The following is a 57,671-nucleotide window of genomic DNA, read 5'->3' on the forward strand; positions in this document are numbered from 1 at the left end:
TTTATGAAGCCGCAGCCTTTTACGCTGGAACTCTCGAACTGCCAGCTGCGTCACGACGGCGGCGCGGCGGATAAAGACGAGATCCGCCTGGTTAACGTCCGCTGGGTTGACGGCTTTACGGTCAATGCGGTGGGCAATGAAAATGCCGGCTACCTGAGGAATACGCGGGCGGACGGCGCCAGCCATATTTTCCTCGCGCTGTCGACCAATGATAATAATACCCTCGATAAAAGTAATAAAATCGTCCCGGCCGACCCCTTGCAAAACCGGGTGCCGCTGGTCGAAAAAGCGGTCGATGGCGGCGTATTTACCTATTACATCGGCTACGTGACCCCCGCGCCGGAAAAAGCAACCAGCGGCCCGTTGACCAGTTGGGCAACATGGGAGCTCGTTTATAATTGAAGGGGAGAGGGTATTGCGCGAGTATGACTTTTGATGCCGGAGTTATCCGGCATTAATTTATGCGGTGATATCTTCCTGGACCAATTGTTCAATGCTCACTTCCTTCCAGTAGTGCCCCTGAATAGCAAACCATTCCATGCCCTGCAACCAGGCCTTATGCGCTTCGCTTTCTACACCTTCAATAATCACATTATGGTGGTTGCGGGAAAGGAAAGTGACGAGGGCATCCATTAACGGACGACCGGAATCTTTTTGCATTAAAAGCCAGAAGAAGTCTTTATCGATTTTGACATAATCGAAATGATAGTCGCGAATAGCGTGAATACCGGCGTTGCCAGAGCCAAAATCATCGAGCCAGAGCGTAGTGCTTTGCGGGTTATTCCAGGTGGCGAGAGCATTATTCAAAAGATTATGGGAATTCTCGGTCACTTCAAAATGGACGCAGCCGATTTGGCCGACGAGCGCTTTAATCTCCGGGCGTTGCAATACGTTAAGTATATGGTCATCAACATTAATCGTCGCCGAGATAGCATTTTGCTTAAACCACTGTTTATGTTTTTCAATAAGCGCCAGCTGTTCCATAAAAATGCTTTCGCGTAGTCCCGTATTGGCGTAGCGAAAGAAGTTTTCCGGCGATATAGACAGGCGGTCAAAGCGGCTCAGGCACTCAACGGCGACGAGCGTGCCTTTTGGGGAAAACATTTTTTGAAAGACATAACGAACGGATATATCGCTACGTGATAAATTATGCCTGGAAAAAAGAGTTGCGTTCATTATCTCTCGTCAAAAATCAGGTCAGAGGTAAAGAGAGGAGAATATTATAGGTGACCTTTCTACCGATGGGAATGATTATTAATGGCTTATCGCCAATAAATTATCGGGTTTTGATTGGTCACCCACATATTTTTGGTTTTAGCACTGATACATATTGACTATACTTTTGTTCATTATTCGCGAGTTATTCATCCCGAGTTTCTTCATAATATGTACCTTATGGCTGTGGACCGTTTTATGATCAATGTCGAGAAGCACCGCAATCCTTTTACTGTTATTGCAGGCAATAATTAACTCCAGCACCTGAAGTTCCCTGGCGGTCAGCTTGCGGCGGGTGCATAGCCCCTGGCAGCCCTCGGCGGTTAAGGGCCTGCTGATGATGGCTGAGTAATCTGCCAGCGAGGATTTTTCGGTCAGAATCAACAGGTTTTCTAGATCAAGCAGCTCCCGGAACAGGCTGGACAGCTCGCTTTTGACGATCAGCACCAGCAGCGCGCAATGCGCCAGGCGCTTGCGCAAAGTGTTCAGTAATGCGACCGTTGTGGCCGCAGAGATATCTTTATGGATGATATTGATAATAACGGTGGCTGCCGGGGAGGCGCTGACCCCTTTCACAATATCCTGAAATTTCAGGGTGGTGATATCCCTGGCGCGATCAATCATATAATCATGGATTGATTGCCCGATGATATTGTCATCAGTGTAAAGTAATATACTGGCCAATGGTTCAGACTCTCTTTTTTCTCTTGGCTTCCATAATCAAGTCGAGCAGCACTTTCTCTATTCGCTTCTTGTTATCAAGATGGCGAAATTTAAACTGACAAGAAATCTGGTAGTAGCTATCTGACTTCTCGTTATCATCTAAAGTCACCATAACAACATTTTTTATAACTAAATCTACGGTGATTTCGCCATATTCAGCGAGGGCGAGGATAGCGTTCTTGAGGATGGCGTTATGGCTGAGGAATTTCAGATTGGGGCTCCTGGTCATCAGCGCGCAACCGCCGTCCGAAATGTCTTTGATTTCGAATAGATAGTTTTCTCCGTTTTTGTGTCGGCCGTGACAGAAGAATTCGTGCTCGTGGCGCAGACGGAATCGGGGATCGCGCCGGCGTTGTACCACCTGGATACACTCCGGTAAGGTAAATGCGACCTTCCTGCATTTCCCTTCACCGCCGGCATAGCTTTTCTTTAGCGTAGAGCAAAACTCGATTTTCCCTGAATCGCTATGCAGAATAAATTTAACTTTATGCCCCGCGGGGATTTTGCTGGTGGTGGAGATATGAAACTCGGCAAAATCTACCCGCGTTAGCTGGGTAATAGTGCTTTTGTTATTAACAAAAACTTCTATCTCCGCCTGCTTTCGGAGCTCTTCCCTGAAAATAGCAATAATTTCATACTTACTCGTCTTTATCGTTCCCTCTGTCATGTGAAATCCTTGTAAATTGTTATTGTGTGTGGTCGATTTTTTATATAGCAATACAAACATTCTGATTGCGTTAACCAGATGTTTTTATGAGCATTTGATGTTGTTAGCTATCTTTGCAGCTAAATTGATTTGTATAAACTTTGAATGAGATATTGTTTTTCCTGTAATCAAGAGTTCGAAAATTTTGGCGAGACAAAAACGACAGAAGCCTCCAATTAGGAGGCCAGTCGAAAAAGTTTAAATCTATGCTTTGCATAGGGTTATCCGTAAGAGAATAAAGCGGATAACGCCTAATTTGTAGGATGTATAGTGCCAGTGGCGTTAAGGTAATTCCAGGCAAATATTGAGGAGAAGGCTTCTGCGAATATCGATCCGCAGAAGCCTGAAATCAGGAGTGGGGCTGGAGATTATCCAGAATGGCTAACGCTTCTGGTGGAAGCGTTAATTGCGCGGCGGCCAGATTCTCGTGCAGATGCTGTAGCGAGGAGGTGCCCGGAATGAGCAGGATATTCGGCGAGCGCTGGAGCAGCCAGGCCAGCGCCACCTGCATCGGCGTGGCGTCAAGCGAAGCGGCGACGTCGTTAAGCTCCCGGGCCTGAAGCGGGGTAAAACCGCCGAGGGGGAAAAAGGGCACCCAGGCGATATTTTGCGCCGCCAGCTCGTCGATCAGCGGATCGTCCTGACGGTTCGCCACGTTATATTGGTTCTGAACGCAGACGATTGGCGTCAGTTTTTGCGCATCGCTCACCTGTCTGGCGGTGACGTTACTCAGCCCGATATGGCGAATCAACCCGCGTTCTTTCAGCTCCAGAAGGGTGGTTAAGGGCCCCTCCAGCGAACCTTCAACCGGGCCATGCGTGCCGAGCATACTGCGCAGGTTCACCACCTCAAGCACGTCGAGGCCCAGATTGCGCAGATTGTCCTCCACCGCCGCAGTGAGCTCCGCGGGCGACATCGCGGGCAGCCAGTTGCCTTTATCGTCGCGGCGAGCGCTGACTTTGGTGACGATGCACAGATCGGCGGAATAGGGATGCAGCGCCTGGCGAATGAGCTGATTAGTCACGTGTGGACCGTAAAAATCGGAGGTATCAATATGATTGACGCCCGACTCGACCGCTTCCTGCAGTACGCGGATAGCGGTTTGCGGATCTTTTGGCGGGCCGAAGACGCCGGGCCCCGCAAGCTGCATCGCCCCGTATCCCAGACGATAAACCTGACGATCGCCTAACGTCGCAGTACCGGATAATTTTACGCTGGACATATAAACCCCTGCTTTCTTGGTGTGCAAGGGATAAGTGTATGTCCGTCAGGGAGATTGGTGGGGGGAGAATGTTGGCAGAACGTGCGGCGAGGAAAAGACTCGCCGCACGGAGAGGATTAGCTAAAAAACATCACCGACACGCAGAGCAAACCGACAACCAGGGTAATAAAGCTACCCACCGAGCGGTAGGGCTTCAGCGCCGGAATAAGATACGTGGAGAGGGTTGGCATGATGAACAGGATCATCGCAATAAGCGGGCCGCTGACGGCGTAAATCATTGAGATAGCGTTGGGATTGATAAAGCACACCACGAAGGTCAGCGTCGAAACCAGCAGGATCGACATCGCCCGGTTAAACGCGCGGCTTTTACGAATCCCCGCCTGGGCGAGGGACGTTTTGACGATTTCACTGGCCCCTTCAATCACGCCAAAATAGGTGCCAAGGAACGATTTCGACATCGCCACCACCGCCACAATAATCCCGGCGATCGCCAGCCACGCCGGCGACCCCGGCATCATCGACAGGGCGGAAAGAATCGTGACCCCTTGATGGCGGGCGGTTTCAATATAGCTCGCCGGTATCGACAGCAGGCAGCTGAAGACGAAAAACAGCACGCTGGCGCAGATGAGGGTGTAGGCCACCTTCATGATTTTTTTGCATTTACCCATGGCCTGCTCGCCGTATTTCTCCTGCTGATCGATAGCAAAAGTCGATATGATCGGCGTATGGCTAAAAGCGAAAACCATCACGGGGATCGAGATCCAGATTTGGTGGAACGTGTGCGGGGTCAGCTGCATCTGGCTGGTCAGATAAGCCGGCTGCCAGCTCCCCATTAAATAGATGGAGAGGAACAGGAAACAGGCGATCAGCGGGAAGACTAAAAAGCCCATGACTTTAATCGTGACGTGGCGGCCCATTAAAAAGATCAGATTCAGCACCAGCACCACGCCCAGGCTGAGCAGCGCCCTGACCTGAGAAGTGATGGGCACATGTCTGGAGAGCTGCTCCGCGAGCGAGTTAGTAATGGCGACGGCGTAGATCAGCACCACCACGAAAAAGGCGAGGAAATAGAGGCCGGTAATCAGGCTACCGATCTTTTTACCGTAATAGTGATTAACGGCGCCGGTGATCCCTGCGCCCGGGGCGATGTTGGCGGAGAGAATAAACTGGCTCAGCGCTTTATGCGGCCAGTAGGTTAACGGCCAGGCGACCAGCGCGGTGATGAACAGAACGATAGCGCCCGCGGATCCCAGTTGGATCGGCAAGAATAACGTGCCAGCGCCTACAGCAGTGCCATATAAGGCGAAACTCCAGAGAGTTTCTTCTTTAGACCAAATTTTAGACATTATGCGACTTTATCAACCAGAAAACGAACAAAAAGGAGTGCAATTTATCACATTTATGGATGAGCTGTGGCGATAGTTTCTGGCGCAGAAATGAAGCGGCGGAGCGCCCGTTGCCGGCCGGGCGCTTTGCTAAGATTACTGGCGGGCGGCGATCCGCTGCTGGCGAACCTTGATGACCCGCTCGCGCAGCATATCCCAGACCCAGTTAAAGGCCATGGTGTAAGGCAGGAAGAACAGCATAAAGCCGATTTCCAGCATAAACGCCTGCATCAGCGAAACGCCCAGCACCAGCGCGACCATCGTGACGCCGATAATAATAAAGCCTGACTCGAAGCCGATCGCGTGCAGCGCGCGGACCCGCAGGGTACGGACGACCCGGGTTACCGGCCACAGCCGGTCGAAGAGGGCGTTATAGATAATGTTCCAGACCATCGCCAGCGTCGCGAGCAGGATACTGAGCCCGCCCATTTCAACGACCGAACGCTGCATGAGCCAAGCGGCGGTTGGGGCGAGGATCAGCGTCGCCAGACCTTCAAAGCTTATCGCGTGGATTACCCGTTCCGTCAGCGTTTTGCGCTGGGCGTTGACTTGTTGCATGGCTTGTTGCCTCCGGTCTTTATATGAAATTACCCGGCATTTTATGGATAAATATGATAAAAAAAAGATAGTATCCATCGATAAAGTAGATAGTTCATGCGCTATTCTCCCGAAGCTTTAACCGCGTTTGTCGAATCCGTGGCCTGCGGTTCATTCTCTGCCGCGGCGCGGCGGCTGCGCAAAAGCCAGTCCACCATCAGCACCGCAATCGCCAACCTGGAAGCCGATCTTGGCGTGACGTTGTTCGATCGCACCTCCAGACAGCCGACGCTCACGCCGCAGGGCGAACAGGTGTTGAGCTACGTGAAGGCGATTCTGGCGGCCAGCGACAGGCTGGATGAGCTGGCCATTTCGCTGTCTGGCAACACCGAAGCGCGTCTGACCTTTGTGCTCTCCGATACGCTGCATCCCGATGTGCTGGAAGATCTGCTGGCGCAGTTCGATCGTCGTTTTCCGCACACCGAATTTGAGTGCCTGATTGGCGAAGACGACGACGTTATCGATCTGCTGCAAAAGGAGCGGGCGCAGGTGGGGCTGATTGAGGCCAGGGACAGCTACCCGACAGAGATAGGCAGTATCCGGCTGCCGATGCAAACCGAAATGGCTATCTTCGTGGCGCCCCGGCACCCGCTGGCGGCCCAGGGCAGCGTCACCCGCGACGAACTGTTCAGCTGGCGCGAGCTGCGCCTGAGCACCTATCTGGAAAATACGGCGGAACCGGCGCGCGGTCTGGTATGGTCGGCGCCTAACTATCTGCTGCTGTTCAGCATGGCGGCGCAGGGGTTGGGATGGTGTATTTTGCCCAGCGCGCTGGTGGAGGAGTTCGCCGGGAGCGGAAGCCTGGTGGCGCTGGATATTGCCGGCTGGCCGCGGATGATCTCCACCGATTTGCTGTGGAATAAAAAGGCGCCGCCGGGAGAAGCGGGAAGCTGGCTGCGTCAGCATCTGCAGGGTCACGGACGCGAATAGGGGCCATTTTTGCCATCGCCGACGATCTTTGTGATTTCCCTCACTTTTTTTAAACAATTGCGAAAATTTTTGATAACAATTCACTACTATGATGCTGTTTCTTTGCGCAGAGGCGGAGCAGAGGTAGAGGATGAAAGATGTCGTAATCGTCGGCGCGTTGCGAACGCCAATCGGCTGTTTTCAGGGCGCGCTGTCGCGTCATTCGGCGGTGGAGCTGGGCAGCGTGGTGGTGAAGGCGCTTGTTGAGCGCAGCGGCGTCGATCCGCAAAGTATTGATGAGGTGATCCTCGGCCAGGTGCTGACGGCAGGAACCGGACAGAATCCGGCGCGTCAGTCGGCGATCCGCGGCGGGCTGCCTAATACCGTTTCTGCTATTACCATCAACGACGTCTGCGGTTCCGGACTGAAGGCGCTGCACCTGGCGACCCAGGCGATTCAGTGCGGCGAAGCGGACGTGGTGATCGCCGGCGGGCAGGAGAATATGAGCCGCGCCCCGCACGTGCTGACCGACAGCCGTACCGGCGCCCAGTTGGGCAATAGCCAGCTTATCGACAGCCTTGTCCACGACGGCCTGTGGGATGCGTTTAACGACTACCATATGGGCGTGACGGCGGAGAACCTGGCGCGCGAGTATGGCATCAGCCGTGAACTGCAGGATGCGTGGGCGCTTAGCTCGCAGCACAAAGCGCGGCGGGCGATTGATTCCGGACGTTTTCGCGATGAAATCGTGCCGGTGACCAGCGAACTCAACGGTATTCCGCGCCTGGTGGATACCGATGAGCAGCCGCGCGTCGACCCCAGCGCAGAAGCGCTGGCCAGCCTGCTGCCGACCTTTGACCAGCAGGGTTCGGTCACCGCCGGCAATGCCTCAAGCATTAACGATGGCGCGGCGGCGGTGATGATGATGAGCGAAGCTAAAGCCGAGGAGCTGGGGCTGCCGATTCTGGCGCGGATCCGCGCTTTTGCCAGCGTGGGCGTCGATCCGGCGCTGATGGGGATCGCGCCGGTCCATGCCACCCGTCGCTGCCTTGAACGCGCGGGCTGGAAGCTGGATGAAGTCGATCTTATCGAAGCCAACGAAGCCTTTGCCGCTCAGGCCATTTCGGTGGGCAGGGTACTGGAATGGGACGAGCGGCGGGTGAACGTGAACGGCGGCGCCATTGCGCTGGGCCACCCGATTGGCGCTTCCGGCTGCCGCATTCTGGTTTCCCTGGTGCACGAGATGATTAAACGCGATGCCCGCAAAGGGCTGGCCACGCTATGCATCGGCGGCGGCCAGGGCGTGGCGCTGGCGGTTGAACGCGAATAAGCCCTTTCTGATATATGCGTTAACTGAGCCTCCCTGTGGAGGCTTTTTTTTGCTTCCCGCCAGGCGTTACCCTGCCAAAAATTCCTTTCTGACGCGCTATTTTGTTGAGCGTTGTCACGTCTTTCTGTGCCACCTTTTTTGAAACAAATATTTACGATCGCGATCACTAAAACATTATTGCCTAAAAAATAAAATACGGTTTTATAAAAACGAAACGATATTTTAATTATGAGGGGTAATTTATGTTCGCAAGATCTCTGGCCCTTGCTGCACTCTGTGGCATGTCTTTCGCGGCTTCAGCCGTCACGGTAGATTTACGTCACGAATTCATTGACGGCGGCAAATCGGATAAGAGCAACGCCGACCGCGTCTCCGTCTCCCATCGTTTCGCTAACGGCTTTGGCTTCTCCGTTGAGGCGAAGTGGAAGTCGGGCGGCGATAACACCAGCCAGCCTTATTCAGATTTCGTCGGTAATGGTCATGAAGAGAGCATTACCTGGCAGTGGAAGGCGAATAAAAACTTCTCGGTCACGCCGGGGTTCAATATTGAAAGTAACGATAGCCGCTCGATCTACAAGCCAAACCTGCGCGTGCAGTACAGCTTCGATAATGGCTTCTACGTCGCAGCCCGCTATCGTTACGACTATACCCGCTACCCGGCGAATGCAGGGAAAGATGATGACAAAGTTAACCGCGGCGATGCGTGGGCCGGTTACGTCTTCGGCGACTGGCGTACGGAGCTGAACTACGTTTATGCGCGCAGTACCGAAGGGGTTAAGCGCAACGACAACAAACCGTACTCGCAGGAGTACAATCTCAAGGTTGCCTACAAGCTGGATAAAAACTGGGCGCCGTACGGCGAGCTCGGCAACGTTGGCGTCAACGATCGCAGCGACCGCCAGACCCGTTTCCGCGTAGGTGTTGCCTACTCGTTCTAACTTAAAAAATGTCCTCATCGTTTACCCCGGAGCGGTCAGCCGGGGTTTTCCGTTGGTATGAATCCCTCTTCCCGGAGCGGCGCAATGCGCCCCATCGGCACGGAATGTAGCCCGGATAAGCGCAGCGCGATCCGGGGAAAACGCCGGGCATAAAAAAGCCCTCCGAAAGGAGGGCAAGGCCAGTTACAGAAACACTAACTCAAACAGTGGCTAACGCTATGCCTTCAGCATCTCAGGCTGGGGCGGCAGCTTCGCGATATACACGGCAGGTTTGCCGTCTTTATCGGAGCTGAACAAAATGGCGCTATCGTCCGGCGTAAAGGACGGGTGCGGGTGGGTAACCTGGCGACTATTGGCCACGGTTGCCCAGGAGGTATCGTGACGCGCAACGCGGAAATAGGCCTGCTTCGCGACATCGAAAGCGTACAGATACGGGTCGTTATCAATGGTGTAGCCGCTGGTGTCTTTGACGTCCACCGGGGTACCGGAACCATCGCCAACCAGCATCGTGCCGTCAAAGTTACTCATCAGATGCGAACAGGCCGGCATCTGCATCACCGCTTCATTAACGCCGGTATCCGGGTTGAAGCTGTAGATCGTCCGGCCCTGCTGGCCCTTCAGATAAGAGACGTACACCAGCGCGGAGCCGTTCGGTACCCAGAATTCGTGGGTGCAGCTTTCGCCTTCCGCATGCGCTTTGACTTTACGCACGTTGCTACCGTCTTCATTTACCATCCACATCCGCGCATCGACCAGGTCATGCGGCCCTTCATGGCAGAAGGCGACGGTATGGTCATCGAACGGACGATAAATCGGATGGCCCAGCCATTTCTTCTCTTCGTGGATCACGCTGCTTTCGCCGGTTTGCAGGTCGACGCGCAGCAGGCGGCAGTGGGGGCCTTTGTGGAAGAAATCATGGAAAATCTGCCAGTCGTTGAGCGGCGTCCAGTCGCTTTTGGCAATCTCGATGCCAACCAGTTTGGTGCAATCGCTGTTGGCCACCCAGGTACCGTAGCCCACCCAGTCATCGGCGACGCGATACACTTCACGCTCTTGCAGCGTGGTGAGGTTAACCTCCAGCAGCGTACGGTCGTTCTTCACGTAATAAAGGGATTTATCATCCGGAGAAAGGAAACCACCAAACGTGTTATCACCGGCGCCTTCCGTTAGCTGCACCGCCTCGGCCTTTGCGAGGTCCAGCAGATAGTAGTTCCAGTTGCCGTCGAATTCGCCGGCAAACAGCAGGTGGCTGCCATCGTTAAAAAAACACTTCTGATAGAAATAGTTACGATGACAGGTTACTTCCGGTGGGGTTAAGCGGGTGATCTCCGCGCCGGTGTCCAGATCGCGGCTGACGTCATAATTCAGTTTAACCCGCATGCCTTTAGCCATGATGTACTCCTTTTCCTTCCTGAGATGTCGCCCGCCTGCGTTGACCGGCCAGTGGAAGTAGATTTAAAAGATGGGTGTTAATTTATCAAAACATCGTTTCATTATTTGTGATGGCGGACGCAATTCACAACAACTTCTTGCTATAGATCGCCTTTTTTTGCTGACAGTACGGCCAGCATCCCCGCGCTCTTTGTTTTCCTGCCGTTTTTTTTCGATCCGCCGTCTTTTTTTAAAGTTTGAATAACTCATTGTATTTTATTGAATTAAATAGGAGTTTCACGGTTTATCAATCACCGCTTCGTGATCTGTTTTGCATTTTTAACATTTAACAGTCTTAAAATTGAAACGATGTTTTAATAATAATTGAAAATGACTTTAGCCGGGGCTAAGATGTGCTCACTGTAAAACGGAACTCTGTTTTATTTTTAGAAGGGGCAATCCCTGCGAGTTCTTCAAACCATAAGGGTCTGCACAAGCCGCAGGCTGGACTATCAGAACCTTGCCTGTACCTACACAGGCTCTGAAAGATTAAGGAACCAAGTATGATTCTCGACGCATTCTCCCTGCAGGGCAAAGTAGCCGTGGTGAGCGGTTGTGATACGGGTCTGGGCCAGGGCATGGCGGTGGGCCTGGCGGAAGCCGGTTGCGATATCGTGGGTATCAATATTGTTGAACCGACGGAAACCATTGAGCGCGTCACGGCGCTGGGCCGTCGTTTTCTCAGCCTGACCGCCGATCTGCGCCAGATTGATGGTATCCCGCAGCTGCTGGAGCGCGCGGTGGCGGAGTTCGGCCATATCGACATCCTGGTTAACAACGCCGGCCTGATCCGTCGCGAAGACGCGATCGAATTCAGCGAGAAAAACTGGGACGACGTGATGAACCTGAACATTAAGAGCGTGTTCTTTATGTCTCAGGCGGCGGCGAAGCACTTTATTGCCCAGGGGACCGGCGGCAAGATTATCAATATTGCCTCGATGCTCTCTTTCCAGGGCGGGATCCGCGTACCTTCCTACACGGCGTCAAAAAGCGCGGTGATGGGCGTGACTCGTCTGCTGGCGAACGAGTGGGCGAAGCACGGCATCAACGTCAACGCGCTGGCGCCGGGCTATATGGCGACCAACAATACCCAGCAGCTGCGCGCCGACGAACAGCGCAGCAGCGAGATCCTCGACCGTATCCCGGCGGGACGCTGGGGTCTGCCGAGCGACCTGATGGGGCCGGTGGTCTTCCTGGCCTCCAGCGCTTCTGACTACATCAATGGCTACACCGTCGCGGTGGATGGCGGCTGGCTGGCGCGCTAATATTTGCCGCGTTATCAGCGCAAAATGGAACCCTGCTTCGGCAGGGTTTTTTTATGTCTGAATAACAATTGTCCATATGATGAAACTGAAATAGTCCATATGGTTTATTTGTTTTTGAGGTAAGCATCTATATGTAACAGGGGTTGTTGAAGATGAAATGCTTATTTTCTGCTCTTCTGAAAGTTGAATGTCCATCACAAAACCATTGCCTGTAGCAACTTAATCCATATCTTTGGCGTGTCCTGCCTGACACCTTACGCCGCCGATCCCGTAGTTTCATCGTATGTCTTACTTCGTCTGGCAGGAAAAAAATGACCACTCTCAGTCACGACTCTACAACCATGCCGCGTACGCAGCGCGATACCCGGCGCATGAATCAGTTTGTCTCCATTGCCGCCGCGGTGGCAGGGTTGCTGTTTGGCCTCGATATCGGGGTGATTGCCGGGGCGCTGCCCTTTATTACCGATCATTTTGTTTTATCCAGCCGCCTGCAGGAGTGGGTGGTGAGCAGCATGATGCTGGGAGCCGCCATCGGCGCGTTATTTAACGGCTGGCTCTCTTTCCGCCTCGGGCGCAAATACAGCCTGATGGTGGGGGCGGTGCTGTTCGTTGCCGGTTCCGTGGGCTCCGCGTTTGCGACCAGCGTCGAAATGCTGCTGGTGGCAAGGATCGTTCTCGGGGTCGCCGTGGGGATCGCCTCTTATACCGCGCCGCTGTACCTGTCGGAAATGGCGAGCGAAAACGTGCGCGGCAAGATGATCAGCATGTATCAGCTGATGGTGACGCTGGGTATCGTGATGGCGTTTCTCTCCGACACCGCGTTCAGCTATAGCGGCAACTGGCGGGCGATGCTTGGCGTACTGGCGCTGCCGGCGGTGGTGCTGATTATTCTGGTGATCTTCCTGCCGAACAGCCCGCGCTGGCTGGCGGAAAAAGGGCGTCACGTGGAAGCGGAAGAGGTGCTGCGGATGCTGCGCGACACGTCAGAAAAAGCCCGTGACGAGCTCAACGAGATCCGCGAAAGCCTGAAGCTGAAGCAGGGCGGCTGGGCGCTGTTTAAGGTCAACCGCAACGTGCGGCGGGCGGTATTCCTCGGCATGCTGTTGCAGGCGATGCAGCAGTTTACCGGTATGAATATCATCATGTACTACGCGCCGCGCATCTTTAAAATGGCGGGCTTCACCACCACCGAACAGCAGATGGTCGCGACCCTGGTGGTTGGCCTGACCTTTATGTTCGCTACCTTTATCGCCGTCTTTACCGTCGATAAGGCCGGACGTAAGCCGGCGCTGAAAATCGGTTTTAGCGTGATGGCCATCGGCACGCTGGTGCTGGGCTACTGTCTGATGCAGTTTGATAACGGCACCGCCTCCAGCGGTCTCTCCTGGCTGTCGGTGGGGATGACCATGATGTGTATTGCCGGCTATGCGATGAGCGCCGCGCCGGTGGTGTGGATCCTGTGTTCGGAAATTCAGCCGCTGAAGTGCCGCGATTTCGGCATCACCTGCTCAACCACCACCAACTGGGTGTCGAACATGATTATCGGCGCGACCTTCCTGACGCTGCTGGACGCGATCGGCGCGGCAGGAACCTTCTGGCTTTATACCGCGCTGAACGTCGCCTTTATCGGCGTGACGTTCTGGCTGATCCCGGAAACCAAAAACGTCACCCTGGAGCATATTGAACGCAGGCTGATGTCCGGCGAGAAGCTGCGCAATATCGGCAATTAATTACAACGACTCGCGCGGCAGCCACGGGCTGGCTACTTTCACCGTCTCCCGATGGCTGTCGCCGTTAATAATGTGCTGGGCGCTCAGGCGCCCGATATCATAGTGCGGTAGCTGCACCGTTGAGAGCGACGGGAAAAACAGATCGCCAATCCCCACCATATTGTCATAACCCACCACCGCCACATCCTGCGGAATGCGCAGCCCGCGCGCCAGCAGCGTCTGATAGACCATAAACGCGATGCGGTCGTTGCCGCAAATCACCGAGTCGAACTGCGGCTTGCGCTGTTGAATATGGGCCAGCACGACAGCGGGAATATCGCGATAGTGCTCATCGCCGTAGGCCATATAGCAGTGAGCGAGCGTATCCGGGTCAACACCCGCTTCCCGGCAGGCGCGTTCCAGCCCCTGACGGCGGCGGACGGTCGCCAGATGATTCGCCGGCAGATGCAGGCACAGCGGCCGGCGATAGCCCGCGGCCAGTAGAGCCTGCACCGCCGTATACTGACCCTGTTCGTCGTCCGGGATATAGCTGGCCACCGGGTCGTGCAGGCTTTCGCAGTTGGCCAGCACGCAGGGGAGGGTTAACAGCTTGGCCGGTAGCGGTACCTGACGCAGACCCATCGTGGTGTAGATAATGCCGTCCGGACGATGGGAGAGCAGCAGGTCGACGATAGCGTCCGGGCTATCGTCAGAGAACATGTTGACCACGAAGCTGTTCCAGCCGTGCGCTCGCGCGGTCTCTTCGATGGAGAGCGTAATCTCCACCGAAAACGGCGTGGTGACGGTATCCAGCGCCAGTACACCGATGGTGTTTGGCGTCGCGTGAGCGCCGCGGATTTTCTTCGCCGACAGGTCGGGGACGTAGTTGGTCTCTTCGATAGCCGCCTGGACCCGAGCCAGGGTCTCCGGCTTGAGCCTTTCCGGGCTATTAAGCGCCCGGGAGACCGTCATTAGCGAGACATTCGCCAGCTTTGCTACATCCTTCAGAGATGCCATATTAAGTGCTCCACCCTTGCCGCCAGCAGCGGGGTCAACTAAGTTACTGATGTAAAAGGATCATACAATATTCTATCGTACACGTAGCGCGAGCGAAGAAGGTGAATATTTGATCGAGATCTCATCTCCTTTATGTTAACGTTAACTTTTGTGATTAACATCATGAATCGCAACAAAACGAAGTGAGTTTCGCTTTTTGTTAACGTTACCATAATAGCATTACTCCAACATGAGAATGTCATGATGAAAGCGCATCACTCTCACAGCTATCCGTTACTCAGTGCGTTACTCTTTTTCTTTTTCGTGACCTGGTCCTCTTCAGGTTCGCTGCTCTCTATCTGGCTACATCAGGAAGTGGGACTTAAGCCGGGGGATACGGGAATTATCTTCTCAGTGCTTTCCGTCTCCGCGCTTTTCGCCCAGGTGTGCTACGGCTTTATTCAGGACAAACTCGGCCTGCGTAAAAATTTGCTCTGGTACATCACCGTACTGCTGATCCTCTCCGGCCCGGCCTATATGGCGTTTGGCTACCTCCTCAAAATTAACGTCTTACTCGGCAGCATCTTCGGCGGGATTTATATCGGACTGACCTTTAACGGCGGTATCGGCGTGCTGGAATCCTACACCGAGCGCGTCGCGCGCCAGAGCCAGTTTGAATTCGGCAAGGCGCGGATGTGGGGCTCGCTGGGCTGGGCGGTGGCGACCTTCTTCGCCGGTTTGTTGTTCAACATTAACCCGCACTTAAACTTCGCGGTGGCCAGCTGCTCCGGACTGGTCTTTTTTTTCCTACTGGCGCGACTGCGGGTCTCTTCCGCGCCGCATGCCATGCAGGAGGCGGTATCCGGCGGTAAAGTCACGCTGGAAGACGCCCTGCGTCTGCTGACCCTGCCGCGCTTTTGGGCGTTGGTCTTCTTCGTCATCGGCACCTGTATCTACGGCGTTTATGACCAGCAGTTCCCGGTCTACTTCTCTTCCCAGTTCCCGACCCTGCAGGAAGGCAACGCGATGTACGGCTACCTGAACTCGTTCCAGGTGTTCCTGGAAGCCGCCGGTATGTTCTGCGCGCCGTGGCTGGTTAACCGCGTCGGCGCGAAAAACGGCCTGATCTTCGCCGGAATGGTGATGGCCATGCGTATGGTGGCTTCCGGGCTGGTGGAGGGGCCGCTGCTGATCTCCATCACCAAGCTGCTCCACGCCGTCGAACTGCCGGTACTGCTGGTATCTATTTTTAAATACAACAGCTTAAACTTCGACAAGCGTCTTTCATCCACGCTGTATCTGGTCGGCTTTGCCTGCACCAGCTCGGTTATCGCGACGGTTCTGTCGCCGCTCGCTGGCTATAGCTATGAGAAATACGGCTTCGCCCAGTCCTATCTGATTATGGGACTGCTGGTGTTCTGCACCACCTTTATCTCCATCTTCTTGTTGCGCTCCAGTAAGTCCTCTTCGGACCCGCTAATGCCGCAAACTTCCGCTATCTGAATCAAAAGAGTAATGAATATGACGTATTCAATTTCCCGGGCTGAGCAAGAACTGCAGGCTAAACATGAACAGCTGAACCTGCGCTGGTATCCGCGCTATCACCTGGCCGCCCGTGCGGGCTGGATCAACGATCCCAATGGCCTGGTCTGGTTTGACGGCTGGTACCACGCGTTTTACCAGCACCATCCGTACTCCACCAAATGGGGGCCGATGCACTGGGGCCACGCGCGCAGTAAAGATCTGGTGCACTGGGAGCATCTGCCGGTGGCGCTGGCCCCGGAAGGCCCGGAGGATAAAGACGGCTGCTTCTCCGGCTCCGCGGTGGTGGATGGCGATACGCTGGCATTGATTTATACCGGGCATAAATTTCATGGCGATCCCAGCGATGAAGCCAACCTGTATCAGGTGCAATGTCTGGCCACCAGCCGCGACGGCATTCACTTCGAGCGCCAGGGGATCGTGGTCGACACCCCGCCGGGCATGCACCATTTCCGCGACCCGAAAGTGTGGCGAGAAGGGGACAGCTGGTACATGATCGTCGGCGCTCGCGATGGCGACACCGGCCAGGTGCGGCTGTATCGTTCAGCCGATCTGCGCCAGTGGCAGAATGCTGGCGTCCTCGATGAGGCGGAAAAAGAGATGGGCTACATGTGGGAATGCCCGGACTTCTTCGCCCTCAACGGCAAGCATATTCTGATGTTCTCTCCGCAGGGGCTGGCGGCTAAAGGCTATCAAAACCGCAACCTGTTCCAGAGCGGCTATCTGCTCGGTGAATGGCGGCCGGGGCAGGCGTTTGTGCGTGAGGGCGAGTTTGTGGAAATGGATCACGGCCACGACTTTTATGCCCCGCAAAGCTTCCTCACTCCCGACGGCCGCCGCATTGTCATCGGCTGGCTGGATATGTGGGAGTCGCCGCTGCCGGAGCAGCAGGACGGCTGGGCAGGCATGCTGTCGCTGCCGCGTGAACTGAGCCTGAGCGCGGATAATCGACTGCAGATGCGTCCGGCTAAAGAGGTCGAGAGCATGCGCGGCGCCAGCTTCCCGTGGCCGGTGACGACCCTGAAAAACCAGCAGACCACGATGGTGGAGAACTGCGAAGCGATGGAGGTGATCCTGCACTGGGATGGCCTGAACAGCAGCGCCGAGCAGTATGGCCTCAGCTTCGGCGAAGGTCTGCGCGTTTACGTGGATGCGCAGATGCAGCGCCTGGTGCTCGAGCGGCACTATCCGCAGTATGGCCTGTGCGGCACCCGCAGCGTCCCGTTGAACGAAAGCGCCGATCTGCAGCTAAGGATATTCTTCGATAGCTCTTCCGTCGAAGTGTTTGTTAATGATGGCGAGGCCTGTCTTAGCAGTCGTATATATCCGGATGCCGATCGTCGCGAATTGGCTTTATTTGCCTGGAGCGGTTCGGCTTATTTAACCGAAGCCGGCGCCTGGCAGCTGGAATAAGTTTTACTGAATAGTTGTTAATAACCCGTCTTCGACGATGGGCGGGTTATTATTGTCACTGTCGTCGAGCTTTACCCATAAATAAAAAATACTATTTAACTAAATAATAAAGGGTTATTCCGATGAATAAAATCTGGGTCGGGTGTGTTCTGACGTCTTTATTTACCCCTCTGGCTAATGCTCAGGCGCCGTTATCCCTTGAGGAGCGGCTGGCGCAAATGGAACAACGGCTAAAGGCGACAGAGCAGCGGGCGGCCAGCGCGGAGGCGGAAATCCGCGCGCTAAAAAAACAGGAGGCACAAGCGACGACGGTGGCCAGCGCCGCACCGGCTAAACCCGCTTTACAACTTAATGATTATGGTGAATTAAAATTCTATGGCGACGTTGAGTTTAATATGGACGGCGCCAGCCGCACCGGTAGCCTGACGTCGGTGAAAACCAGCGCCAATAAAAACTGGGCGCCGGGAGATAAAGAGCGCTGGGATATTAACGGCCGTATTCTTCTGGGCTTTGATGGATTACGCAAAGGGACTAACGGTAAATATGCCGGTTTCAGCGTACAGCCGCTGGCGGATATGAATGGCAAAATGAATCTTGATGATGCGGCCTTTTTCTTCGGTCAGCAGGATGACTGGAAAATTAAAATCGGTCGCTTCGAAGCCTACGATATGTTCCCGCTTAATCAGGATACGTTTGTTGAATATTCCGGCAACACGGCGAACGATCTGTATAGCGACGGCTACGGCTATATTTATATGATGAAAGAGGGGCGCGGACGCAGCAGCAGCGGCGGCAACTTCCTGCTGAGTAAAAATCTCGATAACTGGTATTTTGAGGTGAATACGCTGGTGGAGGACGGCAGCTCGCTGTTCGTGGACCAGAATTATCACGGCAACGCGCTGGATAACCGTAAAAATGTGGTTTACGTGCGTCCGGTCGCGGCCTGGCAATCCGGCGCCTGGTCGGTGGCGGCGGCGATGGAGAGTAACCTCGTTAATAATGCTTACGGTTATGAGAATCAGAATGGACGTTGGGTCGATCAGTCCAGCCGCACCGGCTACGGCATGACGATGAGCTGGAACACGCTGAAAACCGATGCCGAGGACGGGGCGGTGGTGAACTTAAGCACCGCGTATCTGGGCGCGGCGGACGAAAAGGATTTCAGCGCCGGTATCAATGCGTTATGGCATCGCGTGGAGTTGGGCTATATCTATGCGCATAACAAAATCGACCAGTTTAATATGTCCGGCGTCAACGCGGAGTGCGATAGCGACTGCGCGATTCTGGCGCCGGGGCGCTACGACATTCACACCATTCATACCTCATGGCATCTGCCGAATATTATGGATATGCCGAACTTTAATATTTATCTCGGAGCCTATGCGTCATGGCTCGATTCATCGGCAGCGAAAAGCGGCAATACCGATGAACGCTACGGCGCGCGGGTGCGGTTTAAATATTTCTTCTGACGGTCTTCCCGGGTCGCGGCGTAAATGCCTTACCCGGGCTACCGGAACTCAGACGGCAGTGAACATGTAGCCCGGCTAAGCACCGCGCGAGCCGGGACGTTGCCGAATCACTACACCTCCGCCAGATACAGCGCCGGCATACCCTCTTTATCGGAGGTAAACAGCACCCAGCGGTTATCCGGTGAAAATGACGGATGCGGATGCGTCGCCTGGCGCTCGCCTTCAATCACTTTCCAGGTGGAGTCGTGGCGGCACACCGCAGTCTGCTTATCGGCGGCAATATCAAACACCCAGATAAACGGATCGTTAAGCTGTATATCGCCGGTGCTGTGCGGCGCGCCGTCGCCGACCACCAGGCTGCCATCGTGATTGCTCATCAGATGTGAGCAGGGAGGAATGGCCATCAGCTGGCGATTTTCCAGCGTTGCCGGGTCGGCGCGATACAGATAGCGATGCGGATCGTTTTCCTGATGCGCGACATAGTAAAGCGCGGAACCATCCGGCACCCAGAATTCGTGGGTAAAGCTCTCTCCCGACCGGTGCTGGCGAACCTTGCGCATATGGCTGCCGTCAGCGTTGATAAGCCACATTCGGGCATCGATAGCATCGCGCGGGCCTTCGTGGCAGAAGGCGATGGTGCCGTCATCAAACGGGCGGTAAATCGGGTGGCCGAGCCAGCGTTTTTCCTGCAATACCACGCGCTGTTCGCCGCTGCGCAGGTCGATATTAATCAGCCGGCACTCCGGCTCGGTGAAGTAGAATGCGCGGAACTTGCCCCAGTCGGTCAGCGGCTGCCAGTCGCTTTTTTTGATTTCGATACCCACCATCTGGCTGCAATCGCTATTGGCGACCCAGGTTCCGTAGGCCACCCATTGGTCATCCACCTGATACACCACCTGCTCCTCCAGCGAGGCCAGATCCACGCGGCGCAGCTGCTGGTTGTTTTTCACGTACCACAGCGACCGGTCGTCGGCGGAAAGGAAACCGCCAAAGGTGTTATCGCCCGGCCCGTCGGTGAGCTGGGTGGCCTGCTGGCCGGCGATATCGAGTAAATAGTAGTTCCAGTGGCCTTCAAACGCGCCGCCGAAAATCAGCTTGCTGCCGTCCCGGGTAAAGCATTTTTGATAGAAGTAGTTGCGGTGGCAGATAACATGCGGTGGCGTCATCCGGATCACCTGGTGACCGGTTTCGCTGTCCTGCGTATGCAGAAAGCTCAGCGGGATGATTTTGCCTTTCATGATTCATTCACTCCTTGCTAAAAAAATACCCCGCAGCCGGAGCTGCGGGGTAGGGACCGATAACGGGTTGTTAGCGCATCGCGCGGCGCAGGATACGGTCAGACTGACGCTGGAAGTCAATTGCCGTCTCTTCTACGGTTTTCTGCCCGTAGTCGATGTACTGCAGAGAGGTGCCAAACTGGGCGACGATCTGCGGGTCATCAAAGTATGGCGACACCGAGAGTTTGGCCGGTAGGGACTGCGCCAGGCGCAGACCTGATACCGCCGGATCGTCCTCTTTGATCGCGCCGTTTTCGGTCAGGTATTGCACCGCGACTTTGCTCAGCGGCACGCCGCGCTCAAGTCCCAGCGTCTCAACGCCTTCTTTGCTGTTTAGCAGGAAGTTGATCACCTTCGCCGCCGCTTCCGGATTTTTGGTGGATTTACCAATGGAGAGCATCTGCGCAGGTTTAAAGAACAGACCCGCGTCGGTAGCGCCCGGCAGCATCGGATAGCTGCCCAGCTCCAGCTTCGCCGGCGGCTTCAGGTTGTCGGAGTATTTGTTAATGGTGGAGTTCCACATATAGGTCCCCGCCCACTCGCCCTGAATCCACGGCTTCATTTCATACATATTGCTCTTACCGAACGAGGCATAGTACTTGGTGTCCGGCATGACGTGGCTGTCGATAAGCTTTTTATACATCTGGAAGAATTCGACCCACTGCTCTTTGCTGTAGGAGAATTTCTTGGTTTTTTCGTCGATAGCCGGCTGGTTGTACTTCTGAATCATATATGAATTGAGCAGCGCCAGGGTGTCCTGGTGCTCCAGCACCACCGGGTAATACTGTTTACCCAGCTTGCTCTCAAAGGTTTTACCCGCCGCCATCAGCTCGTCCCAGGTTTTCGGGTACTCGACGCCGGCTTTTTTCCAGGTCTCGTCGTTGAAGTAGAACACGCGCGCGGTGACGGAAATAGGGATACCGTTAAGCTTGCCGTCCACCGTGGTGGTTTGCAGCTCTTTGGCATCAAACTGGCTCAGGTCGATTACGTCCTTCATCTTATTCAGATCGTAGAAGCCTTCGCCGTTTTTCGAGAAGATCGGCAGCCAGTTCCAGTTAGTTTGCATCACGTCCGGCTCCGTGCCGCCGGCGATTTGCGTGGTCAGGCGCGAAAGATGGCCATCCCAGCCGGTATATTCCGCTTTAACATTAATATCCGGGTTTTGTTTATGAAACTCTTCCAGCGCCTTCAGGGTTACCTGGTGGCGGCCGTTGCCGCCCCACCATGACATACGCAGGTCGACATCCTTCGCCATGGAAGGTAACGCGGTAAGGCCCAAAGTTGCGGAGATTGCGGCGCTTAAAAGCACTTTTTTCATTTTAATACTCCAGGGTTCACAGAGAGATGTTCTGTTCAGTTTTGGCGTCAAAGATATGACACTTGTTGAGATCGAATTTGAAATGCACCGTGCGATGAAGCCCTTTCTCAATCATTGGCTTCGCTTCATCGGAAGGCACGCGGGCGGTCAGTTCATAATCGGCAACCTTCAGGTAGACGAAGAATTCATGGCCCATGTTTTCCACCCGCACCATTTCACCGGCGCAGGAGCCTTCAGCAAACGGTTCATCGGAGATGGAGACGAACTCCGGGCGGACGCCAAAGAACACCTGCTGGTTCTTATGGGTCTCGACCTTACTCTGCAATCTGTCGTTTAGCGGCAGCAGCCCGTCGCCAACGGTCAGATGCAGGCGACCCGCTTGCTCAACCAGCTTGCTGGGACGAATATTCATCTCCGGCGCGCCGATAAACCCGGCCACAAACATGTTTTTCGGCTTGTGATAGAGGTTGTCCGGGGTATCCACCTGCATGATATGGCCCAGCTTCATCACGCAGATGCGGTCGCCCATGGTCATCGCCTCGGTCTGATCGTGGGTAACGTACACGGTGGTCGCCGGTTTACCGGATTTCTTCAACTGCTTATGCAGGTCGGAAATACGGATGCGCATCGAGGCGCGCAGCTTGGCGTCAAGGTTAGAGAGCGGTTCATCGAACAGGAATACATCCGGTTTCTTCACAATCGCGCGGCCAACCGCCACGCGCTGTGCCTGGCCGCCGGAGAGCTGACGCGGCAGGCGGTCCAGCAGCTCTTCCAGCTCAAGGATTTTCGCCGCTTCGTTTACCTGGGCCTCAATCTGGTCTTTCGGCAGCTTGCTTAGCTTCAGGCCGAAGGCAAGGTTTTCGCGCACCGTCATATGCGGATAGAGCGCGTAGTTCTGGAAGACCATCGCGATACCGCGCGCTTTTGGCGCGAGGTTATTCACGATTTTTTCGCCAATCCGCACTTCGCCGCCGCTGATGGTTTCCAGACCGGCCAGCATGCGCAGGGTAGTGGATTTGGCGCAGCCGGACGGCCCAACGATAACCATAAACTCGCCGTCCGCGATTTTCAGATCGATACCATGTACCGCTTTGAAGCCGTTGGAGTAGACTTTTTCCAGTTTGTTGAAAATAACTTCAGCCATGATATTTCCCTCTTAACCTTTAATTCCGCTGCTGGTAACGCCCTGTACGAAGTAGCGTTGTGCCAGGAAGAACACGATGATGGACGGCAGAATGGAGATGCTCGCCATTGCCAGAATTTCGTTCCACGGAGCGCCTTCCGTGACGTCGATGGACATTTTCAGCGCCAGCGCGATGGGGTATTTATCCACGCTGTAGACGTAAATCAGCGGACCGATAAAGTCGTTCATGGACCACATGAACTGGAACAGCGCCACCGAGATAATCGCCGGTTTCAGAATTGGCACCACCACGTACCACAGCACCTGAATAGAGTTGCAGCCGTCAATCTGCGCCGCTTCTTCCATGTCGCGCGGAACGCCGCGCAGGAACTGAATCAGCATGAAGACGAAGAACCCCTGAGTGGCGAAGGCCAGCGGCAGGTACAGCGGCAGATAGCTGTTCAGCATGCCCATTTCACGGAACATCAGGTACTGCGGGATCAGCAGTACGGTGCTCGGCAGGAGCATGGTGGTGATCAGCGTGGCGAACCAGAATTTCTTCCACGGGATCTCGAAGCGGGCAAAGCCGTAGGCCACGATGGTGGAGGAGATAATGGTCAGCAGCACTTTCGGGATCACATACTTGAAGGTGTTCAGCATGTAGTGGCCGAAGTTGTACTCGGTGCCGGTTTTCCAGCCGTTGATAAAGCCATCCCATGTCGCGTGGGCAGGCCACAGGCTCAGGGTGGTGAAGATCTCGTGGTTCGGTTTGAACGACGCCGAGAACATCCATACCAGCGGGTAGAGCATCAGCAGGCCGACGAACAGCAGGATCACGTAGCGAATTGAGCGGCTGACTTTTTCACGACGCAGCGTCCGCGCGACTTCACGTTCGGCGATGTCCCTTGCTTCAGAGATTTGTTGGATATCAGCCATTTTTGCCTCCCTTATCGGCGGAGTAGAACACCCAATATTTTGAAGACTTAAACGCAATGGCGGCAAAGACCGCGACCACCAGGAACAGTACCCACGCCAGCGCCGCGCCGTAGCCCATATCGAAGTACTTAAAGGCGGTGTCGTAGATATAGAGCGAGAACAGATAGGTGGAGTAGGTCGGGCCGCCGCCGGTGATGACGTACGGGCCGGTAAACTCCTGGAACGCCTGAGTGGTCTGCATGATGAAGTTGAAGAAAATCACCGGCGTGATCAGCGGCACCGTGACTTTCATAAACATCTGCCATTTTGACGCGCCATCGATCATCGCCGCTTCATATTGTGATTGTGGAACGTTCTGCAGCGCCGCAAGGAAGATAACCATCGCCGAACCGAACTGCCAGACGCGCAGCAGGGTGACGGACATCAGGGCCAGCGAGGGCTCGCCGAGCCAGTTGACCGGGTCGAAGCCAAGTACGCCGATAAAGCTGTTCAGCAGGCCGTCGATAGCAAACAGCGCGCGCCACAGAACGGCGATCGCCACCGAGCTACCGAGAATGGACGGGATATAGTAGGCGGTACGGAAAAAACCGATGCCGCGCAGCTTAAAGTTGAGGACAAAAGCGATCCCCAGCGCGAAAGCCAGCTTTAACGGGATGGTTAAAAAGACATACGCAAACGTCACGCCCATTGATTTCCAGAAGAGGCCATCTTCGGTCAGCATGTAGCGATAGTTTTCGATGCCGTTAAACACCGGTGGACTCATCAAATCGTACTCAGTGAAACTGAGGAAGAAAGATGAAACAAAGGGAAAGGCGGTAAAGACTATCAACCCTATGATATAGGGGGATATCCATGCCAATCCCAGCATTCTGTTTTCATTCATACATACCTACCTGGCTTACGAGTTTGTAATACGGATTCGGGGTTACTGCCTTTCCCGCGGCCCGTGCCGCCGGAAAGTTAATGCGTTCCTGGTATGTCAGCGGTGAATCATTCCTTGTTAACGGTGCGTGTGTTGAGCGTTTTTGCGCGCTTGTCGTCCCTGGAGAACATCTGTTTTTTGATTTTGTCTTACCCAGCGTCCTGATTTTGTAAAACGCCGTTTTAATTTTATTTTATTGCTATTTATTACGGAGTCATTCGGTTGATCGCGGAAATGTGATCAAAGTCGAAACGATGTTTCAAAAAGGTGCTGGCGCGCGCATTTTGCAGGAGGAAAGGTCATAAAAAAGGATGAGCGGCAGGCGCAGTGAGGCTATTCAGGCGGGATTAATTGCTCTGCTAATCATTATGCCAGGACATACTTTATGACAATTATTATTAGCGGAAAAGTTCAGAAAATGGTGGGCACGCCTGGCATGCCCTGGGGCAGAAGAGATTACTTTTGCAGAAAATCCTGACGAACGGGAGTAAAGGTATCAAGAAGCGTGCCCGGCTTCAGACAGACGCAGCCGTGCATAATTTCCGGCTTCTTATAGAGCGTATCGCCGGCGCTGACCACATGCTTTTCATCACCGATGGTGAACTCAAACTCGCCGGAGAGCACGTAGGTGAGCTGCTCGTGCGGGTGATTATGCATCGGCCCGACAGCGCCCGCTTCGAAGTTCACCTCAACCGCCATCATCTTGCCATCGTGCGCAAGGATGCGGCGGGTGACGCCATTGCCCAGATCTTCAAGGGTGGTCTCTTTATGAAAAATAAACATCCGCTGGTCCTGTAATTAAATGAAACAATGTTTCATTTAATCTATCGCATAATCTTCTAAAAGGAAACGATCGTCGGGAGAAGTGGAAAGTCGATCACAACTTTGTTTTACTGAAAACCTCACACAAGGAGGGATGATGAAAACGATTGGTCTGTTAGGCGGCATGAGCTGGGAATCGACGATTCCTTACTACCGGCTGATTAACGAAGGTATTAAAGCCCGCCTCGGCGGCCTGCACTCCGCCAGCCTGCTGCTGCACAGCGTGGATTTCCACGAAATTGAAGCCTGCCAGTCAAGCGGCGACTGGCAGCGCGCGGGCGAGATCCTCGCCCAGGCGGCGGCCGGCCTGCAGCAGGCGGGCGCCGAGGGGATTGTCCTGTGTACCAACACCATGCATAAAGTCGCGCAGGCGATTGAAACGCGCTGCGATGTGCCGTTTTTGCATATTGCCGACGCGACCGGACGGGCGATTACCGCGAAAGGGCAGAACCGCGTAGCGCTATTAGGGACCCGCTATACCATGGAGCAGGATTTTTATCGCGGCCGCCTGCAGCAGCAGTTCGCTATCGACACGCTGATCCCGGAGGCTGAAGATCGCGAGCGGATTAACCGGATCATTTTTGATGAACTGTGCCTCGGCGTCTTTAGCGAGCATTCACGCGACTATTATCTTCAGGTCATCGAGCTCCTGGCGGAGCAGGGGGCGGAAGGGGTGATTTTCGGCTGTACCGAAATCGGCCTGCTGGTGCCGGAAGAGAGCAGCCCGCTGCCGGTGTTTGATACGGCCGCGATCCACGCGGCGGACGCGGTGGAGTTTATGCTGTCGTGATGGGTGAAGCGTCCCTTGCCGAAGGCAGGAAAGGGACGCTCTGGAGATCAGATACTATTCAGGCTGGGACTGAATTCAACGGTCAGCGTGCCTCTATAGTAGCCGGCGGATTTGTCCGTAACGCGAAATTTATCCACAATCAGCCGCAGCGGGGTGGGCGCGCAAAGCACCGGGTAGGGGATGGACGGCAGCCTGACCGGGCGTATTTTATCCGTTCCGTTTATCCCTGCCGACAACGTAAAGCTGTCGTTATTCTTCACCGTTATCCACCCTTTGCTATGGGGATCGAACATTTCGACGCGATAGTCGATACGTTCCGTATTATCCGTTCCCCCGGAGGCGGTATTATAGATGGAAAAATAGTTCGTTTTTCGCCCCGCAGCCGCTTTGCCCTCGTCTTTAAAGGACAGCGTCATGCTGTCGCTGTTGGAGTTATAGCCATCATAGAGGCACATATCCAGCGTCGTGATATCTTCTACGTAGCTGTTGCCGGTGACGGAACCGGTAGGGTGCAGATCGAGTTGTACCAGTGGATTCGCGCCGTTAAATTCCGGGAAGTAAATATCCTGCTTACCGGCGGCTTTGCCTTTGAGGGTGATATTGGCGGTGTAGGTGAATGAGCCACCACCTCCCTGGCTCCAGCCTATCTTAAGCTGCCCTTTCCATACGCCACCAATTGGAAGATTATTCATTTCACTTTGCGGGATCCAAACAGTCATCATTTTGGTATTATTGATTGTACTACTATCTTTGCCTCTACAACCATTTACCCTATTGTATGTCGTCAATGAGAACGGGTGTCCGCACATCACTGATTTAGAGGGATCGCTTTCGTCATAATAAATATTTTGTAGGTACGCCTGCAATTGTAATGGATGCTCCATACCATTTCTTTTTTCTTTTAAGATCATGGTGATGGTTGAGCCTGTGCTTTGGCTTGAACAGGTCTGTCGGATGTCGGAGTAAGAACAGATATAACTCCCAAACCCGGCATCATAGCCAGGTGTTGTACCGGGATAATCATCCTCCCATAAATAGACATCGGCAGGAGCACCTAAGGGAATTTCATAGTCTTGTGTGGTGCTGACCGTAGGGGTTGGTCCATTAACCACTAATGCCTGCGCACCCCCGCTTCCTATCAGGCAATATAGAATTAAAAATTTTATTAATCTCACTGCACGCTCTCCCTCTGTGCGGTTTCCAGCGCCTGACTACGCTGCGACTGTTTCAACTGCGCCTGCACCTGAATTTGCGCCGGCAGCCGCTCGTAATCTATGGCAGTACATACGATTTCCCCGGTATAGCGAATGCTGGCGCGCTTTTTCAGCACCTTCAGCGGGCACTTCAGGAACGACTGTCCGGCAAGTACGTAGAGATCGCGCGATGAGCCCTGCATTTCCAGAGTGAACCCACCGTCATCCGCCATCATCAGCATCGCGCTGTTTAAGCCAATCACCGGGTATTGTTTCAGCGCTTCCGGTAGCCGGAGTCGCCCAATGTAGTTGTAGTTAAACGTGGCGGAGACTTCGCGATAGCGCAGTTTACCCGGCAGCAGCATCAGGCTCTGTTTACCCGAACCGGCGATCAAGTTAGTGGTTCCGGTCTGATGTTTTCGCGCGCTGTCGTTCACTTCCACATAGCCCACTTCATAGCCGGTGTAAGGAAACAGGACTGATTCATCACCGCTCAGGCTGGCTTTATTACCGTTTGTGTTGGCATCCACTGATATTTCATCGGCGGAGTCGTCATCCAGTTTTCTCACCGCGACCAGGACGGCTGCCGACGGGTCGCCGTTACCCGTACGGCCAATCTGTATTCCGTGACGGCTGACGGCAAGCGTAGAGCTGTAGCTGCCGGTAAAGGCGGTGCTGTGCTCATGGTCTTGCGTATTGTAACTGTCGGTCAGATAGGCGCTGACGTTTCCGTAGAGGCTATCAATACGGCCGTTAATGCCGCTGTCGAGGGTATCGGTATTCATACCGCCCAGGCTGACGCCCACCTCTTTATGATTGACGTTATCGTCATACCAGGTTCGCCCCAGGTTCCAGGATGTCTGGTCACTTCTGCTCTTGCTTGTCCGATAGTCAACCCCTACGGTCGTCGTGCGGCTGCGCGTATTGTTATCCGGACGCGGCGTTTCACTGAAGGTAAAGGTCAGATAGCCGCCGTTATCATTAGCGCTGCTGCCGGAATCCTGACGGGTGAATACGCCGAAGTTGGCATTCAGAATCCAGTTATTCAGGCTGAAACTGCGCGATGCGCTGAGCTGCACGCTATCCGATGTGGAGTTGGCATCGGCCTGGCTGAAATAGTTGCTGCTAAAATCGTCGCGGTTATCCCAGCGGGTATGATAATCAGCGTGGTTACGGGTACGGTTCCAGTTTAGCGACAGGCTCCAGTTGAATACGTTTTGCGACATCCCGGCGCTGATACTTTCAAAACAGTTGAGATCGGTATCTTCGGCACTGTTATCGCCGGAACACTGTCCTCCGCGGGTATCTTTGCGGTAAAAGTTCAGCGAGGGAAAGTTCTCGACGCGCCAGCTCAGCTGCTGCATATTGCCGCGCCCGCCCTGGTCGTTATAGAAAAACCCGTTTTGCAGATCCATATCGCCAAACGCGCCCAGCGCCGGGGTGATATGACCGTTAATTTCCGCCGAGACGTTGTTGTCGACAGAAGCGGCACCAAGCATTAACTCAGCCTGCGCGGTGACGGGGATGCGCACGCCGGCCTGCGCCGAGGTTGCACCGTCGTCACGGTTGTTGGTTGACGAGTTTGACCCATCCGCCAGCTTTCCTGCCTGAATAAACCACTGAATATGCCCATCCGTCATGCTCCCCGTTTTAGTAAAGGGAACCACGTCGGTGCGGGCGAGTTGGTTGCTCTCGTAAATCTTAAGCTGCAGGGTGTAGCTTCCCGAAGGGAACGATGAGGTATCAAGCGACTGATTGCCGCCGTTCAGATAAAACGAGCCGAGAAGTTGATTATCGCGATAGGCATCGACGCGCGAACTGCGGGAAAGCAGGACGTTGACCGGCGTTCCCTGGCCCGCCTGTTCGCGGTTGAGGTAGCTCAGCGTTGACCCTGCGCGAATTCCGTCAAAGGCATCAAGCGGCAGGAAAGTGAAGCTAAAGTTACCGCCGTCCAGATTAAACAGGCTGCGGCTGTCCATACGCCCGCCCTGCACGTAAAAGCGGCTCAGGAGATCGTAACGATAGTAGAGTTCGTTGACATCAGCGTCAGTCTCGGTGTTACCGTCGCTTTCGTTACCGTTCAGGCTCCAGTAACCGCCAATATAGCTGTTATCCGTGACGCCTAATGCGCCGGTCCCCTGCAGGTAAGCCGATTTAAAATCGTCCTGAATGGCGACGTTGATATCCTGCTGGTGGATGAAGGCGTTGACGATATTCTCGTCCTGGCTTGCTTGCAGATAGAGATCGCGCTGAGCGCTGTCGGGATACCACGCTTTATTCAGAAAGAGGGAGATAGCGTTCTGTTCGTCGTTATAAATCAGCGCGACGTCATCGGTAGTGAGATAACCACAGCCGGTACTATTGTTAATCGCTGAACAGGCCAGCTCGCCGTGACGTTCAAGAGGCTGACTGAGTTTTGCTGCAATGGCCTTGATGCGGTTCTGGTCGTTACCTATTCCCATTGCCGCAACGATCTTCTGTGGTTGCTCAAACTTAACCGTATCGAGATTAACGGTGGCATAAAATCTGCCCAAATTTCTCCCTGCCAGATAGACATCGACGTATTCTTGCTGGCCGAGGACAATGGCTTCAAAGCCGGGGGGGATGGTATCCGTTCGCGCGTTGGCTGCATTGAGTATGGAAAAGATTAATAGTCCAGGAATTGATTTTTTCATTACCCAATCATCGTCCTTGAGATGGCAAAAAATGAACCGAAGACCTCCTCCGGTTCATTGAATGCAGTGCGTGGTAAATTTTTACTTAGCTGCGGCGGCCTGGTACAGATAGATGCTTACAACGCCCTGATAGGTACCCGTAGCCAGAGGTTCTTGTTTTGCCTGAGCAATCTGCAGCGTTTTTGCAATGGAACCGGTCTGCAGCGCAGTATCCGGGTTCGGGAACAGCTCAGTCGCTTTCAGAGTGACCGCGGTGGTAGACAGCGCCGCTCCGCCCCAGGAAACGCTCATCGGCACGGTTGCGCCGCCCAGGCTGTTAACCAGAACGGCATCGCTGGTCAGCTGCATCATGACGTCTTTAGCCGTGTCGTTTGCCCAGATTTTGGTCTGCAGCTGATAGGGGACCAGGCCGGTGCCAGGGATATACTGCATGTCAACGCTCTTCGGCAGAGCAGAGTTATCAACCTGTGTCATATCCAGCGCTGCATCAACGTTTGCTGTAACGGTAATATCTTTCTGTACTGCCATTGCAGAACCCATTACAGAAACCATTGCTACAGCAGTTAACGTTTTAGAGATTAAGGATTTCATTTACTTATATTCCATGTAATAAACAACTGATTAATGAATTGGGAAGTCTTGAGAATGCTTTGACTTGTCAATCCAGTTCCAATATTGAACAACGACCCGGTCGTAACCCAATATACTCTTCGGTGCATAGCTGGCGCGTGGATAAATGTTTCTATCCACTTCCTGCCAGATGCACTCTTTGTCAGGTTGTGATTTTTTACACAATCCAATTTTCAATATTTTAAAACGTTGGTTGCCAGCGTTTGTTATTTTTCCATCGGGAAGTAAATTTATTTTTAGCTGTGGATTTTCAGGTGGGACGCTGACCAGGACGCCCCAAATAAGATTAATAGTTAACTGTGATTTCGTGTTTTTTGTGCCTTCAAGCGGATCGTCCAGCTGCGGCACCGCTTCAAACTTCACGCGATAAGTGGTCTCTTCCTGTACCGGTTCCATCGCGACCATACGCACCGTTTTAGTGGCGCCAGCGGGCAGCGCGAATTTCGGCGGCATGACCACAATAGCGGTAGGCGAACCGGTTTTAATTTCAGTTTCTTTTTCTTGATTCGTGCCGATACCAGTAATATGGAGAATCGAGGTCTTAATATATTGCACGTCGCTGGAGCGAGAAATAACGCGTACGCTGCTTTCACCCTGATCGTTCATATCGACAGACATTGGATACACAGACATGTTTGCGTGACATAAAGGAGCCATACCTGCCAGAAAAATAGCGTACGCATTTAACTTTATCTTCATAACTTAACTCCCTGTTAGTCATGGCTCTATTCTGCATCCAGCTGAATAGCGAAAGGTTTATACCTGATGGGTGATATGTTGAATGTCCTGTTGAAGTTATTGTTACTTTACTATTCAGGATGGGGTAAAGAAAATTAATTTTACTAAATGTATAGTTAAGTTCATCGCAAATAATTAATGTGAGGAATGAGTGGTGTAATACTTTCATATTATTAAGTGCACAATGGTTTTATCGAGTCGTCATTCGAAAGTATTGTCTTTTTATGCTCTATCTATTTTTTTCAGATATCAGGAATTCAGGGATATTTTAACCGATTCTTTGACGTGGTTTATGCCGCTAAGCAGATGATGACTAAAGGCATCGACCAGCGCGGAGCCGGGGCGGTGCAGCGGGCGCACCAGGCTAACGGTAAAAGGCACTTCAACGCTAAAGCGGCGTACTACCACGCCGTTTCCGGCATAATCGAGGGCGGTAAGCGGGTTAACCACCGAAATGCCGACCCCGGCTCTTACCATCGCGCAGATGGAGGCGGCGCTGTGCGTCTCCACCACCATCCGTCGTTTGACCTGATGTTCGACAAACAGGGCATCAAGCAGCTGGCGATAGCTATCGGTGCGCGACAGGCTAATGTAGTTTTCGCCGTGAAAATCCGCAGGCGTCAGCATCGGCTTAGCCGCTAATGGATGGCCCTGCGGCAGTACGCACACTTCATTCAGGGTCAGCAGCGGCGTACGCTCGGTTCCGGCGGGGGTATGCAGGGTTTCCGTCAATCCCAGATCGTGGCGCTGGGCCGACAACCACTCCTCCAGCAGCGGTGATTCCTGGGGGACAATTTGCAGGCTGACGTCCGGGTAGCGCGCTAAAAACGGCGCCAGCAGCAGCGGCAATAGCGATTGCGAAAAGACCGGCAGACAGGCTATCGACAGCTCGCCCTGGCGGAACTCGCGCAGGCTTTCCGCGGCGCTGACGATTCTGTCCAGACCGTACCAGGAGCGCTGGACCTCTTCAAACAGACGTAACCCCTGGACCGTGGGCTGCAGGCGCCCGCGCGTCCGGGAAAACAGCGTCAAGCCCAGCACCTTTTCAAAACGCGCCAGTTCGCGGCTGACGGTGGGCTGCGAGGTATGCAGCATGCGTGCGGCCTCGGTCAGATTGCCGGTGGTCATCACCGCATGAAAGATTTCAATATGACGCAGGTTGACGGCGGGCATGGAGGTTCCTTAAGTGGCGCAAGCCATATCATTTTTGCATAGAGTGGCAATAAAACGATATTTTTTATTGCGTACGCGCTGTGGCGTAATCGTAAAAAACAGAAATAACGCACACACAGCACCGGAGTTCCTTATGCCACACTCGCTTTACGCTACCGATACTGACCTGAGCGCAGAAAACCTGCTGCGTCTGCCCGCCGAATTCGGCTGCCCGGTTTGGGTTTACGACGCGCAGATTATCCGCCGCCAGATTGCCCAATTGAGCCAGTTCGACGTGGTGCGTTTTGCGCAGAAGGCCTGCTCCAATATCCACATTCTGCGCCTGATGCGCGAGCAGGGCGTGAAGGTGGATTCGGTGTCGCTGGGCGAGATCGAGCGCGCGCTGGCGGCCGGGTACGATCCGCATCAGCATCCGGACGATATCGTCTTTACCGCCGATCTGATCGACGATGCAACCCTGGCGCGGGTTAAAGAGCTGCAGATCCCGGTCAACGCCGGCTCAATTGATATGCTGAGCCAGCTGGGCGATGTCTCTCCGGGCCACCGCGTCTGGCTGCGGGTTAACCCGGGCTTCGGCCACGGCCACAGCCAAAAAACCAATACCGGCGGCGAGAACAGCAAGCACGGGATCTGGCACAGCCATTTAACGGCGGCGCTGGAAGTGATGCGTCGCTATCAGCTCCAGCTGGTGGGGATTCACATGCATATCGGTTCTGGGGTCGACTATGGTCACCTGGAACAGGTCTGCGGCGCGATGGTGCGTCAGGTTGTTGAATTCGGGCAGGATCTGCAGGCGATCTCCGCCGGCGGCGGACTGTCGATCCCGTATCACGACGACGAAGAGGCGATCGATACCGATCACTACTTCGGCCTGTGGAACGCGGCGCGCGAGCAGATCGCTAAACATTTGGGCCATCCGGTCGCGCTTGAGATCGAACCGGGCCGCTTCCTGGTGGCGGAGTCCGGCGTGCTGGTTTCTCAGGTTCGCAGCGTGAAGGAGATGGGCAGCCGCCACTTCGTGCTGATTGACGCCGGTTTTAATGATTTGATGCGCCCGGCGATGTACGGCAGCTATCACCATATTACCGCTCTCGCCGCGGACGGCCGCGATCTGCGCGCCGCGGCGGAGGTTGAAACCGTAGTGGCCGGGCCGCTGTGCGAATCGGGCGATGTATTTACCCAGCAGGAGGGGGGGAAAGTGGAAACCCGCCTGCTGCCTGCGGTGGCGCCGGGGGATTATCTGGTGCTGCACGATACCGGCGCTTACGGCGCGTCGATGTCTTCTAACTACAACAGCCGTCCGCTGCTGCCGGAAGTGCTGTTCGACAACGGCAAAGCGCGGCTGATCCGTCGTCGCCAGACCATTGAAGAGCTGTTGTCGCTCGAGCAGCTGTAAGGCGCTGCCCGATGGCGCTTCGCTTATCGGGCCCGCTAATTATGCGTAATACGGCCCGGTGGTGACCGACTCGCGCAGCACCAGCTTGCCGGTAAACGGCGGTATGGTCTCGATCGGCTGGCCGTTGGCCAGCTTGATGGCCTGATCGATAGCGGTGGTGATCATGTTATCGATCGGCAGATAGACCGTCGACAGCCCCGGCTCCAGCCATTTCGCGCTCGGCGCGTCATCAAAACCAAACAGCGAAATATCCTGCGGGATCCGCAGCCCTGCCTGATGCAGCGCTTTCGACGCGCCCAGCGCCATATCATCGTTACAGGAAAACAGCGCGCTAAACGGCGTTTTCTCTTCCAGCAGCTCGCAGCAGAGTTCATAGCCGCGGCTCATGGTGGAGTCGCCGTATTTCACCTTCGCCGGATCCCACTTGATGCCGTGCTTCTTCAGCGCGTTGCGATAGCCTTCCAGGCGAGCTTTACCCGTCGGCGTGTGCATCGGCACGGTCAAACAGGCAATATCGCGATGGCCCTGGGTAATGAGGTACTCAACCGCCTGAAACGCCGCGTCCTGCTGTTCGAAGAACACGCAGCGCTCCCGGGCCTGGCTAACGTCGCGGTTGATCACCACCAGCGGCATGGCGATAGACTCAATCAGCGACATAATCTTCTTTTCGCTCATATGGCGCGTGTAGAGCACGATGGCATCGCACTGGCGATCGGCCAGCATCTGCACCGCCTCTTCTTCACGCTCCGGCGCATCGTGGCCGTCGGTGACGATCAGCTGTTTGCCCCAGGCTTCCGTCTGGCGAGAAGCCTGCTGCAGCAGGCGACCAAAATAGAAGCCGTCAAAGGTGGAAACCACCAGACCGATGCTGTTGCTCGTGCGGTTCGCCAGCGAGCGGGCGAGAAAGTTAGGCCGATAGCCCAGCTCTTCCATCGCCTTAAAAACCTGTTGGCGGGTGCTCTCTTTCACCTGACCTGTGCCGTTCAACACGCGGGAAACCGTCGCTTTAGAGACGCCTGCGCGAATTGAGACATCCAGCATTGTAGCCATTCATCCGATTCCTGATATCACGTGGTGAACCGCAGTTTATCACAGACATTCAGGGGGATATGGCTTCATGGCGCGGTAAAAAACCATCGCGATCACGCTTTTACAGGAATTGATCGCAGGGAAAAGAAAACTGCAAATGCGGTATGCCAATTATCGCCTTTCTGGAATACCAATGAACGGGTTGGGAGCTTAATCACAGAACTTATTCTCCCCAGTGGCTATTTTTTTGGTATGCCAATAGGTGTTTGGCTGTACACCTGGTGCGCTAAAAGCCCTTAAACCTGAGGTATCCTCTATGGCATTGCAGGACAAACTGATCGACTCACTGGGGAGTTTCGCCACGAAATTCAACAGCTACCGCTACATCATGGCGATAAAATCCGCTTTTATTACCCTGATGCCGGTGATCATCGTCGGCGCCTTTTCGGTGCTGATCTCCAATATGGTGCTGGATCCGAAAAACGGACTCGCCAGCTTTCAGGCGCTCTCTTTTCTGGCGGCGCTGAAACCCATTACCAGCGCGATCAACTACGCCACCCTTAACTTTCTCAATATTGGCGCGGTCTTTCTTATCGGCATCGAGCTGGGGCGGATTAACGGCATCAAGAGCCTGTTCCCCGGTCTGCTGGCGGTGATCTGCTTTATCTGCGTGACGCCGACCACCGTTGAAATGATGGTCGACGGGCAAATGCACGAAGTGAAAGATGTGCTGCTGCGCCAGTTTTCCGATACCCGTAGCCTGTTCCTCGGTATGTTTATCGCCATTCTGTCGGTGGAGATCTACTGCTGGCTGGAGGGCCGCAAGGGGCTGAAGATCAAGATGCCGGATACCGTGCCGCCCAACGTATCGGCGTCGTTCTCCGCCCTGATCCCGGCCATTATCACCACCACGGTGATTGCCACCTTTGGCTTTATTTTCCATCAGGCCACCGGCATGTACCTGTATGACGCGGTCTATCAGGTGGTGCAGCAGCCGCTGGAGCGGGTGGTGCAAAGCCTGCCGGGGATCCTGCTGCTGATGTTTGTCGCGCAGCTGTTCTGGGTTATCGGCATCCACGGCAACCAGATGATCAAACCGATCCGCGAACCGCTGCTGCTGGGAGCCATCACCGTCAATATGAGCGCCTTTGAGCAGGGCAAAGAGGTGCCGAATATCATCACCATGCCGTTCTGGGACGTTTATATGAGCATCGGCGGATCGGGGCTGACGATTGGCCTGCTGATCGCAGTCATGATCGCCACCAAACGCAAAGAGATGAAAGAGATCGCCAAGCTGTCGATTGGGCCGGGTCTGTTCAATATTAACGAACCGGTGATTTTCGGCATGCCGATCATGCTCAATCCGATCCTCGCGATCCCTTTTATCATCACGCCGCTGGTGACCGGCAGCATCGGCTACTTCGCGACCGCCGCCGGCTTTGCCGGTAAAGCGGTGGTGATGGTGCCGTGGACCACCCCGCCGCTGATCAACGCCTGGCTCTCTACGGCGGGTTCGATGGGGGCGGTGGTGACGCAGCTTATCTGCATCCTGACCGCGGTGCTGATCTATCTGCCGTTCGTCAAAATAGCCTCCCGCCGCGCGGAAAACGCTCAGCGCCAGGCGGAGAACGAGCAGGCCAGCCAACAGATATGAGGACACAATGACGACAGTAAAGATGGCGATCCCCCACGACTTTATCCTCGGCGCCGCCGCTTCCGCGTGGCAAACCGAGGGCTGGAGCGGTAAGAAAGCGGGCCAGGATTCCTGGCCGGATCTCTGGTACAAGAACGACCGTCGCGTCTGGCATAACGGCTACGGCCCGGCGGTGGCGACCGATTTTATCAATCGCTTCCGCGAAGACGTGCAGTTGATGAAGCTGGCGGGGCTGACCCACTACCGCACGTCGATTAACTGGTCGCGCTTTCTCACCGATTATGAAAACGTCACGGTCGATGAAGACTATGCGGCGTACTACGATCAGTTGTTCGATGAACTGCTGGCCAACGGCATCGAGCCGATGATCTGTCTTGAGCACTATGAACTCCCCGGCTATCTGCTGGAGCAGTACGGCGGCTGGGCGTCAAAAAAGGTGGTTGAGCTGTTTGTGCGGTATGCGGAAACGGTTTTTACCCGCTATCACCACAAAGTCACGCGCTGGTTTACCTTCAATGAACCGATCGTGGTGCAGACCCGCGTTTATCTGGATGCGCTGCGCTGGCCTTACGAGCAGAACACCGGCACCTGGATGCAGTGGAATCACCACAAGGTGCTGGCGACGGCAAAAGTGGTCCGGCTGTTTCGCGAGAAAGGCTATCGTGGCACGGTAGGCTGCATTCTTAACCCGGAGGTCACCTATCCGCGCTCAAAAGCGCCGCACGACGTGCGCGCCGCCGAACGCTACGATCTGTTTTATAACCGGGTTTTCCTCGATCCGCTGGTCCACGGCCTCTACCCGCCTGAGCTACTGGCTCTGCTCGAACAGCACGGGGTCTCCTGGGATTATAACGCGGAAGAACTGGCGATAATCCGCGACAACACCGTTGATGAGCTGGGGATTAACCTCTACTACCCGCATCGGGTTAAGGCTCCATCGCGCGCCTGGCATCCGCAGACGCCGTTCCATCCGGCTTACTACTATGAGCCCTTTGAGCTACCGGGGCGGCGGATGAACCACTCCCGCGGCTGGGAAATTTATCCGCAAATCGTTTTTGATATGGCGATGCGGATCAAGCAGGACTATCGCAATATTCCGTGGTTCGTGGCGGAAAGCGGCATGGGCGTGGAAAACGAAGGGCAGTTTCGCAATGGCGAAGGCACCATCGCCGACGACTACCGGATCCGTTTTATCAGCGAGCATCTGTGGCAAACGCTGCGCGCGCGGGAAGCGGGGGCCAACTGTCACGGCTACATGCTGTGGGCGTTTACCGACAACGTTTCGCCGATGAACGCGTTTAAAAATCGCTACGGGCTGATTGAAATCGATCTGCAAAATAATCGTGCGCGGCGGCCCAAGGCGTCCGCCAGCTGGTTTCGTAAGCTAGGCGAGAGCCGGGAATTGACGCTGGATATTGATGATGAGTGGCGCTAGCCGTGCTGAAATTTTGCTAAGATAGCGGCCGATATTGACTCGCAGGCTCATAACGCACAGGTGATATTGTGGAGAAGGCTATCATTCCGCCGGAAAAGAAACCCTACCAGGAAATAGGTGATGATTTACGCGCACAGATTGCGCAGGGGCGCTATCCCATCGGGTCGCGCCTGCCGCCGGAACGCAATATCGCCGAGACCTACGGCGTGAGCCGGACCATCGTCCGCGAAGCGCTGCTGATGCTGGAGCTGCAGGGGACGGTCGACATTCGCCAGGGCTCCGGGGTGTACGTGATGCGCATCCCGCACGAGGACGATAGCGAGGAAGAACAGATGCTAAGCAGCGACGTCGGGCCGTTCGAAATCCTGCAGGCCCGCCAGCTGCTGGAGAGCAATATCGCCGCTTTTGCCGCCAAAATGGCCACCCGCGCCGATATCGATAACCTGAAGCGGATTATCGAGCAGGAACAGCGGGCGATTGCCGCCAACGATACCAGCCAGGATAACGCCCGGCTGTTTCACCTGGTGCTGGCCGGCGCGACGCAAAATCAGATGCTGTTGGCGACGGTTGAGCGCATCTGGCTGCAGATGGACAGCAGCCCGCTGTGGCAGCAGTTCAACGTGCATATCGCCAGCCGGGCGTACCGGCTGAAGTGGCTCGGGGACCGGCAAACGCTGCTCGCCGCCCTGCGCCGACGCGATGTGATGGGGGCCTGGCAGGCAATGTGGCAGCATCTTGAAAATGTCAAAAACAGCCTGCTGGAGCTCTCCGATGAAGACGCGCCGGACTTTGACGGCTATCTCTTTGAATCGGTACCGATTTTTCAGGGAAAGCTGGTATGATTATTCACCCCCTCTACGCTGCGCCGCAGCACGCTTCATGCGTGACGGAGTGGCTCTGGCGAGCGTTTGGCGCTGACGCGCTGCCGCGGGCGTTCTTCGCCAGCATTGTCGAACATAGCCAGACGCCGGGAGCGCTGCCCATTACCTTTGTGGCCGTGGAGGGCGAGAGGCTGCTGGGCACCGTCGGCCTGTGGCGCTGCGATTTAATCAGCCGTCAGGATCTCTATCCGTGGATGGCGGCGCTCTACGTGGCGCCTGAGGCGCGCGGGCAGGGGTTGGCGGGAAAACTACAGCAGCACGTCATCGGATATGCCAGAGCGCAGGGCTATACCGAGCTATTTCTCTACTCCGCCTGCCGCGATTTTTATGAGCGTTTTGGCTGGCAGTATATCGGCGAAGGCCTGGATTATCCGGCCAGCGCCGTCAGTTTATACCGCTACAATTTATCGCTGTCGAGGGGCGCAATCACCGAGTGACGGCGGACCAGCGTGGGGCTGAAAAGGTGGGTAATCTCCGGCGGCGGGCGATGCTCCGCCAGCGCTAACGCCAGCTCCGCGGCCTGCGTCGCCATGGTGACAATCGGATAGCGTACGGTGGTCAGACGTGGGCGCACGTAGCGCGAAATCAGCACGTCATCAAAGCCAATCAGCGAAATCTCACGCGGCACATCAATCCCGTTATCGTTTAATACGCCCATCGCGCCGGCGGCCATCGAGTCGTTATAGCAGGCGACGGCGCTGAAATTCCTGCCGCGGCCCAGCAGCTCGGTTATCGCCTGTTCTCCGCCGCTCTCATCGGGCTCGGCAAAGGTCACCAGGCGATCGTTGCACGGCAGATCGCTCTCTTTTAACGCTGCCCAGTAGCCCTGCAGGCGGTCTTCAGCATCGGAAATAGCGTGATTAGAGCAGAGATAGCCGATGCGGGTGTGCCCCTGCTGAATCAGGTGGCGGGTCGCGAGCCATGCGCCGTAGCGGTCATCCAGCGCCACGCAGCGCTGCTCGAAGCCGGGCAGGATGCGGTTAATCAGCACCATGCCGGGGATTTGCTGCATCAGCGAGGCCAGTTCGTCATCGGGGATCATTTTTGCGTGGACCACCAGCGCCGCGCAGCGGTGGCGAATCAGCTGTTCAATCGCCTGGCGCTCTTTATGGAGGTTGTGATAGCCGTTACCGATCAGCAAAAAATTGCCGGTATTGTAGGCGACCTGCTCGACGGCTTTCACCATCGCGCCGAAGAAGGGGTCGGAGACATCGCCCACCACCAGGCCGACGGTTTCCGTTGACTGCTGCGCCAGCGCGCGGGCGTTGGCGTTGGGGTGATAATTTAGCGTTTCCATCGCGGCGCCTACCGACTGGCGCGAGGCTTCGCTGGCTTTCGGTGAATTGTTAATAACGCGGGAGACGGTAGCGACGGAGACTCCTGCGAGCCGGGCTACATCCTTAATAGTCGCCATACCAGGCCTTTTTTAGGGTAAGCGTTTACATGGCATTTATGTTACGGGAAAGCGCGGCAGATTCAAGGGTTGGTACTTTTGGGTTAATGCAATTGTGACGCAGATTAGCGTTGCGGGTGAAATAGTTACCCACAGGGGAGCGGAGAATGATTCCGGGAACGGACAATTCACACCTTTGCTTACACTTTGCGATTGGCTGTTGCGAATGTTCGCTGGTTTACCCATTCATTGCATTGATACTCTGGCTATCCCAGAGGTATTGATAGGTGGAGTCAACTTCAGGTTGACCACTTAATTACACCAGCCTGCGCAGATGCGCAGGTTTTTTTTTGCCCGCCGTTAGCCGTTGTTACAGTTCACGAAAAAAGTAATAACTGGTTGCACTTAGGCTCATTCCCTTGCGTTTTATGGCTGGCGCCGGCGGCGGGAAAAACGAGACAATCAGGATCCCAGAGGTATTGATTGGTGAGTTTTTTAAGTACGCTTTTCGTACTGATTATCTTGCACCGACCTGCGCGGATGCGCAGGTTTTTTTGTCCTGAATTCCGCTCCTCCTGGTGCATTTTCCGTCCCTTCTCATGTAACCTGCTTTGACTGATTAACCGGTCAAACGGAGTTGTTATGCTTTTGGGATTTTTCAGACTACTTTTCAAAGGATTGTACCGGGTCAAGTTAACCGGTGACCCCCAGGCGCTGCACCAGCACAAGGTGCTGATTACGCCAAACCATGTCTCCTTTATTGACGGCGTACTGCTGGCGCTTTTCCTGCCGGTGCGCCCGGTGTTCGCGGTCTATTCCTCAATCAGCGATCGCTGGTTTATGCGCGCGCTAAAGCCGATTATTGATTTTGTGCCGCTGGACCCGACCAAACCGATGTCGATAAAACATCTGGTCCGCCTGATTGAGCAGGGGCGCCCGGTGGTGATTTTCCCGGAAGGGCGGATCTCGGTGAGCGGTTCGCTGATGAAAATTTACGACGGCGCCGCCTTTGTGGCGGCGAAGTCGCAGGCGACCATCGTGCCGCTGAGAATCGAAGGTGCTGAACTAACCCCCTTTAGCCGCCTGAAGGGGCTGGTTAAGCGCCGCCTGTTCCCGCGCATTCAGCTGCATCTGCTGCCGCCGACGCATCTGCCGATGCCCGATGCGCCGCGCGCCCGCGACCGGCGTAAAATTGCCGGTGAAATGCTGCATCAGATCATGATGGAGGCGCGGATGGCGGTGCGCCCGCGCGAAACGCTGTATGAGTCGCTGCTGGCGGCCCAGGACCGCTTCGGCGCGCACAAACGCTGCGTGGAAGATATCAATTTTCAGCCGGACACCTACCGTAAGCTGCTGACCAAAACCCTCTTCGTGGCGCGCATTCTGGAAAAATACAGTGCCCAGGGCGAAAAAATCGGCCTGATGCTGCCGAACGCCGGAATAAGCGCGGCGGTGATTTTTGGCGCGATCGCCCGCGGACGAATCCCGGCGATGATGAACTATACCGCCGGGGTCAAAGGCCTGAGCAGCGCCATTACCGCGGCGGAAATCAAAACCATCTTTACCTCCCGCACCTTCCTCGATAAAGGCAAGCTCTGGCACCTGCCGGAGCAGTTGACGCAGGTGCGCTGGGTATTTCTCGAAGATTTAAAAGGCGAGGTTACCGCCGCCGATAAGCTGTGGATTTTTGGCCATCTGCTGATGCCGAAGCTGGCGCAGGTTACGCAGCAGCCGGAAGACGCGGCGATGATTCTGTTTACCTCCGGCTCGGAAGGCAATCCGAAAGGGGTCGTGCATAGCCATAAAAGCCTGTTGGCCAACGTCGAGCAGATTAAAACCATTGCCGACTTTACCGCTAACGACCGCTTTATGTCGGCGCTGCCGCTGTTTCACTCCTTTGGCCTGACGGTCGGCCTGCTGACGCCGCTGTTTACCGGCGCGGAGGTCTTCCTCTATCCCAGCCCGCTGCACTACCGCGTGGTGCCGGAGCTGGTATATGACCGCAACTGTACCGTGCTGTTCGGCACCTCCACCTTCCTTGGCAACTATGCCCGCTTTGCGAATCCGTATGATTTTTATCGCCTGCGTTACGTTGTCGCCGGGGCGGAGAAGCTGCAGGAGAGCACAAAGCAGATCTGGCAGGACAAGTTTGGCCTGCGCATTCTTGAAGGCTACGGCGTCACCGAATGCGCGCCGGTGGTATCGATCAACGTGCCGATGGCGGCGAAAGTGGGCACCGTTGGCCGCATTCTGCCGGGGATGGACGCGCGTCTGCTGGCCATGCCCGGTATTGAAGAGGGGGGCCGTTTACAGCTTAAAGGGCCGAACATCATGAACGGCTATCTGCGGGTGGAAAATCCCGGCGTGCTGGAAGCGCCCGCGGCGGAAAACCAGCACGGCGTAGTCGAGGCCGGCTGGTATGACACCGGGGATATCGTCAGCTTTGACGAACAGGGCTATGTGCGGATTCAGGGCCGCGCGAAGCGCTTTGCCAAAATCGCCGGTGAGATGGTGTCGCTGGAGATGGTCGAGCAGGTGGCGCTGGCGGTTTCGCCGGACAAAATGCACGCCACGGCGATTAAACAGGATGCCAGCAAAGGCGAGGCGCTGGTGCTGTTTACCACCGATAATGAACTGAATCGTGAAAAACTGCTGCGCTATGCCCGTGAACACGGCGTACCGGAGCTGGCGGTACCGCGCGACATTCGCTGGCTGAAGCAGCTCCCGGTACTGGGCAGCGGCAAGCCGGACTTTGTCACCCTTAAAGGCATGGTTGAACAGGCGGAAGGTTCGGATGAGTGAGTCAGTACACACTAACACGTCGCTGTATTCGAAAGGGATGATGGCGGTTATCTGCGCCCAGTTTCTTTCGGCGTTTGGCGATAACGCGCTGTTGTTCGCCACCCTGGCGCTGATGAAGCAGCTGTTCTACCCGGAGTGGAGTCAACCGGTATTACAGATGTTGTTTGTGGGCGCTTACATTCTCTTCGCGCCGTTTGTCGGACAGTTTGCCGATAGCTTTGCCAAAGGACGGGTGATGATGGTGGCGAACGGCCTGAAGCTGATCGGCGCGGGGTGCATCTGCTTTGGCGTGAATCCGTTTGCTGGCTATACGCTGGTGGGCATCGGCGCTGCCGCCTATTCTCCGGCTAAATACGGCATCCTCGGCGAGCTGACCACCGGCGATAAGTTAGTGAAAGCGAACGGCCTGATGGAGTCCTCGACCATTGCGGCGATCCTGCTCGGCTCGATGGCGGGCGGTATCCTGGCGGACTGGCATATCATGGTGGCGCTCGGCGTCTGCGCGGTGGTGTACGCCGGCGCGGTGGTCGCCAACCTGTGGATCCCGAAGCTGCCGGCGGCGCGTCCCGGGCAATCATGGCGCTTCAGGCCGATGACCCACAGCTTCTTTAGCGCCTGTACGACGCTATGGCGCAACGGTGAGACCCGCTTTTCGTTAGTCGGCACCAGCCTGTTCTGGGGGGCGGGCGTGACGCTGCGCTTCCTGCTGGTGCTGTGGGTGCCGGCGGCGCTGGGCATTACCAGCAACGCCATGCCGACCTACCTTAACGCGATGGTGGCGGTGGGGATTGTGCTGGGAGCCGGCGCGGCGGCGAAGCTGGTGACGCTGGAAACGGTGTCGCGCTGCATGCCCGCCGGGATATTGATTGGCGTGGCGGTCATCTTTTTCGCCATCCAGCAGGCGCTGCTGCCGGCTTTTGCCCTGCTGCTGCTGCTCGGCGCGTTCGGCGGCTTCTTTATCGTGCCGCTTAACGCCCTGCTGCAGGAGCGAGGGAAACATACGGTCGGCGCGGGCAACGCTATCGCGGTGCAGAACCTCGGCGAAAACGTGGCGATGCTGCTGATGCTGGGCCTCTATTCGCTGGCGGTGAGCATCGGTATTCCTGTCGTCGGCGTAGGGATTGGCTTTGGCGTGGTGTTCGCCCTGGCGATTACTGCCCTGTGGATTTGGGGACGGCGTAAATAATCTCCCGGAGGCGGCGCGTCGCGCCTGTCCGGGCTACAAACCGCACAAACTTGTAGCCCGGACAGATGCGTAGCATCGCCTCCGGGAAAGGGAGTCGCCCGGATAAGGCATTAGCCGCAATCCGGGAGCTTTTACGGCCTTACGGTGCCGGGTAGGTATAAACCTGATGCACCGCTTCAATCTCGGCTAAAACCTCTGCGCTCAGCTCCAGATGCAGGCTTTCGACGTTGGTTTTCAGCTGCTCCATGGTGGTCGCGCCCAGCAGGGTGCTGGCGACAAACGGCTGACGACGTACGAAGGCCAGCGCCATCTGCGCCGGGTCAAGGTTGTGCCGCTTCGCGATATCGACATAGGCCGCCACCGCTTTTTGCGTCTGCTCGCCGCTGTAGCGCGTAAAACGGCTGAACAGCGTATTGCGCGCGCCTGCCGGTTTTGCGCCGTTGAGGTATTTCCCGGTCAGCGTGCCGAACGCCAGGCAGGAATAGGCCAGCAGCTCCACGCCTTCATACTGGCTAACTTCCGCCAGGCCCACTTCAAAGCTGCGGTTCACCAGGCTGTACGGGTTCTGGATCGTCACGATGCGCGGCAGGTCGTGCTTGTCCGCCAGATGAAGATAGCGCATCACGCCAAACGCCGTTTCGTTAGAGACCCCGATATAGCGAATCTTGCCGGCGCGCTGGAATTCGGCCAGCGCGTCCAGCGTATCCAGCAGGGTGACGACCGGGGCGGAATCGGCCCAGGTGTAGCCCAGCTTGCCGAAACAGTTGGTCGGGCGCTGCGGCCAGTGTACCTGATAGAGGTCGAGATAATCGGTCTGCAGGCGCTTCAGGCTGTCGTGCAGCGCCTCGCGGATATTTTTACGATCCAGCTTGTGGTCAGGACGAATGCTGCTGTCGTTATTGCGGGCAGGGCCGCTCACTTTAGAGGCGATAATCAGCTTTTCGCGATTGCCGCGCTTCGCCAGCCAGTTACCGACGTAGGTTTCCGTCAGGCCCTGGGTTTCCGGGCGCGGCGGGACGGGATACATTTCCGCGACGTCAATCAGGTTAATGCCCTGACTCACCGCGTAATCGAGCTGCTCGTGCGCGTCTGCCTCGCTATTCTGCTCACCAAACGTCATTGTGCCCAGCCCCAGCGTGCTGATTTCAAGAGAACTGTGTGGGATACGGTGATACTGCATAGCCGGCTTCCTTTTTTATCAACAAGGTCAGGCGTTCCCCGACAAAGGAATATAAAAATGGCAGAGGGGGAGAAAAAGGGGAAGTAAAAAAATCAAAAAAGCCGGGCTGACGGAATCCGGCCTGATGAATCCTCGCGGACAGATCAGGTTTATCCCGACTTTTCTCTGAATGCTGAAGAATAAAGAACGCTGCTCAACGGTGCGATAAAACGCTAAATCGCGACCTGACGGCGGGACTTAACGTTTAATAATCTGCGAAACGTCGTCACGATTGATCTGCATTTTATTACCCTGCTGATCTTCGTAGCTGATAAGGCCGGTGTCGTCGTCTATGGCGGGTTTGCCGTCGGTCAGAATCATGCGACCATCTTTGGTTGCCATGACGTAATCGCTGCTGCAACCGGAAACCGAGAACGCCAGTCCTACGGCGGAAATCAATACTGCCCATTTTTTCATCGCTATCACCCCTATTATAGCCGCACCTCGTACCAGTATATTAATAGCCTGATTTGTGAGACATAAAAAGCAGTTAAGTCTTAAAAAAGAATTGCAGCCCGTTTCAGGGCTGCATTTTAGCGGGCTACAGCGGATTTTTTTTATTGCGCAGCAGGTTGAGACTTTCAACCGCAATCGAAAAGAACATCGCGAAATAGATGTAGCCTTTCGGCACGTGCACGTCGAAACTTTCGAGCATCAGCGTGAAGCCGACGAGGATCAAAAACGACAGCGCCAGCATTTTCACCGAAGGATGGCGGTCAACAAAATCGCCTATCGAACGGGCGGCAACCATCATCACCAGCACCGCGATAACCACTGCCGCCATCATAATAAACAGATGGTCCGACAGTCCGACGGCGGTGATCACCGAATCGAGGCTGAAAATAATATCCAGCAGCATAATCTGCACGATGGCGCCCATAAATGAATGGACGTTGGTTTTCAGCCCTTCTTCTTCGCCTTCAATGGATTCGTGAATTTCTTTACTCGCCTTCCAGATCAGGAATAGCCCGCCCAGCAGGAGGATCAGATCGCGAAACGAGATCTCCTGGCCTAGCACGGTAAAGAGAGGATTAGTGAGCTTGACGACCCACGCGATTGACGCCAGCAGCGCCAGACGCATGATCATCGCCCCCATCAGCCCAATACGGCGGGCGTGGGCCCGTTGCGCTGTGGGCAGTTTTGCCACCACCAGAGAGAGGAAAATAATATTATCGATCCCGAGCACTATCTCCAGCAGCGTCAGCGTACCAAGCGCCAGCCAGGCGTTAGGATCGGTTACCCATGCAAATAACATCGTTCAAAGTCCTGCAAAATAGAAAGATGCGATTATATGCAACCGCCACGGCAGAACAAAAAATTAATCATCTCCAGGCCGTTATTTCGAGGAGAGAAGGAAATGGCGGGCGAGCAGGGCGGCGGTAAAGTTTTTCTTCAGATAGAAACCGCGCGGTAGGGTGAGGATCGGTTCGCCACGGGCGCCTACCGCCTCGGTCAGCGCTTTGCTGTTGGCCGCTTTCGGGCGCAGCTGCAGCACTTCGCCGTGGCGGGCGGTGATGCGCTCGACCTGGCCGAGGACGATCAGATCCATCAGCTCTTCCCAATCCATACGCAGCTGGCGATCTTCTTCTTCGCTCGGGCTCCACAGCAGCGGTGCGCCGACGCGGCGTTCGGCCAAAGGAATCGCGCGATCGCCCTCTACCGGTACCCACAGTACCCGCTTGAGCTTATGACGCACGTGGCTGCTCTCCCAGGTGACGCCGCTGTTGCCGGTCAGCGGCGCGACGCAGACAAAGGTGGTTTCCAGCGGGCGACCTGATGAATCGATGGGGATGGTTTTCAGCTCGACGCCGAGGGCGGCGAAATCCTGCTCCGGCTTGCTGCCTGCGCTGGCGCCAAGCCATATCTCCAGCAGGATGCCGATCCAGCCTTTATCACGTTTTAAATCGCGCGGAATCGGAATTCCGGCAAGCTGGGCCAGCTCCCCCAGCGAATAGCCTGCCAGCTGCTGCGCCTGGGCCAGAAGCTGCTCCTGGCTTTGCGGGGGGGATAAGAGCGGCGCGATGGTCGGCATAGCGTAAAACCTCTGACTAAAAAGTGAGCAGTAATTTCATCCGTTGTGGATAGAGTTTACCTTTTCTTGAGTAAGTATGACAATTTGATGATTCATATGGTTTTTTTTGCGATTTTTTGCCGCTGTGAAAATGGTGAAACCGGGTTTTCCAGAACTGGTCACCGACAATGAACAGGATCTTACACCCAGTTATCCACAGAAAAATGGGATAACTGGGGAAAAGCCCCACTACTGTTTCCATTTACAGCCTTGACGTGAGATGAAAATCGAGTTTTTAGACAAAATATGCCCAGAGCATATGCGTAATCTGTGGATAAAACCAACATTGCTCGATCTTTCATCAGTTCCAGGATCTCTTATGTGATGATCGTCACGTTATACTGTGAATTATGAAATTTTAACATGCTAACTTTATGAAAATTAGGTCATTATAATCAGGTGCTATCGCTACGCTGTTCGGATGATTCCGGGTTTTCCCTGGTTAATTCCGTACTTCTTCACAACTCTATCCACAGAAAAAGTGAATAAAATCGTCCGGGTATGGCTTTCGCTGTTTATAACTCCGGGTATTACTGTGAGTTATTCAAATGTTATTCGATCTCATCCCCCTCACAGAGTGGTTTACCGTTTCCAACGAGTGTGAAACAATCATTCACATTGAAGCTTATTTTGAGGTAGTCCGGTGATTGATGACGATGGCTACCGCCCAAATGTCGGTATTGTAATCTGTAATCGCCAGGGCCAGGTTATGTGGGCCAGGCGCTATGGTCAGCACTCGTGGCAGTTCCCGCAAGGGGGCATAAATCCAGGGGAATCAGCAGAGCAGGCGATGTATCGGGAATTGTTCGAAGAAGTTGGGCTAAGCCGTAAAGATGTGCGGATCCTTGCTTCAACCCGTAACTGGTTGCGTTACAAATTGCCTAAACGTTTGGTGCGTTGGGACACAAAGCCGGTATGTATCGGCCAGAAACAGAAGTGGTTTCTCCTGCAATTGATCGGCAGCGATGCGGATGTCAATATGCAAACCAGCAGTACACCTGAGTTTGATGGCTGGCGATGGGTAAGCTACTGGTACCCGGTGCGTCAGGTGGTGTCGTTTAAGCGCGACGTATACCGCAGGGTGATGAAAGAGTTTGCCAGCGTCACCATGGCGCTGGCGGAAAGCACGCCTAAGCCGCAAAGCGCGCCTGCATATCGACGTAAAAGAGGTTAAGCCACGCACATTATGCTCACTCGGTTGCGAGAAATAGTCGAGAAGGTCGCGAGTGCGCCGCGTTTAAACGAGGCGCTGGATATCCTGGTCACCGATATCTGCGCCGCGATGGAGACGGAAGTCTGTTCGGTTTATCTGGCTGACAATGACCGACGCTGTTATTACCTGATGGCGACGCGCGGGTTGAAAAAGCCGCGCGGGCGCATCGTTGCGCTCGCTTTTGACGAAGGCCTGGTGGGCCTGGTTGGCCGCCTGGCCGAACCTATTAACCTCGCCGACGCGCAAAAGCACCCCAGCTTTAAATATATTCCCGCGGTCAAAGAGGGCCGCTTTCGCGCCTTCCTCGGCGTGCCGATTATCCAGCGGCGTCAGCTGCTCGGCGTGCTGGTTGTGCAGCAGCGCGAACTGCGCCAGTTTGACGAAAGCGAAGAGTCCTTCCTGGTCACCCTGGCCACGCAAATCGCCGGCATTCTCTCTCAATCCCAGCTGAACGCGCTGTTTGGTCAATATCGTCAGACCCGCATCCGCGCGCTGCCCGCCTCGTCAGGCGTGGCGATTGCCGAAGGCTGGATGGACGTCAGCCTGCCGCTGATGGAGCAGGTTTATGAAGCCTCGACGCTCGATACCGCTTCCGAGCGCGAGCGGCTGACCGGCGCGCTGGAAGAGGCGGCGAATGAGTTTCGCCGCTACAGCAAACGCTACGCTGCCGGCGCGCAGAAAGAGACGGCGGCCATCTTTGACCTCTATTCGCACCTGCTTTCCGACGCGCGCCTGCGCCGCGAGCTGTTCGCTGAAGTGGATAAAGGCGCGGTGGCCGAATGGGCGGTGAAGAAGATTATCGAGAAATTCGCCGAACAGTTTGCCGCGCTCAGCGACGGCTATCTGAAAGAGCGCGCGGGCGATCTGCGCACGCTGGGCCAGCGGCTGCTTTTCCATCTCGATGACAGTATCCAGGGGCCCAATACCTGGCCGGAGCGCATCGTGCTGGTGGCGGATGAACTGTCGGCCACCACCTTAGCAGAGGTTCCTCAGGATCGTTTAGCCGGCGTGGTGGTGCGCGATGGCGCGGCGAACTCCCACGCCGCGATTATGGTGCGTGCGCTGGGCATTCCGACGGTGATGGGGGCGGATATTCAGCCTTCGCTGCTGCACGGCCATACGCTGATTGTCGATGGCTATCGCGGCGAGCTGCTGGTCGATCCCGAGCCGGTGCTGCTGCAAGAGTATCAGCGCCTGATCAGCGAAGAGAACGAGCTTAGCCGCCTGGCCGAGGACGATCTTGAACGCGCTTCCGAACTGAAAAGCGGCGAGCGGGTAAAAGTCATGCTCAACGCGGGCCTGAGCCCCGAGCATGAAGAAAAACTCGGCAATTTCGTCGACGGTATCGGTCTTTACCGTACCGAAATCCCCTTTATGCTGCAAAGCGGCTTCCCTTCCGAAGAGGAGCAGGTTGCCCAGTATCAGGGCATGCTGCAGATGTTCAACGAGAAATCGGTGACGCTGCGCACGCTGGACATCGGCGCGGATAAACAGCTGCCGTATATGCCGATCAGCGAAGAGAATCCGTGCCTTGGCTGGCGCGGTATTCGGATCACGCTCGATCAGCCGGAGATCTTTCTGGTACAGGTCCGCGCGATGCTGCGGGCCAACGCGGCAACCGGAAACCTCAGCATCCTGCTACCGATGGTCACCAGCCTGGATGAAGTGGATGAGGCTCGTCGCCTGATCGATCGCGCCAGCCGCGAAGTGGAAGAGATGATCGGCTACGCCATTCCCCGCCCGCGTCTTGGCGTGATGCTGGAAGTGCCGTCGATGGTCTTTATGCTGCCGCAGCTGGCGAATCGCGTTGATTTTATCTCGGTTGGCACCAACGATCTGACCCAGTACATTCTGGCGGTGGATCGCAACAACACCCGGGTCGCCAGTATGTATGACAGCCTGCATCCGGGGGTACTGCGGGCGCTGGCGATGATTGCCCGCGACGCCGAGCGTTTTGGAATCGACCTGCGCCTGTGTGGCGAAATGGCGGGCGATCCGATGTGCGTGACGATCCTGATTGGCATGGGCTATCGTCATCTGTCCATGAACGGTCGTTCGGTGGCGAGAGTGAAGTATTTGCTGCGGCGCATCGATATCAATGAAGCCCAGGAGCTTTCCCAGCGTAGCCTGGAAGCGCAGATGACCGCCGAAGTGCGCCATCAGGTCGCGGCTTTTATGGAGCGACGCGGACTCGGCGGCCTGATTCGCGGCGGCCGCTAGCGCGGGCTACGGTTCATTAATTTGTAGCCCGGGTAAGGCGTTAGCCGTGACCCGAGACTACGCTGACGAGGTTCGGGCGGCCTGAGGGTTGGGTAGCCCGGACAGGCGCAGCGCGCCGCCTCCGGGAATGCTCAGCCGCGAATTCGCATTCGTATACATATCTTTTACATGTCCGGCGCGGATCGCCCTTCGCGCTTATGCTATCATTCGCAGCCTTTGGAGCGCCCGTTTCTGACGCGCGCGAACGATCCCCGCTGTCCACTTTCGGCGGAATAACAAGTGTTTATGGTGACAGATGAATAGTGGCTACCTGCATTTTCCGGAGTTTGATCCGGTAATTTTTTCCATTGGACCGGTCTCCCTCCACTGGTACGGTCTGATGTACCTGGTTGGGTTTGTTTTTGCGATGTGGTTGGCCACCCGTCGGGCCAATCGTCCGGACAGCGGTTGGACAAAAAACGAAGTTGAAAACCTGCTGTACGCCGGCTTCCTCGGGGTTTTCCTCGGCGGGCGTCTTGGCTATGTCTTCTTCTACAACCTGCCGGTGTTCCTCGACGATCCGCTCTATCTGTTCCGCGTCTGGGACGGCGGTATGTCCTTCCACGGCGGTCTGATCGGCGTGATTCTGGTGATGATCATTTTCGCCAAACGCACGAAGCGCACCTTCTTCCAGGTTTCCGACTTCATTGCGCCGCTGATTCCGTTTGGCCTCGGCGCCGGGCGTCTGGGCAACTTTATCAACGGTGAACTGTGGGGCCGCGTCGATCCGAACTTCCACTACACCATGATTTTCCCCGGCTCTCGGGCGGAAGATCTGGCGCTGCTGCCGTCGCATCCTGAGTGGCAATCGCTGTTCGATACCTACGGCGCGCTGCCGCGTCATGCTTCGCAGCTCTATGAGCTGGCGCTGGAAGGCGTAGTGCTGTTCCTGATACTGAACCTGTTTATCCGCAAGCCGCGTCCGGCCGGTTCGGTTTCCGGCCTGTTCCTCATTGGCTACGGTCTGTTCCGCATCATCGTGGAGTTCTTCCGTCAGCCCGATGCCCAGTTTACCGGCGGCTGGGTACAGTACATCAGCATGGGGCAGATTCTTTCGATTCCGATGGTGCTTGCGGGTATCATCATGATGGTCTGGGCGTACCGTTGTCGTCCGCAGCAACAAAATTCTTGAGGAACCATGAAACAGTATCTTGATTTGATGCAGAAAGTGCTCGATGAGGGCACGCAAAAAAATGACCGCACCGGTACCGGCACCGTCTCCATCTTCGGTCACCAGATGCGTTTTAACCTGCAGGAAGGATTCCCGTTGGTGACGACCAAGCGCTGTCATTTACGCTCCATCATCCATGAACTGCTGTGGTTCCTGCAGGGTGACACCAACGTGGCGTATCTGCACGAAAACAACGTCACTATCTGGGACGAATGGGCGGATGAAAACGGCGATCTGGGGCCGGTTTACGGTAAGCAGTGGCGCTCCTGGCCCGCGCCGGACGGCCGTCATATCGACCAGATCAGCACGGTGATGGAACAGCTGAAAAACGACCCGGATTCTCGCCGGATTATCGTCTCGGCATGGAACGTCGGCGAGCTGAACAAAATGGCGCTGGCCCCGTGCCACGCGTTCTTCCAGTTCTACGTCGCCGACGGCAAGCTCTCCTGCCAGCTCTATCAGCGCTCGTGCGATGTATTCCTCGGCCTGCCGTTCAATATCGCCAGCTACGCGCTGCTGGTGCATATGGTGGCGCAGCAGTGCGACCTCGAAGTGGGCGATTTTGTCTGGACCGGCGGCGATACGCACCTGTACAGCAACCACATGGAGCAGACGCACCTGCAGCTGAGCCGCGAACCGCGGGCGCTGCCGAAGCTGGTGATCAAACGTAAGCCGGCATCGATTTTCGACTACCGTTTTGAAGACTTCGAAATCGAAGGTTACGACCCGCATCCGGGGATTAAAGCGCCGGTGGCGATTTAACCCGGAAGTGATGACGAAAAACCGGCGCCTGCGAGCGCCGGTTTTTTTATGCCTCAGCCGAGCCGACGACCAGCTTTATTCCCCCAACGGAACGCTTTTTTGCGAGCAGATTTCCGGCACTGTTGAAACCCGCTGCAACGCCTTTAATACTCTCCGGCGCGTGCCGCAAACCCGCATTTTACCGTTCGAATAAAGCCTCAATGCTCCGCATACTCGGCCCATGAACAGAGAACATGGCTATACCCTGATTGAAACCCTGCTCACCATGGTCGTGGTCGTCATTCTCGGCGCCAGCGGGCTGTACGGCTGGCAGAGCTGGCAACGGCAGCAGCGCCTGTGGCAAACCGCCTGCCAGGTCCGCGACTACCTGGTGCTGCTACGCGATGACGCCAACTGGCACAACCGCGACAGGGTATTAAGCGTCGGCCAAAGCGCGGAGGGCTGGTGCCTGAGCGCCAGCGGGGCGATGGCCGACTGTCTCCTCAGGGACGCTTTCACGCTGCAACCGCTATGGCCGGAGGTTTCGCTCAGCGCGATGACGCCGGGGCTGGGGTTTTATGGCCTGCGTAATACCGCCTGGGCCGGGCATATCCGCCTGCAAAGCGCGGCGGGCGGCTGGAACATTATCGTTTCTCACTGGGGGCGCATCCGCCTGTGTCGCGGCGAGGAGACGGCATCGTGTCTGTAAAACAGCGCGGCTTTTCCCTGCCGGAAACGCTGATCGCGATGGCCATCAGCTCCGTGCTGCTGCTCGGCAGCGCGCGTTTTCTTCCGGCGCTGCAGTGGGCCGCGCTTCGCCAGACCCGGCAGCAGTCGCTGGAAAATGAGCTCTGGCAGCGAATCTACACCGTCGCGAAGCATCTGCAGCGCGCCGGATACTGCCGCGGCCGCTGTTACGGGCAGGCGCTGTATATCGCAGAGGGCGGTGATTGCCTGCTGGTGAGCTGGGATAGCAACAGCGATGGCGTCTGGAATAGCGCGCCGTCATCGGAATCGGATACCACCGGGTTTCGCCTGCGCGATGGCGCGCTGGAAACCCTGCGCGGCGCAAGCGCCTGCAGCGGCAAAGGCTGGGAGAAAATGACCAACCCGGCGGCGATTCAGGTCACCGCGTTTCAGGTTACGCGCCTGGAGAGGGCGGGCTTCGCACCTGAATTATCGATTACCCTTGCGGCGCACTCGGTCGCCGACCCGCAAATCCGCGCGCGGGCGGAATACGGCGTAACGGGATATAACCTGTGAATCGCCAGCGCGGGCTCTCTTCGCTGCTGATGGTGCTGCTGCTGTTAGCGCTCGGCACGCTATTACTCCAGGGGCTGCACCAGCAGCAGCGTTCGCTGTTAGCGCAGACGGCCAGCGAAACGCGGGCGCTTGGCGATGCCGCTGATGCGCATTCCGCGCTGCAGTGGGGAAAGGGGCTCGTCTGGCCGCTTCAGGAAACGGTTAGCTGCCAGCAGAACGCGGCGCTCGGCTGGCGCGCCTGCCTGCGAGTCTTTAGCGACGCCTCGGTATTGCTGATTGGCGGCAGCGATGGCGGCGGCGTACTGCTGTGGCAGTCAGGCGTAATCGAACAAAACCGCGTCCGCTTTTCGCCTCACGGCTGGAGCGATTTTTGCCCGTTAAAGGAGGCAAGCCTATGCCAGATGCCCTGAGGTGGCAGAGAGGGTTTAGCCTGCCCGAAACGCTGCTGGCTTTAGTCTTGCTTATCGCAACCGTGACTGCGCTGGCGGGCTATCAGCGTGGGCTGGCCAACGGCTTTATGCAGCTCAACCAGTACCGTCAACTGTGGCGCGATGCGTGGCGATTCAGTCAGCTTAGCCCACCGGTGATTCCCGCGAATCGCCAGGTATCCCGCATGCAGACATCGGTGCAAAGATGTGTCAGCATCACGGTAACGATCACGATGCCCGCAGCCAGGCGGGCGCAGATGACCCGGCTGCACTGCCCGGTCAGTCAGTAGCCAGGAGCGAATATGTTAAGGGTGTACCACTCAAACCGTCTGGATGTGCTTGAAGCCTTGATGGAGTTTATCGTCGAGCGCCAGCGGCTGGATGACCCTTTTATGCCGGAAATGGTGCTGGTACAGAGTACCGGGATGGCGCAGTGGCTGCAGATGACGCTGGCGCAGCGCTTTGGGATTGCGGCCAACATTGAGTTCCCGCTACCCGCCAGTTTTATCTGGGACATGTTCGTGCGGGTGTTAAAAGATATTCCCGGAGAAAGCGCGTTCAGTAAGCAAAGTATGAGCTGGAAACTCATGACCCTGCTACCGCAGCGGCTGAACGATGAATCCTTTACGCTACTGCGCCACTATCTGCACGACGATAGCGACAAGCGCAAGCTGTTTCAGCTGGCCGCCAGAGTGGCGGATCTCTATGACCAGTATCTGGTTTATCGCCCCGAGTGGCTGATGCGCTGGGAGGCCGACCAGCGCGTTGACGGGCTTGGAGACGCGCAGGAGTGGCAGGCGCCGCTGTGGAAAGCGCTGGTGGAATATACCGCTGAACTGGGCCAGCCGCTGTGGCATCGCGCCAATTTATACCAACGCTTTATCAGCGCGCTTGAGGCCGCCGAACAGCCGCCCGTCGGCCTACCGTCGCGGGTGTTTATCTGCGGGATTTCGGCGCTGCCGCCGGTATACCTGCAGGCGCTCCAGGCGCTGGGTAAGCATGTCGATGTATATGTTCTCTTCACTAACCCGTGCCGCTACTACTGGGGCGACATCAAAGATCCGGCATTTCTGGCAAAGCTGCTCTCCCGCCAGCGCCGCCACCACCGCGAAACGACGCGAGAGCTGCCCCTGTTTCGCGATACGCAACAGGCTCCGGGGTTATTCAACGATGCCGGGGAACAGGATGTCGGCAATCCGCTGCTGGCCTCCTGGGGCAAGCTGGGGCGCGACTATATTTACCTGCTGGCGGGTCTTGAGCGCTATGAAGAGCTGGACGCCTTTGTCGATATCGCGCCGGATAACCTGCTGCATAATCTTCAGGCGGATATTCTCGAACTGCGTAATGCGGCGGTGGCCGGGCGCAGCGCCGAGGAGTTTGCCAACAGCCGCAGCAAGCGGCTGCTGGCGGCGGACGACCGCAGCCTGACGATTCATGTCTGCCATAGCCCGCAGCGCGAGGTTGAGGTGCTGCACGACCGGCTGCTGGCGATGCTCGAAGAGAATCCCGAGCTCACGCCGCGCGATATTATCGTCATGGTGGCGGATATCGATAGCTACAGCCCCTATATTCAGGCGGTCTTCGGCAGCGCCAGCGGCGAGCGCTGGCTGCCGTGGGCGATATCCGACCGGCGGGCCCGCGAATCGCATCCGGCGCTGCAGGCGTTTATCACCCTGCTTTCGCTGCCCGACAGCCGCTTTGCCAGCGAAGACGTGCTGGCGCTGCTGGATGTGCCGGTGCTGGCCGCGCGCTTTAACATTAACGAAGAGGGGCTACGCTACCTGCGCCAGTGGGTTAACGAATCCGGCGTACGCTGGGGAATGGATGACGACAACGTGCGTGAACTCGATCTCCCGGCTACCGGCCAGCATACCTGGCGCTTTGGCCTGACGCGTATGCTGTTGGGCTACGCCATGGACAGCAGCGAAGGGGAGTGGCGCTCGGTGCTGCCTTATGATGAGTCGAGCGGGCTTATCGCCGAGCTGGTGGGCAACCTGGCATCGCTGCTGATGCAGCTTAATCTCTGGCGCCGCGGGCTGGCCCAGGATCGCCCATTAGCCGAGTGGCTGCCGGTATGCCGCGACCTGCTGAACGACTTCTTCCTTCCGGACAGCGAAACGGAAGCCGCCCTGGCGCTGATAGAACAGCAGTGGCAGGCGGTGATTGACGGCGGCGTCGACGCGCAGTATGGCGAAACGGTACCGCTCTCTTTGCTGCGCGATGAGCTGTCCCAGAGGCTCGATCAGCAGCGCATCAGCCAGCGCTTTCTCGCCGGCCCGGTTAACATTTGTACCCTGATGCCGATGCGTTCAATTCCTTTCAAGGTGGTCTGCCTGCTGGGGATGAACGACGGCGTTTATCCGCGCACCCTGGCGCCGCTGGGCTTCGATTTAATGAGCCAGAAGCCGCAGCGCGGAGACCGTAGCCGCCGCGACGACGACCGCTATCTGTTCCTTGAAGCCCTGATGTCGGCCGAGCAGAAGCTCTATATCAGCTATATCGGCCGTTCCATTCAGGACAATAGCGAGCGCTATCCCTCCGTTCTGGTTCAGGAGCTGGCGGACTACATCGGCCAGAGCCACTGTCTGGAAGGGGATGAAGAGCTGGACTGCGATGCCAGCGAACGGCGGGTCAAAGAGCACATCACGCATCTGCATACTCGCATGCCTTTCGATGCCGCCAATTTTCTGGCTAATGAAGATCAAAGCTATGCCCGGGAATGGCTGGCGGCCGCCAGCCAGCAGGGGGAAGCGCACGGCGCGTTCATCCAGCCGCTACCGGTACCGGACATCGATCACTTACCGTTCGAACAGCTGCTGCGCTTCTGGCAGCATCCTGTTCGCGCGTTCTTTCAGCAGCGGCTGCGGGTGAATTTCCGCTCGGAGGAGAGCGAGATCCCCGACGATGAACCTTTTACCCTCGAAGGGCTGAGCCGCTATCAGCTGAACCAGCAGCTGCTCAATACTCTGATTGAGCAGCAGGACGCCTCGGCAATGTATCGCCGCTTCCGTGCCGCCGGGGAGCTACCCTATGGCGCGTTCGGCGAACTGGCCTGGGAGACTCAGCGTCAGGAGATGCAAAAT

At 55.8% G+C, this 57,671-nt stretch carries 51 protein-coding genes and 2 pseudogenes (1 of these 53 running past the window's edge); 27 read left to right on the top strand and 26 right to left on the bottom strand.

Annotated features, from left to right (window positions below; all coding sequences use genetic code 11):
* The coding region (locus tag ACESQ2_RS12595) for a fimbrial protein (protein WP_373170598.1) at window positions 1-402 on the top strand (402 nt) is incomplete at its 5' end.
* A gap of 57 nt (window positions 403-459) precedes the next feature.
* On the opposite strand, the gene ACESQ2_RS12600 is transcribed toward ACESQ2_RS12595, so the two are convergent.
* The 6 genes from ACESQ2_RS12600 to ACESQ2_RS12625 all read right to left on the bottom strand — a co-directional run bounded on the left by ACESQ2_RS12600 (window position 460) and on the right by ACESQ2_RS12625 (window position 5,809).
* Window positions 460-1,176, bottom strand: a complete 717-nt coding sequence (locus ACESQ2_RS12600; RefSeq protein ID WP_049072086.1) for an EAL domain-containing protein — start codon at window positions 1,174-1,176, stop codon at window positions 460-462.
* Window positions 1,177-1,314: 138 nt separating this feature from the next.
* Complete coding sequence (locus ACESQ2_RS12605; protein ID WP_049072082.1) at window positions 1,315-1,899, bottom strand: helix-turn-helix transcriptional regulator; 585 nt, start codon at window positions 1,897-1,899, stop codon at window positions 1,315-1,317.
* 4 nt (window positions 1,900-1,903) lie between these two features.
* The gene (locus ACESQ2_RS12610) at window positions 1,904-2,605 is read right to left on the bottom strand and encodes a flagellar brake protein (RefSeq protein WP_014226694.1); all 702 of its coding nucleotides are present in this window, start codon (window positions 2,603-2,605) and stop codon (window positions 1,904-1,906) included.
* A gap of 388 nt (window positions 2,606-2,993) precedes the next feature.
* Window positions 2,994-3,866, bottom strand: coding sequence for an aldo/keto reductase family oxidoreductase (locus tag ACESQ2_RS12615; protein ID WP_014226693.1), 873 nt, complete (start codon window positions 3,864-3,866; stop codon window positions 2,994-2,996).
* A gap of 116 nt (window positions 3,867-3,982) precedes the next feature.
* The gene (locus ACESQ2_RS12620; RefSeq protein WP_373170602.1) at window positions 3,983-5,212 is read right to left on the bottom strand and encodes an amino acid permease; all 1,230 of its coding nucleotides are present in this window, start codon (window positions 5,210-5,212) and stop codon (window positions 3,983-3,985) included.
* 135 nt (window positions 5,213-5,347) lie between these two features.
* Window positions 5,348-5,809, bottom strand: a complete 462-nt coding sequence (locus ACESQ2_RS12625; RefSeq protein ID WP_009651689.1) for a multidrug/biocide efflux PACE transporter — start codon at window positions 5,807-5,809, stop codon at window positions 5,348-5,350.
* A 96-nt stretch (window positions 5,810-5,905) separates the two neighbouring features.
* Between ACESQ2_RS12625 and ACESQ2_RS12630 the strand changes: the two genes are divergently transcribed.
* From ACESQ2_RS12630 to ACESQ2_RS12640, 3 genes are all read left to right on the top strand, one after another.
* Window positions 5,906-6,778, top strand: coding sequence for a LysR family transcriptional regulator (locus tag ACESQ2_RS12630; RefSeq protein WP_014226691.1), 873 nt, complete (start codon window positions 5,906-5,908; stop codon window positions 6,776-6,778).
* A 130-nt stretch (window positions 6,779-6,908) separates the two neighbouring features.
* A complete protein-coding gene (locus tag ACESQ2_RS12635; protein ID WP_009651683.1) occupies window positions 6,909-8,087 on the top strand; it encodes an acetyl-CoA C-acetyltransferase in 1,179 nt (392 codons plus the stop codon).
* 242 nt (window positions 8,088-8,329) lie between these two features.
* Window positions 8,330-9,025, top strand: a complete 696-nt coding sequence (locus ACESQ2_RS12640; protein ID WP_032720124.1) for a porin — start codon at window positions 8,330-8,332, stop codon at window positions 9,023-9,025.
* Window positions 9,026-9,241: 216 nt separating this feature from the next.
* Here the strand turns inward: ACESQ2_RS12640 and ACESQ2_RS12645 are convergent, their stop codons facing one another.
* The gene (locus ACESQ2_RS12645; protein ID WP_373170606.1) at window positions 9,242-10,417 is read right to left on the bottom strand and encodes an oligogalacturonate lyase family protein; all 1,176 of its coding nucleotides are present in this window, start codon (window positions 10,415-10,417) and stop codon (window positions 9,242-9,244) included.
* Window positions 10,418-10,959: 542 nt separating this feature from the next.
* Here ACESQ2_RS12645 and kduD point away from each other — a divergent pair.
* On the top strand, window positions 10,960-11,721 hold the full coding sequence (kduD, locus tag ACESQ2_RS12650) for a 2-dehydro-3-deoxy-D-gluconate 5-dehydrogenase KduD (protein WP_004124661.1): 762 nt from the start codon (window positions 10,960-10,962) through the stop codon (window positions 11,719-11,721).
* Window positions 11,722-12,032: 311 nt separating this feature from the next.
* On the top strand, window positions 12,033-13,451 hold the full coding sequence (locus tag ACESQ2_RS12655; protein WP_014226687.1) for a sugar porter family MFS transporter: 1,419 nt from the start codon (window positions 12,033-12,035) through the stop codon (window positions 13,449-13,451).
* Here ACESQ2_RS12655 and ACESQ2_RS12660 read toward each other — a convergent pair whose 3' ends face one another.
* Window positions 13,452-14,447 (bottom strand): LacI family DNA-binding transcriptional regulator, encoded by a 996-nt coding sequence (locus tag ACESQ2_RS12660; protein ID WP_014226686.1) that lies wholly within the window; start codon window positions 14,445-14,447, stop codon window positions 13,452-13,454. It abuts the gene before it with no gap.
* A 240-nt stretch (window positions 14,448-14,687) separates the two neighbouring features.
* On the opposite strand from ACESQ2_RS12660, the gene ACESQ2_RS12665 reads away from it, so the two are divergent.
* The 3 genes from ACESQ2_RS12665 to ACESQ2_RS12675 all read left to right on the top strand — a co-directional run bounded on the left by ACESQ2_RS12665 (window position 14,688) and on the right by ACESQ2_RS12675 (window position 18,850).
* Entirely contained in the window at window positions 14,688-15,929 is a 1,242-nt protein-coding gene (locus ACESQ2_RS12665; protein ID WP_014226685.1) for an MFS transporter, read from the top strand.
* Between the two features lie 18 nt (window positions 15,930-15,947).
* Window positions 15,948-17,381 (top strand): glycoside hydrolase family 32 protein, encoded by a 1,434-nt coding sequence (locus ACESQ2_RS12670; protein ID WP_049072076.1) that lies wholly within the window; start codon window positions 15,948-15,950, stop codon window positions 17,379-17,381.
* Window positions 17,382-17,503: 122 nt separating this feature from the next.
* Window positions 17,504-18,850, top strand: coding sequence for a carbohydrate porin (locus ACESQ2_RS12675; protein WP_049072074.1), 1,347 nt, complete (start codon window positions 17,504-17,506; stop codon window positions 18,848-18,850).
* Between the two features lie 110 nt (window positions 18,851-18,960).
* Here ACESQ2_RS12675 and ACESQ2_RS12680 read toward each other — a convergent pair whose 3' ends face one another.
* The 6 genes from ACESQ2_RS12680 to ACESQ2_RS12705 form a co-directional block, all read right to left on the bottom strand.
* On the bottom strand, window positions 18,961-20,091 hold the full coding sequence (locus tag ACESQ2_RS12680; protein ID WP_025107406.1) for an oligogalacturonate lyase family protein: 1,131 nt from the start codon (window positions 20,089-20,091) through the stop codon (window positions 18,961-18,963).
* Window positions 20,092-20,158: 67 nt separating this feature from the next.
* Entirely contained in the window at window positions 20,159-21,445 is a 1,287-nt protein-coding gene (locus ACESQ2_RS12685; protein ID WP_004105307.1) for an ABC transporter substrate-binding protein, read from the bottom strand.
* 16 nt (window positions 21,446-21,461) lie between these two features.
* Window positions 21,462-22,589, bottom strand: coding sequence for an ABC transporter ATP-binding protein (locus tag ACESQ2_RS12690; protein ID WP_014226681.1), 1,128 nt, complete (start codon window positions 22,587-22,589; stop codon window positions 21,462-21,464).
* Window positions 22,590-22,601: 12 nt separating this feature from the next.
* Entirely contained in the window at window positions 22,602-23,504 is a 903-nt protein-coding gene (locus ACESQ2_RS12695) for a carbohydrate ABC transporter permease (RefSeq protein ID WP_014226680.1), read from the bottom strand.
* On the bottom strand, window positions 23,497-24,387 hold the full coding sequence (locus tag ACESQ2_RS12700) for a carbohydrate ABC transporter permease (protein WP_014226679.1): 891 nt from the start codon (window positions 24,385-24,387) through the stop codon (window positions 23,497-23,499). Before ACESQ2_RS12700 ends, ACESQ2_RS12695 begins: the two co-directional genes overlap by 8 nt.
* 495 nt (window positions 24,388-24,882) lie before the next feature.
* Window positions 24,883-25,209 carry a cupin domain-containing protein gene (locus ACESQ2_RS12705; protein WP_046876730.1) on the bottom strand — a complete coding sequence of 109 codons (327 nt, stop codon included), beginning with the start codon at window positions 25,207-25,209 and terminating at the stop codon, window positions 24,883-24,885.
* Between the two features lie 136 nt (window positions 25,210-25,345).
* Here ACESQ2_RS12705 and ACESQ2_RS12710 point away from each other — a divergent pair, with 136 nt between their 5' ends.
* On the top strand, window positions 25,346-26,038 hold the full coding sequence (locus ACESQ2_RS12710; protein WP_046876731.1) for an aspartate/glutamate racemase: 693 nt from the start codon (window positions 25,346-25,348) through the stop codon (window positions 26,036-26,038).
* A gap of 47 nt (window positions 26,039-26,085) precedes the next feature.
* Here ACESQ2_RS12710 and ACESQ2_RS12715 read toward each other — a convergent pair whose 3' ends face one another.
* The 5 genes from ACESQ2_RS12715 to ACESQ2_RS12735 form a co-directional block, all read right to left on the bottom strand.
* Window positions 26,086-27,213, bottom strand: a complete 1,128-nt coding sequence (locus ACESQ2_RS12715) for a CfaE/CblD family pilus tip adhesin (protein WP_077257479.1) — start codon at window positions 27,211-27,213, stop codon at window positions 26,086-26,088.
* On the bottom strand, window positions 27,210-29,906 hold the full coding sequence (locus ACESQ2_RS12720) for a TcfC E-set like domain-containing protein (RefSeq protein WP_224260147.1): 2,697 nt from the start codon (window positions 29,904-29,906) through the stop codon (window positions 27,210-27,212). The genes ACESQ2_RS12715 and ACESQ2_RS12720 overlap by 4 nt, the downstream gene beginning before the upstream one ends.
* A gap of 81 nt (window positions 29,907-29,987) precedes the next feature.
* On the bottom strand, window positions 29,988-30,497 hold the full coding sequence (locus ACESQ2_RS12725; protein WP_049072064.1) for a CS1 type fimbrial major subunit: 510 nt from the start codon (window positions 30,495-30,497) through the stop codon (window positions 29,988-29,990).
* A gap of 30 nt (window positions 30,498-30,527) precedes the next feature.
* Window positions 30,528-31,235: a fimbria/pilus periplasmic chaperone gene (locus ACESQ2_RS12730; RefSeq protein WP_046876734.1), complete on the bottom strand. Its 708-nt coding sequence runs from the start codon at window positions 31,233-31,235 to the stop codon at window positions 30,528-30,530.
* A 288-nt stretch (window positions 31,236-31,523) separates the two neighbouring features.
* Window positions 31,524-32,447, bottom strand: coding sequence for a LysR family transcriptional regulator (locus tag ACESQ2_RS12735; RefSeq protein ID WP_049072062.1), 924 nt, complete (start codon window positions 32,445-32,447; stop codon window positions 31,524-31,526).
* A gap of 133 nt (window positions 32,448-32,580) precedes the next feature.
* On the opposite strand from ACESQ2_RS12735, the gene lysA reads away from it, so the two are divergent.
* The gene (gene lysA, locus ACESQ2_RS12740; protein ID WP_049072059.1) at window positions 32,581-33,843 is read left to right on the top strand and encodes a diaminopimelate decarboxylase; all 1,263 of its coding nucleotides are present in this window, start codon (window positions 32,581-32,583) and stop codon (window positions 33,841-33,843) included.
* A 39-nt stretch (window positions 33,844-33,882) separates the two neighbouring features.
* Here the strand turns inward: lysA and ACESQ2_RS12745 are convergent, their stop codons facing one another.
* Entirely contained in the window at window positions 33,883-34,884 is a 1,002-nt protein-coding gene (locus ACESQ2_RS12745; protein WP_162097180.1) for a LacI family DNA-binding transcriptional regulator, read from the bottom strand.
* 304 nt (window positions 34,885-35,188) lie between these two features.
* Here ACESQ2_RS12745 and ACESQ2_RS12750 point away from each other — a divergent pair, with 304 nt between their 5' ends.
* The 4 genes from ACESQ2_RS12750 to ACESQ2_RS12765 all read left to right on the top strand — a co-directional run bounded on the left by ACESQ2_RS12750 (window position 35,189) and on the right by ACESQ2_RS12765 (window position 39,279).
* Window positions 35,189-36,526, top strand: a complete 1,338-nt coding sequence (locus tag ACESQ2_RS12750; RefSeq protein WP_014226668.1) for a PTS sugar transporter subunit IIC — start codon at window positions 35,189-35,191, stop codon at window positions 36,524-36,526.
* Window positions 36,527-36,533: 7 nt separating this feature from the next.
* Window positions 36,534-37,961, top strand: a complete 1,428-nt coding sequence (locus ACESQ2_RS12755) for a glycoside hydrolase family 1 protein (protein ID WP_046876737.1) — start codon at window positions 36,534-36,536, stop codon at window positions 37,959-37,961.
* Window positions 37,962-38,029: 68 nt separating this feature from the next.
* Window positions 38,030-38,803, top strand: a complete 774-nt coding sequence (locus ACESQ2_RS12760; RefSeq protein ID WP_004105268.1) for a GntR family transcriptional regulator — start codon at window positions 38,030-38,032, stop codon at window positions 38,801-38,803.
* Entirely contained in the window at window positions 38,800-39,279 is a 480-nt protein-coding gene (locus ACESQ2_RS12765; protein ID WP_046876738.1) for a GNAT family N-acetyltransferase, read from the top strand. The genes ACESQ2_RS12760 and ACESQ2_RS12765 overlap by 4 nt, the downstream gene beginning before the upstream one ends.
* Here the strand turns inward: ACESQ2_RS12765 and galR are convergent.
* Window positions 39,240-40,256, bottom strand: coding sequence for an HTH-type transcriptional regulator GalR (galR, locus tag ACESQ2_RS12770; protein WP_046876739.1), 1,017 nt, complete (start codon window positions 40,254-40,256; stop codon window positions 39,240-39,242). The genes ACESQ2_RS12765 and galR overlap by 40 nt on opposite strands.
* 160 nt (window positions 40,257-40,416) lie before the next feature.
* Here galR and ACESQ2_RS12775 point away from each other — a divergent pair.
* From ACESQ2_RS12775 to lplT, 3 genes and pseudogenes are all read left to right on the top strand, one after another.
* Window positions 40,417-40,586, top strand: a pseudogene (locus tag ACESQ2_RS12775) (hypothetical protein); the annotation flags it as partial.
* A 291-nt stretch (window positions 40,587-40,877) separates the two neighbouring features.
* Window positions 40,878-43,037: a bifunctional acyl-ACP--phospholipid O-acyltransferase/long-chain-fatty-acid--ACP ligase gene (aas, locus tag ACESQ2_RS12780; RefSeq protein WP_049072052.1), complete on the top strand. Its 2,160-nt coding sequence runs from the start codon at window positions 40,878-40,880 to the stop codon at window positions 43,035-43,037.
* Complete coding sequence (gene lplT / locus ACESQ2_RS12785; RefSeq protein ID WP_049072049.1) at window positions 43,030-44,223, top strand: lysophospholipid transporter LplT; 1,194 nt, start codon at window positions 43,030-43,032, stop codon at window positions 44,221-44,223. The genes aas and lplT overlap by 8 nt, the downstream gene beginning before the upstream one ends.
* A gap of 139 nt (window positions 44,224-44,362) precedes the next feature.
* Here lplT and ACESQ2_RS12790 read toward each other — a convergent pair whose 3' ends face one another.
* The 5 genes and pseudogenes from ACESQ2_RS12790 to ACESQ2_RS12810 form a co-directional block, all read right to left on the bottom strand.
* Entirely contained in the window at window positions 44,363-45,403 is a 1,041-nt protein-coding gene (locus ACESQ2_RS12790; protein WP_014226662.1) for an NADP(H)-dependent aldo-keto reductase, read from the bottom strand.
* 237 nt (window positions 45,404-45,640) lie between these two features.
* Window positions 45,641-45,859 carry a YgdI/YgdR family lipoprotein gene (locus tag ACESQ2_RS12795; protein ID WP_004105255.1) on the bottom strand — a complete coding sequence of 73 codons (219 nt, stop codon included), beginning with the start codon at window positions 45,857-45,859 and terminating at the stop codon, window positions 45,641-45,643.
* A 124-nt stretch (window positions 45,860-45,983) separates the two neighbouring features.
* Window positions 45,984-46,697 carry a TerC family protein gene (locus ACESQ2_RS12800; RefSeq protein WP_004105253.1) on the bottom strand — a complete coding sequence of 238 codons (714 nt, stop codon included), beginning with the start codon at window positions 46,695-46,697 and terminating at the stop codon, window positions 45,984-45,986.
* Window positions 46,698-46,778: 81 nt separating this feature from the next.
* On the bottom strand, window positions 46,779-47,474 hold the full coding sequence (mutH, locus tag ACESQ2_RS12805) for a DNA mismatch repair endonuclease MutH (protein WP_014226661.1): 696 nt from the start codon (window positions 47,472-47,474) through the stop codon (window positions 46,779-46,781).
* Window positions 47,475-47,562: 88 nt separating this feature from the next.
* Window positions 47,563-47,703 (bottom strand): annotated as a pseudogene (locus tag ACESQ2_RS12810) (hypothetical protein); the annotation flags it as partial.
* A 453-nt stretch (window positions 47,704-48,156) separates the two neighbouring features.
* Here ACESQ2_RS12810 and rppH point away from each other — a divergent pair.
* The 9 genes from rppH to recC form a co-directional block, all read left to right on the top strand.
* Window positions 48,157-48,687: an RNA pyrophosphohydrolase gene (gene rppH, locus ACESQ2_RS12815; RefSeq protein WP_004124593.1), complete on the top strand. Its 531-nt coding sequence runs from the start codon at window positions 48,157-48,159 to the stop codon at window positions 48,685-48,687.
* A gap of 12 nt (window positions 48,688-48,699) precedes the next feature.
* The gene (gene ptsP, locus ACESQ2_RS12820; RefSeq protein WP_014226660.1) at window positions 48,700-50,946 is read left to right on the top strand and encodes a phosphoenolpyruvate--protein phosphotransferase; all 2,247 of its coding nucleotides are present in this window, start codon (window positions 48,700-48,702) and stop codon (window positions 50,944-50,946) included.
* A gap of 295 nt (window positions 50,947-51,241) precedes the next feature.
* Window positions 51,242-52,117 carry a prolipoprotein diacylglyceryl transferase gene (gene lgt, locus ACESQ2_RS12825; protein WP_049072045.1) on the top strand — a complete coding sequence of 292 codons (876 nt, stop codon included), beginning with the start codon at window positions 51,242-51,244 and terminating at the stop codon, window positions 52,115-52,117.
* A gap of 6 nt (window positions 52,118-52,123) precedes the next feature.
* The gene (gene thyA / locus ACESQ2_RS12830) at window positions 52,124-52,918 is read left to right on the top strand and encodes a thymidylate synthase (RefSeq protein ID WP_004124584.1); all 795 of its coding nucleotides are present in this window, start codon (window positions 52,124-52,126) and stop codon (window positions 52,916-52,918) included.
* 220 nt (window positions 52,919-53,138) lie between these two features.
* The gene (locus tag ACESQ2_RS12835) at window positions 53,139-53,606 is read left to right on the top strand and encodes a prepilin peptidase-dependent protein (protein WP_032694704.1); all 468 of its coding nucleotides are present in this window, start codon (window positions 53,139-53,141) and stop codon (window positions 53,604-53,606) included.
* On the top strand, window positions 53,597-54,160 hold the full coding sequence (locus tag ACESQ2_RS12840) for a prepilin peptidase-dependent protein (protein WP_014226658.1): 564 nt from the start codon (window positions 53,597-53,599) through the stop codon (window positions 54,158-54,160). Before ACESQ2_RS12835 ends, ACESQ2_RS12840 begins: the two co-directional genes overlap by 10 nt.
* The gene (locus ACESQ2_RS12845) at window positions 54,157-54,570 is read left to right on the top strand and encodes a DUF2509 family protein (RefSeq protein ID WP_046876743.1); all 414 of its coding nucleotides are present in this window, start codon (window positions 54,157-54,159) and stop codon (window positions 54,568-54,570) included. The genes ACESQ2_RS12840 and ACESQ2_RS12845 overlap by 4 nt, the downstream gene beginning before the upstream one ends.
* Window positions 54,555-54,878, top strand: a complete 324-nt coding sequence (locus ACESQ2_RS12850) for a prepilin-type N-terminal cleavage/methylation domain-containing protein (RefSeq protein ID WP_038423521.1) — start codon at window positions 54,555-54,557, stop codon at window positions 54,876-54,878. The genes ACESQ2_RS12845 and ACESQ2_RS12850 overlap by 16 nt, the downstream gene beginning before the upstream one ends.
* A gap of 12 nt (window positions 54,879-54,890) precedes the next feature.
* Window positions 54,891-57,671, top strand: the 5' portion of a protein-coding gene (recC, locus tag ACESQ2_RS12855; protein ID WP_373170617.1) for an exodeoxyribonuclease V subunit gamma. It continues 594 nt past the right edge of the window; 2,781 of the gene's 3,375 nt are visible here — the first part of the coding sequence; the start codon lies at window positions 54,891-54,893; its stop codon lies beyond the right edge, outside the window.

Origin of the sequence: Klebsiella sp. Q11 (assembly GCF_964241505.1) — a bacterium.
Lineage (GTDB): Bacteria > Pseudomonadota > Gammaproteobacteria > Enterobacterales > Enterobacteriaceae > Klebsiella > Klebsiella michiganensis.

Bases quoted from the DNA above. Each gene is read 5' to 3' on its own strand.
- ACESQ2_RS12750 (WP_014226668.1), top strand. From the start codon at position 35,189: ATGGCATTGCAGGACAAACTGATCGACTCACTGGGGAGTTTCGCCACG.
- ACESQ2_RS12690 (WP_014226681.1), bottom strand. From the start codon at position 22,589: ATGGCTGAAGTTATTTTCAACAAACTGGAAAAAGTCTACTCCAACGGC.
- ACESQ2_RS12720 (WP_224260147.1), bottom strand. From the start codon at position 29,906: ATGAAAAAATCAATTCCTGGACTATTAATCTTTTCCATACTCAATGCA.
- ACESQ2_RS12755 (WP_046876737.1), top strand. From the start codon at position 36,534: ATGACGACAGTAAAGATGGCGATCCCCCACGACTTTATCCTCGGCGCC.
- ACESQ2_RS12685 (WP_004105307.1), bottom strand. From the start codon at position 21,445: ATGAAAAAAGTGCTTTTAAGCGCCGCAATCTCCGCAACTTTGGGCCTT.
- ACESQ2_RS12700 (WP_014226679.1), bottom strand. From the start codon at position 24,387: ATGAATGAAAACAGAATGCTGGGATTGGCATGGATATCCCCCTATATC.
- ACESQ2_RS12610 (WP_014226694.1), bottom strand. From the start codon at position 2,605: ATGACAGAGGGAACGATAAAGACGAGTAAGTATGAAATTATTGCTATT.
- ACESQ2_RS12730 (WP_046876734.1), bottom strand. From the start codon at position 31,235: ATGAAGATAAAGTTAAATGCGTACGCTATTTTTCTGGCAGGTATGGCT.
- ACESQ2_RS12665 (WP_014226685.1), top strand. From the start codon at position 14,688: ATGATGAAAGCGCATCACTCTCACAGCTATCCGTTACTCAGTGCGTTA.
- ACESQ2_RS12725 (WP_049072064.1), bottom strand. From the start codon at position 30,497: ATGAAATCCTTAATCTCTAAAACGTTAACTGCTGTAGCAATGGTTTCT.
- lgt (WP_049072045.1), top strand. From the start codon at position 51,242: ATGAATAGTGGCTACCTGCATTTTCCGGAGTTTGATCCGGTAATTTTT.
- ACESQ2_RS12835 (WP_032694704.1), top strand. From the start codon at position 53,139: ATGAACAGAGAACATGGCTATACCCTGATTGAAACCCTGCTCACCATG.
- ACESQ2_RS12710 (WP_046876731.1), top strand. From the start codon at position 25,346: ATGAAAACGATTGGTCTGTTAGGCGGCATGAGCTGGGAATCGACGATT.
- ACESQ2_RS12645 (WP_373170606.1), bottom strand. From the start codon at position 10,417: ATGGCTAAAGGCATGCGGGTTAAACTGAATTATGACGTCAGCCGCGAT.
- ACESQ2_RS12695 (WP_014226680.1), bottom strand. From the start codon at position 23,504: ATGGCTGATATCCAACAAATCTCTGAAGCAAGGGACATCGCCGAACGT.
- ACESQ2_RS12765 (WP_046876738.1), top strand. From the start codon at position 38,800: ATGATTATTCACCCCCTCTACGCTGCGCCGCAGCACGCTTCATGCGTG.
- ACESQ2_RS12615 (WP_014226693.1), bottom strand. From the start codon at position 3,866: ATGTCCAGCGTAAAATTATCCGGTACTGCGACGTTAGGCGATCGTCAG.
- ACESQ2_RS12635 (WP_009651683.1), top strand. From the start codon at position 6,909: ATGAAAGATGTCGTAATCGTCGGCGCGTTGCGAACGCCAATCGGCTGT.
- lplT (WP_049072049.1), top strand. From the start codon at position 43,030: ATGAGTGAGTCAGTACACACTAACACGTCGCTGTATTCGAAAGGGATG.
- ACESQ2_RS12745 (WP_162097180.1), bottom strand. From the start codon at position 34,884: ATGCTGGATGTCTCAATTCGCGCAGGCGTCTCTAAAGCGACGGTTTCC.
- ACESQ2_RS12655 (WP_014226687.1), top strand. From the start codon at position 12,033: ATGACCACTCTCAGTCACGACTCTACAACCATGCCGCGTACGCAGCGC.
- kduD (WP_004124661.1), top strand. From the start codon at position 10,960: ATGATTCTCGACGCATTCTCCCTGCAGGGCAAAGTAGCCGTGGTGAGC.
- ACESQ2_RS12735 (WP_049072062.1), bottom strand. From the start codon at position 32,447: ATGCCCGCCGTCAACCTGCGTCATATTGAAATCTTTCATGCGGTGATG.
- aas (WP_049072052.1), top strand. From the start codon at position 40,878: ATGCTTTTGGGATTTTTCAGACTACTTTTCAAAGGATTGTACCGGGTC.
- mutH (WP_014226661.1), bottom strand. From the start codon at position 47,474: ATGCCGACCATCGCGCCGCTCTTATCCCCCCCGCAAAGCCAGGAGCAG.
- ACESQ2_RS12790 (WP_014226662.1), bottom strand. From the start codon at position 45,403: ATGCAGTATCACCGTATCCCACACAGTTCTCTTGAAATCAGCACGCTG.
- ACESQ2_RS12640 (WP_032720124.1), top strand. From the start codon at position 8,330: ATGTTCGCAAGATCTCTGGCCCTTGCTGCACTCTGTGGCATGTCTTTC.
- ACESQ2_RS12675 (WP_049072074.1), top strand. From the start codon at position 17,504: ATGAATAAAATCTGGGTCGGGTGTGTTCTGACGTCTTTATTTACCCCT.
- ACESQ2_RS12620 (WP_373170602.1), bottom strand. From the start codon at position 5,212: ATGTCTAAAATTTGGTCTAAAGAAGAAACTCTCTGGAGTTTCGCCTTA.
- ACESQ2_RS12600 (WP_049072086.1), bottom strand. From the start codon at position 1,176: ATGAACGCAACTCTTTTTTCCAGGCATAATTTATCACGTAGCGATATA.
- ACESQ2_RS12670 (WP_049072076.1), top strand. From the start codon at position 15,948: ATGACGTATTCAATTTCCCGGGCTGAGCAAGAACTGCAGGCTAAACAT.
- ACESQ2_RS12660 (WP_014226686.1), bottom strand. From the start codon at position 14,447: ATGGCATCTCTGAAGGATGTAGCAAAGCTGGCGAATGTCTCGCTAATG.
- ptsP (WP_014226660.1), top strand. From the start codon at position 48,700: ATGCTCACTCGGTTGCGAGAAATAGTCGAGAAGGTCGCGAGTGCGCCG.
- ACESQ2_RS12850 (WP_038423521.1), top strand. From the start codon at position 54,555: ATGCCAGATGCCCTGAGGTGGCAGAGAGGGTTTAGCCTGCCCGAAACG.
- ACESQ2_RS12795 (WP_004105255.1), bottom strand. From the start codon at position 45,859: ATGAAAAAATGGGCAGTATTGATTTCCGCCGTAGGACTGGCGTTCTCG.
- thyA (WP_004124584.1), top strand. From the start codon at position 52,124: ATGAAACAGTATCTTGATTTGATGCAGAAAGTGCTCGATGAGGGCACG.
- ACESQ2_RS12625 (WP_009651689.1), bottom strand. From the start codon at position 5,809: ATGCAACAAGTCAACGCCCAGCGCAAAACGCTGACGGAACGGGTAATC.
- galR (WP_046876739.1), bottom strand. From the start codon at position 40,256: ATGGCGACTATTAAGGATGTAGCCCGGCTCGCAGGAGTCTCCGTCGCT.
- ACESQ2_RS12800 (WP_004105253.1), bottom strand. From the start codon at position 46,697: ATGTTATTTGCATGGGTAACCGATCCTAACGCCTGGCTGGCGCTTGGT.
- ACESQ2_RS12630 (WP_014226691.1), top strand. From the start codon at position 5,906: ATGCGCTATTCTCCCGAAGCTTTAACCGCGTTTGTCGAATCCGTGGCC.
- ACESQ2_RS12705 (WP_046876730.1), bottom strand. From the start codon at position 25,209: ATGTTTATTTTTCATAAAGAGACCACCCTTGAAGATCTGGGCAATGGC.
- lysA (WP_049072059.1), top strand. From the start codon at position 32,581: ATGCCACACTCGCTTTACGCTACCGATACTGACCTGAGCGCAGAAAAC.